General features: G+C 50.6%; 33 protein-coding genes and 2 pseudogenes (1 of these 35 running past the window's edge). 16 read left to right on the top strand and 19 right to left on the bottom strand.

The annotated features are described in order from the left end of the window. Positions 1 to 52: 52 nt before the first annotated feature. Positions 53 to 961: a helix-turn-helix domain-containing protein gene (locus UNDKW_RS29580; protein ID WP_232063483.1), complete on the top strand. Its 909-nt coding sequence runs from the start codon at positions 53 to 55 to the stop codon at positions 959 to 961. An 11-nt stretch (positions 962 to 972) separates the two neighbouring features. Here UNDKW_RS29580 and UNDKW_RS30760 read toward each other — a convergent pair whose 3' ends face one another. From UNDKW_RS30760 to UNDKW_RS29610, 7 genes are read right to left on the bottom strand one after another with little or no spacing between them, the layout of a single operon-like run. Then, positions 973 to 2226 carry an ABC transporter ATP-binding protein gene (locus tag UNDKW_RS30760; protein WP_255431558.1) on the bottom strand — a complete coding sequence of 418 codons (1254 nt, stop codon included), beginning with the start codon at positions 2224 to 2226 and terminating at the stop codon, positions 973 to 975. A gap of 23 nt (positions 2227 to 2249) precedes the next feature. Further along, on the bottom strand, positions 2250 to 2729 hold the full coding sequence (locus tag UNDKW_RS30920; RefSeq protein ID WP_255431559.1) for an ABC transporter transmembrane domain-containing protein: 480 nt from the start codon (positions 2727 to 2729) through the stop codon (positions 2250 to 2252). Next, the gene (locus UNDKW_RS29590) at positions 2729 to 4543 is read right to left on the bottom strand and encodes an ABC transporter ATP-binding protein (protein WP_232063484.1); all 1815 of its coding nucleotides are present in this window, start codon (positions 4541 to 4543) and stop codon (positions 2729 to 2731) included. Before UNDKW_RS29590 ends, UNDKW_RS30920 begins: the two co-directional genes overlap by 1 nt. A gap of 20 nt (positions 4544 to 4563) precedes the next feature. Then, the gene (locus UNDKW_RS29595) at positions 4564 to 5757 is read right to left on the bottom strand and encodes an FAD-dependent monooxygenase (protein ID WP_162062167.1); all 1194 of its coding nucleotides are present in this window, start codon (positions 5755 to 5757) and stop codon (positions 4564 to 4566) included. Next, complete coding sequence (locus UNDKW_RS29600; protein WP_162062168.1) at positions 5754 to 7421, bottom strand: thioesterase domain-containing protein; 1668 nt, start codon at positions 7419 to 7421, stop codon at positions 5754 to 5756. The genes UNDKW_RS29595 and UNDKW_RS29600 overlap by 4 nt, the downstream gene beginning before the upstream one ends. Then, complete coding sequence (locus UNDKW_RS29605; RefSeq protein WP_162062169.1) at positions 7418 to 8698, bottom strand: MFS transporter; 1281 nt, start codon at positions 8696 to 8698, stop codon at positions 7418 to 7420. The genes UNDKW_RS29600 and UNDKW_RS29605 overlap by 4 nt, the downstream gene beginning before the upstream one ends. Next, entirely contained in the window at positions 8695 to 10758 is a 2064-nt protein-coding gene (locus UNDKW_RS29610; RefSeq protein ID WP_162062170.1) for a TonB-dependent receptor, read from the bottom strand. The genes UNDKW_RS29605 and UNDKW_RS29610 overlap by 4 nt, the downstream gene beginning before the upstream one ends. A 206-nt stretch (positions 10759 to 10964) precedes the next feature. Here UNDKW_RS29610 and UNDKW_RS30770 point away from each other — a divergent pair, with 206 nt between their 5' ends. From UNDKW_RS30770 to UNDKW_RS30785, 8 genes are read left to right on the top strand one after another with little or no spacing between them, the layout of a single operon-like run. Continuing rightward, a complete protein-coding gene (locus tag UNDKW_RS30770) occupies positions 10965 to 14396 on the top strand; it encodes a beta-ketoacyl synthase N-terminal-like domain-containing protein (protein ID WP_232063485.1) in 3432 nt (1143 codons plus the stop codon). Next, on the top strand, positions 14393 to 23701 hold the full coding sequence (locus UNDKW_RS29615) for a non-ribosomal peptide synthetase (RefSeq protein ID WP_232063486.1): 9309 nt from the start codon (positions 14393 to 14395) through the stop codon (positions 23699 to 23701). Before UNDKW_RS30770 ends, UNDKW_RS29615 begins: the two co-directional genes overlap by 4 nt. 48 nt (positions 23702 to 23749) lie before the next feature. After that, positions 23750 to 30067, top strand: coding sequence for a beta-ketoacyl synthase N-terminal-like domain-containing protein (locus tag UNDKW_RS29620; RefSeq protein WP_162062171.1), 6318 nt, complete (start codon positions 23750 to 23752; stop codon positions 30065 to 30067). A gap of 47 nt (positions 30068 to 30114) precedes the next feature. Then, positions 30115 to 30717: a hypothetical protein gene (locus UNDKW_RS29625; RefSeq protein WP_162062172.1), complete on the top strand. Its 603-nt coding sequence runs from the start codon at positions 30115 to 30117 to the stop codon at positions 30715 to 30717. Further along, positions 30710 to 31858: a Gfo/Idh/MocA family oxidoreductase gene (locus UNDKW_RS29630; RefSeq protein WP_162062173.1), complete on the top strand. Its 1149-nt coding sequence runs from the start codon at positions 30710 to 30712 to the stop codon at positions 31856 to 31858. The genes UNDKW_RS29625 and UNDKW_RS29630 overlap by 8 nt, the downstream gene beginning before the upstream one ends. After that, entirely contained in the window at positions 31855 to 33357 is a 1503-nt protein-coding gene (locus tag UNDKW_RS30775) for a thioesterase domain-containing protein (RefSeq protein WP_232063487.1), read from the top strand. The genes UNDKW_RS29630 and UNDKW_RS30775 overlap by 4 nt, the downstream gene beginning before the upstream one ends. A gap of 2 nt (positions 33358 to 33359) precedes the next feature. Then, positions 33360 to 33563 (top strand): hypothetical protein, encoded by a 204-nt coding sequence (locus tag UNDKW_RS30780; protein WP_232063488.1) that lies wholly within the window; start codon positions 33360 to 33362, stop codon positions 33561 to 33563. Next, positions 33554 to 34249, top strand: coding sequence for a 4'-phosphopantetheinyl transferase superfamily protein (locus tag UNDKW_RS30785; RefSeq protein WP_232063489.1), 696 nt, complete (start codon positions 33554 to 33556; stop codon positions 34247 to 34249). The genes UNDKW_RS30780 and UNDKW_RS30785 overlap by 10 nt, the downstream gene beginning before the upstream one ends. A gap of 107 nt (positions 34250 to 34356) precedes the next feature. Here the strand turns inward: UNDKW_RS30785 and UNDKW_RS29640 are convergent, their stop codons facing one another. The 3 genes from UNDKW_RS29640 to UNDKW_RS29650 form a co-directional block, all read right to left on the bottom strand. Continuing rightward, entirely contained in the window at positions 34357 to 36741 is a 2385-nt protein-coding gene (locus UNDKW_RS29640) for a DEAD/DEAH box helicase family protein (RefSeq protein WP_162062174.1), read from the bottom strand. A 460-nt stretch (positions 36742 to 37201) separates the two neighbouring features. Continuing rightward, positions 37202 to 38494 (bottom strand): type II toxin-antitoxin system HipA family toxin, encoded by a 1293-nt coding sequence (locus UNDKW_RS29645; protein ID WP_162062175.1) that lies wholly within the window; start codon positions 38492 to 38494, stop codon positions 37202 to 37204. 2 nt (positions 38495 to 38496) lie between these two features. Continuing rightward, a complete protein-coding gene (locus UNDKW_RS29650; RefSeq protein WP_162062176.1) occupies positions 38497 to 39024 on the bottom strand; it encodes a helix-turn-helix domain-containing protein in 528 nt (175 codons plus the stop codon). 662 nt (positions 39025 to 39686) lie between these two features. On the opposite strand from UNDKW_RS29650, the gene UNDKW_RS29655 reads away from it, so the two are divergent. From UNDKW_RS29655 to UNDKW_RS29675, 5 genes and pseudogenes are all read left to right on the top strand, one after another. Then, positions 39687 to 41087 (top strand): Fic family protein, encoded by a 1401-nt coding sequence (locus UNDKW_RS29655; protein ID WP_162062177.1) that lies wholly within the window; start codon positions 39687 to 39689, stop codon positions 41085 to 41087. A gap of 30 nt (positions 41088 to 41117) precedes the next feature. Next, the gene (locus tag UNDKW_RS29660) at positions 41118 to 42323 is read left to right on the top strand and encodes a site-specific integrase (protein WP_162062178.1); all 1206 of its coding nucleotides are present in this window, start codon (positions 41118 to 41120) and stop codon (positions 42321 to 42323) included. Between the two features lie 336 nt (positions 42324 to 42659). Next, entirely contained in the window at positions 42660 to 44480 is a 1821-nt protein-coding gene (locus UNDKW_RS29665) for a PRTRC system ParB family protein (RefSeq protein WP_162062179.1), read from the top strand. Between the two features lie 15 nt (positions 44481 to 44495). Next, a complete protein-coding gene (locus tag UNDKW_RS29670; protein ID WP_162062180.1) occupies positions 44496 to 44771 on the top strand; it encodes a PRTRC system protein E in 276 nt (91 codons plus the stop codon). Positions 44772 to 46087: 1316 nt separating this feature from the next. Further along, positions 46088 to 46909 (top strand): annotated as a pseudogene (locus tag UNDKW_RS29675) (IS66 family transposase); the annotation flags it as partial. 399 nt (positions 46910 to 47308) lie between these two features. On the opposite strand, the gene UNDKW_RS29680 reads toward UNDKW_RS29675, so the two are convergent. From UNDKW_RS29680 to UNDKW_RS29690, 3 genes are all read right to left on the bottom strand, one after another. Continuing rightward, the gene (locus tag UNDKW_RS29680; protein ID WP_162062181.1) at positions 47309 to 48424 is read right to left on the bottom strand and encodes a hypothetical protein; all 1116 of its coding nucleotides are present in this window, start codon (positions 48422 to 48424) and stop codon (positions 47309 to 47311) included. Between the two features lie 225 nt (positions 48425 to 48649). Next, complete coding sequence (locus tag UNDKW_RS29685) at positions 48650 to 49585, bottom strand: ParB/RepB/Spo0J family partition protein (protein WP_162062182.1); 936 nt, start codon at positions 49583 to 49585, stop codon at positions 48650 to 48652. 11 nt (positions 49586 to 49596) lie between these two features. Then, complete coding sequence (locus UNDKW_RS29690; RefSeq protein ID WP_162062183.1) at positions 49597 to 50640, bottom strand: ParA family protein; 1044 nt, start codon at positions 50638 to 50640, stop codon at positions 49597 to 49599. A gap of 398 nt (positions 50641 to 51038) precedes the next feature. On the opposite strand from UNDKW_RS29690, the gene UNDKW_RS29695 reads away from it, so the two are divergent. After that, positions 51039 to 52121: a site-specific integrase gene (locus UNDKW_RS29695; protein ID WP_162062184.1), complete on the top strand. Its 1083-nt coding sequence runs from the start codon at positions 51039 to 51041 to the stop codon at positions 52119 to 52121. A gap of 161 nt (positions 52122 to 52282) precedes the next feature. On the opposite strand, the gene UNDKW_RS29700 is transcribed toward UNDKW_RS29695, so the two are convergent. From UNDKW_RS29700 to UNDKW_RS29720, 5 genes are all read right to left on the bottom strand, one after another. Continuing rightward, a complete protein-coding gene (locus tag UNDKW_RS29700; RefSeq protein WP_162062185.1) occupies positions 52283 to 53599 on the bottom strand; it encodes a type II toxin-antitoxin system HipA family toxin in 1317 nt (438 codons plus the stop codon). A gap of 3 nt (positions 53600 to 53602) precedes the next feature. Beyond that, positions 53603 to 53908 carry an XRE family transcriptional regulator gene (locus UNDKW_RS29705; RefSeq protein WP_162062186.1) on the bottom strand — a complete coding sequence of 102 codons (306 nt, stop codon included), beginning with the start codon at positions 53906 to 53908 and terminating at the stop codon, positions 53603 to 53605. A 142-nt stretch (positions 53909 to 54050) separates the two neighbouring features. After that, positions 54051 to 54551 (bottom strand): hypothetical protein, encoded by a 501-nt coding sequence (locus tag UNDKW_RS29710; RefSeq protein ID WP_162062187.1) that lies wholly within the window; start codon positions 54549 to 54551, stop codon positions 54051 to 54053. A 26-nt stretch (positions 54552 to 54577) separates the two neighbouring features. Beyond that, entirely contained in the window at positions 54578 to 55312 is a 735-nt protein-coding gene (locus UNDKW_RS29715) for a conjugal transfer protein TraL (RefSeq protein WP_162062188.1), read from the bottom strand. Between the two features lie 16 nt (positions 55313 to 55328). Next, a complete protein-coding gene (locus tag UNDKW_RS29720; RefSeq protein WP_162062189.1) occupies positions 55329 to 55703 on the bottom strand; it encodes a hypothetical protein in 375 nt (124 codons plus the stop codon). 1207 nt (positions 55704 to 56910) lie between these two features. Here UNDKW_RS29720 and UNDKW_RS29725 point away from each other — a divergent pair. Beyond that, positions 56911 to 57072: a hypothetical protein gene (locus tag UNDKW_RS29725; protein WP_162062190.1), complete on the top strand. Its 162-nt coding sequence runs from the start codon at positions 56911 to 56913 to the stop codon at positions 57070 to 57072. A gap of 120 nt (positions 57073 to 57192) precedes the next feature. Here the strand turns inward: UNDKW_RS29725 and UNDKW_RS29730 are convergent. Continuing rightward, a pseudogene (locus UNDKW_RS29730) lies at positions 57193 to 57671 on the bottom strand (IS6 family transposase); its annotated part runs 90 nt beyond the window's last position; the annotation flags it as partial.

A 57671-nucleotide genomic window follows, 5' to 3' on the forward strand; every position in this document is an offset into this window, starting at 1 on the left:
ACATTTGTTCAACCGTACTTTGTAGTGAGCGTTTATGAACGGTTTGCGACCGATGTCAACACAGTTTGAAGAAACCCGTCTACAGATCAGTACTGGCCCCGGGGTCAAGATTTCCCATATTGATTACACACCGCAACAGTATCGTAGCGTCAAATCAGAATCACCACCCTGCCTGGCTCTTTGTGTATTTCTGGAAGGCAGCGGCGAATCCATACTGGCTGACCGTTCGCGAATCCATTTCGCACCAGATCAGGCTTTGCTGTTTGCCTCGCCCAGCAATAGCTGTTCGGAAACCAACCTACCTGGACATCAGCGTCTGCGCGCTATCGAGATCCATTTTACAGCGCAAACACTGGAGCAAATAAGAGGCATGCAAATCCAGACCATGTTGCAGCAGCTTGCAGCTAATGCAAGCTTGCGTCCAGCTGGTGAAGACAGCTTTCTCTATCAGTTCCCTGCCTCAGCAGCAATTAGGGCGATTGCCGAGCAAATTTTTCGTCAGCGCACACCTGAAGGAACTCAACAGCTTTTCTTGCATAGCAAGGCACTGGAATTATTGTCGTTGATGGTGGAAGCCTTGTTATCCATCCTGGCCACTCCACGAAGCCAGGACAAACTTGCCATGCAAAAGCGGGACCATAAAAAACTGGATCGCGCGCGTGAATGTATGCTGGCAAGACTGGATCACAATTGGTCGTTGGCAGAACTTGCCCATGCTTCTAACCTGAATGAGCGCAAGCTGAAGGAAGGTTTCAAGGCCCTGTTTGGAAATTCGGTACATGCCTATTTGCAAGAAAAACGCATGCAGGCTGCCGCGCATTTGCTCAGTTGTACAGAACTCAGCATCACTGAAGTTGTGATGCAAACAGGCTATGCTAATCCCAGCCATTTCTCCAAACTATTCCGGCGACATTTTGGCATGTCGCCACGTGAATTCTCTCAACTGAAAACACCTTTTTAGAGTTGCTAGATTCAGATCGCCTGACGAAAACGCCAGTGGCGACAACTTTCCTGCTGCTCCCAGAAGCGTGAGTACAAGCCAGCATGCTGCATCAAACCAGTATGCTGTCCTTGCTCTACCAGTTTGCCCTGGTCCAGCACGAGTATCTGATCGGCGTCAGCGATGGTCTGCAAGCGGTGCGCAATCATCAGCACAGTCTTGCCACGTACTAGTGCCGCCATGGCTTGCCGTATTGCGTGTTCATTGCCGGCATCTATGGATGCAGTGGCTTCATCCAGCAGAATAATGGGGGCATCCTTCAAAATGGCGCGTGCAATTGAGATACGTTGTCTTTCGCCACCAGACAGGTTGCTACCACCCTCGCCAACCATGGTCTGATAGGATAGCGGCAGTGCTGATATGAAGTCATGACAGCAGGCAGCGCGAGCGGCAACGACCAGCTCTTCCTGAGTCGCATCTGGCTTGGCTATGCGTAAATTATTTTCTATGGTGTCGTTAAAGAGGTAACTTTCCTGCAGTACGATGGCCAGCATGTCCATGAGTGCATCCTGGCGCATATGACGAATATCGACACCTCCGATGAGGATTTTTCCGCTTGCCACATCATGAAAACGGGCCAGCAAATGTACGATAGTCGTCTTACCAGCACCGCTGGGGCCTACCAGGGCAGTCACTGTGCCTGGCTGAGCACTGAATGAGATATCTCTCAAGGTCTGCGCACCAGCTTCGGCACTGTAGCTGACATTGCAGAATTCTATATCGTGGCGGTCAGGCACGATAGCCAAAGTAGGCTCAGACAGGCTTTTTTCGTTGAGCAAAGCAGCTATTCTCTCAAAGCTTTTTCCATAAAATGCCAGTTGCGCGGTCAACAAGGCAGACTCGTTCATCATGGCATAAAAGCGATGACTCATGACCAGGAATACGACAAGTGTGGCATGTGCCAGTTTGCCATCCAGGTTCAGTTGGAAAGCGCGTGCCAATACCAGTAAAAAACCGACTTCCAGTAAGATAGAAAAACCGATTGCGGCAATGCCTGCGATGATTTCCACGCGTATCGACAGTGCGCGCAGGTTTTGCAGCGCACTCAATACCTTGTCATAGCCTCGTGCTGACAAGCCAAAAGCACGGATTACCTTGATGCCTTGCACGAACTCGAGCAAGCGGCTATTGGTTGTCGCTTTTTGTGAGACTTTGGCACGGCTGACCATGCTTGCTGTCTCCTTGACCAGATGGAACAGTAATAAGCCTGCTGCGACACTCGCCATGGTCAACAAGCCCAAACGCCAATCTATAAAGAGCAGCAATCCCCCGTCAGCCCGGCAATAGCCAATCTGCCGCACAATTCACCAGCCAGATGGGTGAAGGCTTCTTCTATATGCAGCAGGTTTTCTGTCATGACTGCCGTCAATTCACCAGTCTGGCGACGTGCATAAAACCCCAGTGGCAAGCGACGCAGATGCCCGGCAATTTGCAGACGCAAGTCACACATCATGCCAGTACCACCAATAAAGCCGTCCACATTGGATGCGACACTGCACACTAACTGCAGCAGCAGGCTGGCGACCAGTATCAGCATCAACTTGATCAAAAGCGCCATATTGAAATAGCCACCGAACATGGCATTCAACGCGGCAAACAGGACTACATAGGGAACCGTGGCAAACAGTGATTCTGCCACTCGCCAGACGATGCTGCGACGGAAGCGACCAGTATTATTGACTGATGTATCACCTTTAACAATGCGCATTAATCCAAATATCATCTGCATTATGCTGCTCCTTTTACAGCATTATGTGCCAAGGCAAGTTGTTCATGGCCTGATACAGCCTTTATTTTCCAGCTAGCACTATCGCTTTGCAATTGCCATAGCTGGCGGTACAAAACACAGTCCTCAAGCAATTTTGTATGCCTGCCACAAGCGATGACACGGCCTGCATCCAGCACCACGATCTGGTCAGCGTCAATAATCGTAGACAAGCGATGGGCGATGACCATGACGGTTTTGTCACGTGTCAGTACACCCAGGGCTTGCAATAACTGTGCTTCGTTGTTGGGGTCAGAGAATGCTGTGGCTTCATCAAGGACAATCACAGGCGCGTCCTTAACCAATGCCCTGGCGATAGACAGTCGCTGTTTTTCGCCACCGGACAATCGCGCACCGCGCTCGCCCAATACGGTTTGATAGCCTTGCGGCAAGCGGCTAATGAAATCGTGTGCCTGCGCCGCAGTTGCCGCTGCAATTACCTGAGCTTCGCTGATATCTTCGCGGCCAAGGCGTATATTTTCCAGCACCGTGTCGTCGAACAGGAAGACATCCTGCATTACGTAAGCGATCTGGGCGTGCATGTTTTCCAAAGGCAGTTCACGCACATCTATGCCACCAATCTTGACAGCACCTTGTTGCACATCCCAAAAGCGAACGAGCAATTGCGCCAACGTCGTTTTTCCAGCGCCGCTGGGGCCGACGATAGCAGTCAAACTGCCTGCTGCCATCTTGAAACTGACGTCTTGCAAGACATTCACATCACCATAACCGAAGCCAACATGGGCAAATTCTACGCTGTTGTCGTCTGGTACCAGGGTGCCTGTGGCGTCTGGCAGTTCAGGAGCTTCCATCAAGTCCTGTATCCGGCCATAGCCATCTTGTATCAGGCGCATCAGGCTGCCAAAAAATGCCAGTTGAAATAGCGGTCGGGTGATACCCAAGCCAAGCAACAGACAAAGAACAAACAGTTCCAGCGACAAACTACCCTGTAAATACCAATAGCCACCAAACGGCAATACGCATAACATATTGGCACCAATCACCACGGTAAAGGCTGACCAGGCAGGTACTGTCAGTTTCACCATGCGTACGATGACATCAAAATAGGCGGCAACCACCTGATGCAAGGCAACTGCACTGCTGGTGCTCTCTGCACCACGATAGTAGGTCTTGATGACGGCAATGCCTTGCACATATTGCACTACCTGGCTGGCCAAGCGAGCATTGACTTCGTTGTATTCACGCATGACTTCCGGTACTTTTTTCCATAGCAGCAGTTGCACGACGACTGCAAATGGCACAGTCGCCAGGGTCACCAGAGCAATGCGCCAGTCCAGATAGAACAGGACAATGGCGCTGATCAAAGGCAAGGTCAAGGCAGCAGCGCTGTCATTAAGATGGTGGGCAATGAATAGTTCCAGTCTGTCCACGTCATCACGCAATACTTTGTTGGTGGATTCTGCGCTGCGTGCCGTGATCCAGCCCATGGGCACGCGCCTGAGTTTGTCTGCTACTGCCAGACGCAGGTCAAACAAGATATTAAAAGCCGCCAGATGCGCCAGTATCCCGCCACTGACTTGCAGCAACCAGCGCAGGCCCATTGCCAGCGCCCCCCAGCACAATACGGTCCAAAGTCCGGCAAGGGCATTGTCTTGCCCGTTATGTGCCAATCGCAATAGCACCACATAAATGACAAATAGCGGTGCCAACGACAACACACTGCTGAGGGCACTGAATATGCCAGCCCAGATCAGGCTGGCCTTGCGGGCACCTGCCAATTCCAACAACGCCCACACACCGCGTTTTCGGTTAGCCATAGTATTTGCTTGATCGCTCATTATGCTGCCTGCTTGCTTAGCTGTCGTAGTTGAATATGGTCTGCTAGGTGAATTTCTTCTCGCGCACTTTTGAGAAAATAATTGAGCAGCATGGACTTGGGCATGGCGCCCATGATCCAGTTGCGCATCCGGAAAGACCATGCACTGTCAGGCAAATACAAGCTGGCTGCCTTGCGCCCACGGACTTGCAAAGCATGTAAGCCGGGTGACATACGTTGTTGGTAGCGCTGCAAGGCCGCCGGACTGGAATCTGCCGCCAATTCTTGCGCCAGGCAGCAAGCCCCTGCCAGTGCCATGCTGGCACCCTGCCCGTTTGCCAAACTCAGGCAATGTGCAGCGTCCCCCAGCAAGACCACCCTGCCACGACTCCATTCAGACATGTGCACCTGCATCAGCGCATCCATGTAGATGGAGCGTGTAGCAGGTAAATTGGTAATAGCATCTGTAACACGGGCATGACTGCCAGCAAATTGAGCTAACAACTGATCTTTGCGAGCCTCTTGCGTCGCTGCGGTGTCCAGATCGGATTTCCAGATGTGCAACGCTGTGATGCCTTTGCTGCCAAGCCGGTAGTACATGCTCATGCGGCGTGGCTCGGCAATGGCAACCATATCTTCTTCCAATTGCGTGCCAGCATCCAGCCAGTAAGCTGCTGCATGCATGCCCAGATGCTGGCAAAATTCAGTATCTGGTCCAAATGCCAGCCGCCGCGTCGTTGAACGAAAACCATCAGCGCCAATCACATAGTCAAAGCGTCCGGCTTGACCGTTGCTGAGCCGTACATCTACACCCTGCTCATCTTGCTGTAGAGAGGAAATTCTTGTCCCCAATTGCAAGTTCGCTGTATCGTTCAGGCTTTGATGCAAGATGTTGGCAAGATCATTGCGCAAAACCGTTTGATGGTCGAGTTGCGCCATCAGCTTGCCGTGATTAAATTGCATGATGGTGTTCCCGCGAACATCCAGGTAGAGATGACGGTCCATGGACAATCCTGCCTGGCGGAGTTGCACTAGCAAGCCCATCTCCTCCATCACCCGCAAGCCTGCACCAGACACACTGAGCATATAACCTTCATCGCGCAAAGTAGCTGACTGTTCAACAATAGTGACTGCATAGCCGCTGCGACTTAGCCACCATGCTGCACAAAGGCCACCAATACCTGCACCGGATATCAAGATACTTTTACTACTCATACGATATTTCCTGCTTTCCCTGCTATTGCCGCAGCTTGCGTGCGTAGCATGGCCTGCACTTCTGTACGAGACTCGCGCAGAAAAAAATGTTCAGCGTCTATGCTCATGCCTGCAACTGGTGTCGCGCTGTAGGCTTGCCAGCCCCGCATATGCGATGGTGTGACAAGTTTGTCACGCGTGCCTGCTATGGTATGTACAGGGCAAGGTAGACGTCGTTTCTCAAAACGCTGGTAGCGCGCGCCGACAGCGAAATCCGCCTGCATGGTCTTTTGCACCGCGCGCATCATGGCTGGTGCTGCCAGTACATCTGGCGGCGTACCGCCCAACACCTTGAGCACAATCGCCAAGTCAGCATGATCGAAAGGAGCGATCTGCAATAAATTGATGAGCATGGATGACAATGGCAGATGCGGCGGATTGGTTGCGGTCAACCATAGGGCTGCTGGTGGCCTGCCAGCCTCGGTCAAAGCCAGTGCCAGCTCGTATGCCAGCAGGCCACCTAGACAATGGCCGAACAAAGCAAATGGACGCTCATCGCCCATGGCATCAAGTTGTGGCCGAATTTGTGTCATGACCCAAGCTACCCAGAGGTCCATTGATTGCAAAGGACTTTCCATCAAAAATCCTTCGCGGCCGGGCAACTGTACTGGGCAAAATTGCATGTCGTTCGCCAGCGTTTGATGCCAGCCTCGAAAAACCGAGGCACCACCTCCCGCGAAAGGAAAAGCAAAGACAGGCAAACGCGTATCATCGCAGGGCATACCATAAGGAAAAACCTCGCCAACGGCTGCTGGTGCAGCAAAAGCAGATGTTTCTGTTACCCGGGCGATTGCTGTTGGCACGGGAAGCTGCCAATGTGGCAGGTTTTCATTGACTGGTCTGCCATCACGGATAAGACGCAGAGCCTTATAGCGCAAACTGGCCGTTGCCAGTGCTGTCTGCTGCGCTGCGAGCTCTTCACTGAGTACGGTTCTTAGAAAATTTTCTTCATTGGTGGCGGCATCGCCATTACCACCATTTTCTTGATACTGCATCTGTCTGACGTTGGCAGCAGCCAATACGCCTGCGCTAAGATCACGACAGGAATCCAGCCTGAAACCACCTTCAAGAAGTTGCCTGCTCAACGTTTTCCAAGCATCCTCGTTGAGCAAATCTGCAATCAACAGACAGCCGCCCGTCTTCAGTAAGCGCGCTGCACTAAGCACGAATGCAGATGGTGTATGCAATTCCTTGAGCAACTCTATAGCCAGTATCACGTCATGACTCCCAGCCACCTGAGGCAAACTGGCTGCATCAGCTACCTGCCAGCGTACTTTCAATCTCCCAAAACGGCTGCGGCAGGCATCGATCTGTTCAGGTGACAAATCAATGCCAGTCAAACTGGCAGATGTCTGTTTGCGTGCAATTGCCGCCAGCGTGCCACCACGGCCACAGCCCGCGTCAAGAATATGACAACCATCCAGAGCCGTGTCACCGATAATCTCCCACAACAGGCGTTCCTGCATATCTCCTGCAGACTGTTTGCTTCCCGCTTCCGCATAGCCGCGATTCATGAATTCAAAACGCTGCCCAGCATCCAGTGCCGTCACCAGGTCGTTCAGGCGTGCATATACAAGACGAGTCAAGCCCGCCGCCTCTTGTGCTTGCAATTTGACCTCCGTCATGACCTGACCTCTGCCAGAGCCGACAGTACCGGATCTTCTGCTACTACCTCAGCTTCTCCATTGGCTAAGGCTCTAGCATATAGACGAGGGGCCAGCAGTAAACCCGCAAATGCCAGACCACTGGTGATGATGAAAGTCGCACCATAGCCCAGCCTCGAAGTGACCCAGCCAGCACTCAGACCAAATACCAATGCACAAAATGCGTCGGTACATTGCAGCAAAGAATAATCAGTACCGGCCTGCGCTGGTGATGCCCAGTCCATCATAATTGTGTACAAGACCACGAAACCTAGCGACATCGTCGTGCAAAACAGCAGAAACACGCCAGCCAGCAAGGGTTTCGTATGCCATGCCTGACTTTCGATAAGCAGGTAGACAAGCTGCAGCGCCAAATATGCTACCAGGCTGGCCTTCAACATACTGCGGCGTTGATAACGTTTGAGCAGCAAGCCACCGAGCAAGGCACCGACCACACCAGCGATAGCCACACCTACACCGGACAAGATGCCGATCTCGACCACCGCAAAGCCACGGTCCACCAGATAAGTCAGCATGATGGTACTGAACCACCGCAAAGACGCCTGGCAACTGATGATGGTTGCCATTCCCCAGCGTATGGTTGGGCGGCACCAGGCTGCTCTAAGGCTGGGCGTAGTCTTAATGACAGGTGCCGCTGGTGATAAACGTCGTCTGCGTAGCCATAGTGCGGGCAAACCGCATAAAGCAACTAGTGCAGCAAGACAGCGTATTCCGGTTTCCCAACCAACGTAGCCAACCACAGTCACCAGCACACCACCACCCAGGATATAGCCAAGATAGCTGCCACCAATTTGCATGCTATTTCCCAGGCTGCGCTGGGTAACAGCCAATGCTTGCACTGCCATGCCGTCGGTGACTATATCTTGTGTGACCGATGCCACCATCAACACCAGCAACAAAAGCATGATGCCTGACAGCGCGGATTCTAGCGGCAGCAAAGTCAACACCAGCACACCACACAGCAGGAATAACTGGAAATTACTTGCCCAGCGCAAGCTTTGTTCAGGCTGACCACCTGTCATGCGGTCTATGCGTGAGGCCCATAAAAATTTCAAGGCGCTCGGCAAAAACAACAACGACAGCAAACCTATCTTGTCCAGGCCTATGCCACGCGCCCGCAAGAGCACAGGCAAACCTTCATGCACCAGCCCACTCAACAATCCCTGGGTAGCATACAAACCACCCAGTACAGTAAGCAGGCTGCCCGCAGCCATGGGTGCGCCAATTTTTTTCATCATAATTGCGCTTGTAGGCGTAAGCCAACCGTGCGCCCACGATTGTATTGTCCAAAATTGCCGAGAGGGCCGAACGAAAACGCATAGTTAGGAACGATACGGTCACCAGCATTGTCGACATAGGCAGTAAGGTTAAGCCGCTTGTTGATTTCCCAGTTAAGCGAAGTATCAATAAGTGTATAAGTCGGCTGACGCAGGGTATTGGCGGTATCGAACCACAGGTCACCTGAATAAGTCAGACCGGTGTTCCAGCGCAGCGTGCCTGCACCAGCCAACTGGAAGCGATACTCCATGCCTGCCCGCAAACTGACGGGAGCAACATAGGGCACACGTTTGCCATTCAAATCTACGTTGCCAACTGGCGCGTGGAAGTTTTCTATGGTGCTATGCGTCCAACTGGCACCACCTCGCACACTGAAGTCTGGTGTGGCAGCGAAGGCGGCATTGATTTCCAGACCATTGGTTTTGGCATCACCGACATTGGTCAGCATCTGGAATGGACCAGATTGCACTGGTGCCTGCAAGTCGCGGGTATTGCTATGAAAAATCGTGCCATCCAGTTGCAAACGATGGCCCATCAGGTCAGCCTTGAAACCTGCTTCCAGGTTTCGTATGGTTTCTGCTTCGTAAGGAATGCCACCCACTGTGTTTTCTGCAACACGGTTATAACCTCCAGCTTTGTAGCCTTCGCTTATCAAGCCATATACACGCCATTCAGGCGTTAATTGATATCCCAGTGCCAGCTTGGGACTGATATGACTGAAGCGCTTGTCCGCCACAAAAGACAGGCCCGCAGGACCTGTGCGTCTAAAATCAATATCTGCTTTATCTACGCTGTAGCGCAAGCCACCCGTCAAATCCAGGCGTTCATTAATATGCCAGACTGCTTCACCAAAGATCGCCATGGATGTGATGGTCGTTGCACTTTTACTTGGACCCGGGAACAGGAAGGCAGGCACTGTTGCCACTGCCACACCACGTAGACGTTCAAAGTCCTGCTTTTCATAATACAGACCAAACACCCCATCTACAGCGCGTTTCCCACCGCTGGTTGCAAGGCGCAATTCCTGGTAATAGGTCTTCTGATTTTCCGGGTCAGCATTACCTGTGGTGATGACGCGATCGAATTTCCTGTCCTGATAGGAACTACTAGATGTCAGCTTCCAGTCAAGTATGAAATAGTCAACAGCAAGCCCGACCTGGCTGACCGTGCGGGTCAGCATTGGTTCGGCAAAATCAAATGGCGTGCTAGCGATTGCCCGACGGTCTTTCAATGGGAAAGACTGGAAGTACTCATCATGTGCGCTGTAACGATCCCGGCTCAATGTCAGCAAGGCATCCAGATTGCCACCCGTTGGTGCCCAGCGCAAACGCGCCCGTCCCAAAACTTCGCGGCTAGAACCCAAATCATCAGCAACTTTAGCAGCACCATTGGCACGTAAGCGACCTGGATATTCGTCGGCATAAACATTGATGTCACCATACAGACTGTCTTTGATCAAGGCACCACTGGCCATGACATCAAGTCTGCGTGTCATATTGCTGAGATCCAGAGTCAAATTTGCTTTGCTGTTGTTGTTCGGTTTGCTGGTGACAATATTGATGACGCCAGCCTGTGCAGAACGTCCATACAGGCTGCCTTGTGGCCCTTTTAATAATTCAATTTGCGCAACACCAGCCAGGGGCTGGCTAAAATAAGACATATCTTGGGGTATGCCATCGACATAGACTGTTACCGCAGGATTATAAAAATCAATGGAGGGAGCTCCACGCATGCTGAAAAGCGAGTAAACCCGGGTACTGCGCGGCATAACTGTCAGCTCAGGAAACATTTTGCCCAGCTCATCAGTACGCACGATACCAGCGGCACTAAGGCGCGCTGCAGTGGCAACTGAACTGGCAACATCCGGTGTCAGCCCGGTCGCATCAAGTTTGGTGGAAGTAACCACCAGTTCTGGCAACACATAATCTTCGCGCTGCTGCGCCATTGCCCCGCTCATCAAACTGCTAGCACCCAGTGCACCGCTGGCGAGTAAAACACTACGCAAATAACTCAACTTCATTTCCACTCCTCTTTGATCAGTGGCCGCAGTATCTACGGCATTTCCGCGGCGCACTACCGTGATCGGTGCAAAAAATATCGTAATCGGTACTTTTAATTGATAATCATTCTCATTTAGAAGATATTCATATGCTAATGCGGAAAAGCCATAAGCAAGCCAGCAAACCGGGCCAGTTTCCGCCATGCCAACTGATATAGAGAAAAACGATGACCAATACACCTGCCATCTCTTTGAGCCAGCACCCGACTCTGGTTGACTGGATAGAACATCATGCACTGCACCAGCCCGATGCCGAAGCCCTATGCTTTATCGGCCAGCGCGCGGTAGGCACAGATATCAATGATGATGTGCGCCTGACTTATTCTGCCTTGTCAGAACGCGTAAAGTGTTGCGCCGCCAGCCTGCAGCAATGCACAAATCCGGGTGACAGTGCGCTGATCCTCTTTCCATCAGGCATAGATTATGTAGTCTCCTTGCTGGCCTGTTTTTATGCAGGAGTCACTGGTGTGCCAGTTAATTTACCGGGTGCTGCCAGAGTTAGACGCGTGCTGCCAAAGCTGGGCGACATTACACGTGATTGCAGGCCAACCCTGGTCATCAGCAACCAGCAAGTTACTGATGCAAGTGGCAGCGACCTGCAAGCTTTTGCCAATGAACATGGTTTGCGTTTGCTGCAACTGGAGGATTTACAGGAAGAAAGTTCCCAGATCTGGCAACGTCCGGCATTGAATGGCACGGCACTGGCCTTCCTGCAGTACACCTCAGGTTCGACTGGTCAGCCTAAAGGGGTAGTCAACCGTCACGGCCCCATGCTGCACAATCTAGAATTTTTGGGACGACTGACCGCAGTCAACACCCGTCCAGCCACTAATACAGTCATTGCCAGCTGGTTGCCACTGTTCCACGATCTGGGTTTGATCATGGGCATATTGCTGCCGCTTGCCTATGGGGGCCGGGCTGTCTATATGGCACCGATGGCCTTTGCTGCCGACCCTTTGCGCTGGTTGGAACTAGCAACGCGTGAGCGCGCCACTGCTCTACCATGCCCTTCATTCGCTTTGCGCCTGTGTGCTGATGAAGCTAAAACAGCGCCACACAGACTGGCTACCATCGACTTGGCATCTGTAACTTGCCTGATGCCTGCGGCCGAACCTGTATTGCCCACTCAGATAAAAAGCTTTTATGCCACATTTGCTGAGCAAGGCTTGCGCCGCACAGCCATCAAACCAGCTTATGGTCTGGCGGAAGCGACCTTACTGGTGACGGCTCATGTTGACGACCATGATCCATATTTCATTGATGTGGACAAAGCGAAACTGGAACGAGGGCAAGCTGTCGTCAGTCCAGCCCTCGAGGAAAACGCCGACACAGACATGCGACGCTATACCAGCAATGGCAATGATTTTGGTGGCCAGGATGTGCGCATCGTCAACCCCGAAACCCATGCGGCAATGGCTGAAGACCAGGTTGGAGAAATCTGGATCAATGGCCCCGCCGTTGCTGGCGGTTACTGGAACAAACCTGAACTGAATCGCGATATCTTTGGGGCATGCATAGCCAGCATCAGTATCAATGAAGAAGACAGCAAGCCCTACCTGCGTACTGGTGACATGGGCTTCATGCATGAGGGGCATTTATTTGTCACCGGCCGGCTCAAGGACATGCTGCTGTTTCGCGGACAGTGCCATTATCCGAACGATATAGAAGTCACCAGTGGCCGCAGTCATGAGGCCACAGTTCCGGAAAGCGGTGCGGCATTCTCAGTCACTCAGGGTGACGAACAAACAGAGCACCTGGTCATTGTGCAGGAGGTCACGAAGCGGGCTGATGTCGACTACCAGCAAATAATCAACACCATCCGCACAGCAGTAGCGGAAGAACATCAACTGAGCAGCCATGCAGTCGTATTGATACGCAAAGGCACTTTGCCGCGCACAACCAGTGGCAAGGTAAGGCGTGCTGCTGTGCGTCAGTCTTATCTTGATAGTAGCTTACCAGTCCTGCATCAACATGTGATAAAGGCTCATCAAGTATCAGAAACATCTGGTGACACAGGTTTGCTGGATAAGTTGCGCCCGCTGTCATTGGTGCAACGTCATCAGCACTTGCGCAACTGGCTGGCAAACGAAGCTGCTGCCATACTGGGTACGGTCACAGCAAGAACAATACATCCTGACACGAGCCTGTTCAATTATGGACTGGATTCTATGTCGGCAGCGCGCCTGGTCGCAAACGCGGCAAAATCCCTCGGCATAAAATTGCCTGACAACGTGATATTCGATCACCCCAGTCTGACTGAACTGGCAGTGCACCTGCAGACTGCCGTGATAAATCAGGCACGCTTGCCACTCGCTACCGATAACAAGTCTACTGTTTCTTCCGCTCCGGATATTGATACAGAAAAAGCATCTCACGCTTCGGTAGACAAAGAAGCCATCGCCGTCATTGGCATGGCATTTCGCCTGCCTGGCCAGGATGGGCAAGATGCCAACAGCGATGAAGCATTCTGGGAAATGCTGGAACAAGGCGGCTGTGCCATACGCCCTGCGCCGTCAGAACGTTTCCGCACCCGTGAAGATATACCCGGTTTCGGTGCTTACCTGAATCAGGTAGATCAGTTTGACGCCGCTTTTTTTGGCATGTCACCGCGTGAAGCAATGAACACAGATCCCCAGCAGCGCCTGCTACTTGAAGTGGCCTGGCATGCGCTGGAAGATGCAGGTCAGCGCCCTTCTGTCTTGCGCGGCAGCGACACTGGTGTGTTTGTTGGCATAGGTACAGGTGACTATGGTCACCTGCCTTTCATCAGTGGAGAACCATCGCACTTCGATGCTTATTGGGGCACAGGCACTTCGTTTGCTGCTGCCTGCGGCCGCCTGTCTTTTAGTTTTGGCTGGGAAGGTCCTTCCATGGCAGTAGATACTGCCTGCTCGGCTTCACATAGTGCCTTGCATCTGGCAGTACAAAGCTTGCGGGCGCGTGAATCTGGTTTATCACTCGCTGCTGGCGTTAAATTGCAGCTATTGCCTGAAGTTGATCTGGTATTGCACAAGGCGGGCATGCTGGCCCCTGATGGACGTTGCAAGACGCTGGATGCACGCGCCGACGGTTATGTGCGGGGCGAAGGATGTGTGGTGCTGGTACTGAAACGCTTGTCCGATGCACTTGCCGATGGTGATGCCATACGTGCCGTCATCCGCGACACGACGGTACGTCAGGACGGCGCAGGTAGCAGCCTGTCAGCACCGAATGGAGCTGCCCAGCAACGCCTGTTGACTCTGGCGCTTAAAAAGGCCGGACTGACACCCGCCGATATCGATTACATAGAATTGCATGGCACAGGCACCCGTCTGGGTGACCCGATTGAATATCAATCCGTCGCTGATGTTTTCCGCGGACGAGACCTTGACGACCCTTTATGGCTGGGGTCAGTCAAGACCAATATTGGTCACCTGGAAGCTGCCGCCGGTGCCGCAGGCCTGGTAAAGACCATACTCGCCATCGAACATGGAAAATTGCCACCTGCGGTTGAATTGCATGAAGTCAATCCATTGATTAACCTAGATCTGATTCCTGCGCGGGTGCCTGAACAAACTATCAACTGGCCCAAGCGCCAGGTTTTGCGGCGCGCGGAGTGACCTCATATGGTTTCGCCGGAACCATAGCCCATGTCTTGCTGGAACAGGCACCTTTGATGTCCAGCGCCAAACCATCAGAAAAAATCACTGCACCGCAACTTTTCCTGCTGTCAGCGCGCTCACCAGAATCATTGCGCATGCTGGCCTCCAGCTATGCAGGAAATTTGGCTGGCTATGACGACTTGCCTGCAATGGCCCGTGGAATGGCACGCCAGCGTGAACATCATGGCATGCGTGCCGCTGTGCTGGCATCCAACCGCGAAGAACTGGCTAACGGCTTGCAACAACTGGCAGCACCAGAATATACAGCGACAGAAGCAATGCGCAATCCAAGAATAGGCTTTCTGTTCACCGGTCAAGGCTCACAATATAGTGGCATGGCACGTGAACTGTATGCGCAGCAGCGTGATTTCCGTCAGGCGCTGGATGCTGTTGATGCAGCGCTCGCAACTGATCTGGGTATGTCAGTCATCACCCTGATGCATGATGATGCATACGACGTGCGCCTGCAACAAACCGCATTTGCTCAACCTGCGCTGTTTGCGCTTGGCTATGCCTTGGCGAAAATGTGGCAGGCTTTTGGCGTGCAGCCAAGTATCGTGCTCGGCCACTCCATAGGTGAATTCGCAGGCATGGTCATCGCCGGAGCACTGACACTGGAGCAGGCCGCGCGTCTGATCGTCAAGCGCGGCGTTTTGATGCAAGCACTACCTGCTGGTGGTGCCATGCTGGCGGCGCGGGCAACGCCAGAGCAGGCACTTGCCGTGCTGGCCGGATTGCATGCTGACTATGCCAGCGAGATTGCTATCGCAGCCTACAATGGCCCGCAGGACGTGGTGTTTTCTGGCTCTTCGGCAGCGATAGAAGCAGTACAAGCCTTGCTGACTGCGCAGCAACTACATGCCCGTTCCTTGCAGGTATCTCATGCCTTCCATTCTCCCTTGCTTGATCCCATGCTAGCTGCATGGGAAAGCGAGTGTGCCGCGCAAGAGATGCAAGCACCTCGCATTGCGGTCTGTTCCAGCCTCACAGGCGAATTGCTGACGCAGGCACCAGATGCAGCCTATTGGACAAATCACGCACGCCAGCCAGTACGCTTTGACCAGGCCTTGCAAAATGCCGTCAGCGCCTGCGACATTCTTTTGGAAATAGGGCCGAACGCGATTCTGAGTGCCGTGGCACAGCGTAATCAGGCTGTGCAGCAATGGCCGCATGCTGTCAATTGCCTGGCAAGCTTGCGCCGTAGTGGCAGTGATCTTGTCGCCATAGGCGATGCCTGCGTTGCACTGTATATCAGCGGACAGGATTTTGACTGGGACCATGTATTCTCTGGCAGCCTGCCATCTCCTCGTAGCTTGCCACGTTACCCGTTTGAACGCCAAAGCTATTGGCTAGATTATGACGATGATGCGCCACGTCTGCCGTTGCAACTGCAACCGCAGCCAGAGCGCGCCGCAGCAAAGCCAGTTGACCTATACGCCATACAGTGGGAACACTTCACACTGGCAAAAAATGAGACACACGCGCAGCGTTATTTCCTGCTAGGTGGCGATATTTCGCATACTGCCGCCTTTGCTGCCGAATTGGAAGCCAATGGTGCCACTACCTACTCATTGACGGCAGATGAATGGCCACTGGCAGCAGTACAGCTAGGTGACAGCGATGTCGTCATTTATCTTAATAGCTGGCATACACAGGCTGAGCACGTGACACTGGCTGATCAACAAGGCTGGCAGTTGACTGAATTTGTCAAGGTACTGCAACACCTTCAGAAGAAACCACGCATCCTGCTGCCAACCAATTCAGGACAGGCAATTGCAGGAACTTCAGGCAATCCTTTGCAAGCCTCGCTTTGGGGCGCAGCACGGGCGCTGGCACTTGAATATCCAGGTCCACGCTGGCTACTGGCGGACAGTGATGCTGGCCTGATGCCGTTCGCAGCTGCCGTACCAGCCCTGCTCCCCTTATTTGGCCATGAAGAAGCCGTAGCCTTGCGTAAAGGACTGTGGTTGCACCCGCGTCTTGAGCATGTCGCTGCACAATCGCCAAAAGTGGCACTGCCACCAGTGCTGAAACAGGATGGCATCTATCTTGTGGCCGGTGCCTACGGTGCACTGGGCCGTCATGCTACAGACTGGCTCGCAACCCGTGGCGCACGTCACCTGGTGTTGCTAGCACGCCGCGCTGCACCTTCGGGCTGGCAGGCACGACTGGCCTTATTGAAAGCCCAGGGCATACAGATTACTCATATTGATGCCGACGTGGCAGATGAAGATGACATGGAGCGAGTATTTGCCCACATCACTGGCATGGAGCAGGATAGCGGCTTCAGCCTTGCCGGTGTCTTCCATTGTGCAGGTACCAGCCGTTTCAATGACCTGGCCACGATCACGAATGAGGATTACCAGGCAGTCAGCCGCGCCAAGATACAAGGTGCATGGCTATTGCATGAACATACGTGTAAGCGTGCACTGGATTACTTTGTCTGCTTCACTTCCATTTCCGGCATCTGGGGTTCGCGCTTGCAAATTCCTTATGGCGCTGCCAATGCCTACCAGGATGCACTGGCGCGCATGCGTCACCACCAGGGCTTGCCTTCCCTGGCAATTGCCTGGGGCCCCTGGGGTGGCGGTGCTGGCATGTCGGAAGTGGATGAAGACTTGCTGCAATTATTGCGGGCAGCAGGCATAAGGAGGCTGGCACCCGCCCGTTATCTCGCCACGCTGGACGAACTATTAGGCGGCGAGCATGAAACAGATGACGGCACTTGCGTCGCCGTCGATGTCGACTGGCAACAATTTGTTCCCCTGTATGCGCTGTATAACCCGGCCAACACTTTCAAGCGTTGCCTGAGTGCCAGTCAGGCAAATGCAATCGCTGTTTCTGTAACGGCAGATACGCCCAGCGCCCTGCATGCGCTGGATGAACAGGCACGCCAGGCAGCTGCGCATGCCTTTGTGATTGCAGAACTTGCGCGCACCTTGCGCATTCCACCGGCACAACTGACACCAGATATTCAACTGCTAAAACTAGGTATGGATTCAATACTGGTCATGGATTTCTCTCGCCGTTGCGAAGCGAGTCTGGGTATCAAATGTGAACTGAAAGCCATTTTTGAACGCAATACGCCACAAGGCCTGACGGACTATTTAATCGAACAACTTGGCAAACAACTACCAGAGAGTCGTGGTCAGAAAGAAGCAGAACAAATCATTGCCGACCCCGCCAATGCAAACTCGCCTTTCCAGTTGACTGAATTGCAACACGCATATTGGATAGGTCGTCACAGCCACTATGGACTCGGTGGTGTGGCTTGTCATGCCTACCTGGAAGCTGACGCACCAAACGGGCTGGACCTGGACTTGCTGGAACGCTGCTGGAATATGCTTGTTGCCCGCCACAGTGCACTGCGTCTGGTCATTGCTGAAGATGGCCTACAACGAGTGCTGCCTACAGTACCTAGCTATGCCTTGCGGGTAGCTGATCTGACTGATGCCGATCAGAGCGCTGCTGATGCACATTGCACAGCATGGCGTGAAATCATGTCGCATCAAGTGATGGATGCGGCGAAATGGCCCCTGTTTGACCTCCGTGCTAGCCGACTTCCTGAAGGTAGCGTCAGATTGCACATTGGCATAGACATGCTGATCAACGATGCCACCAGCGGTCAGATCATCTGGGAAGAACTGGCGGCACTGTACCAGGCAAAAGGGGATATGCAACTTGCCGGTTTATTGCCATTTCAGATTTCCTTCCGTGATTATGTGCTGGCCAAATACGTACACAGTAGCGAGCGCCGTGCCGAGCGCGAATCTGCCAAAGCATTCTGGCTGGAACGCATCCCTGCCCTGCCACCAGCGCCACAACTGCCTTTGCGAACTGAGGCCTTGCGCCAGACCAGCCCGACATTTTCGCGCAGACAACAGCAACTGGCGGCACCACTATGGCAAAGCTTGCGCGACCAGGCCGCCCAGGCTGGTTGTACTCCAGCGTCATTGCTGATCGCAGTTTTTGCCGAAGTGCTGGCAGCCTGGAGTGCAGAACCGCAATTCACGCTTAACCTGACTATTTTTGACCGCCTTCCGTGGCATGCCGATGTGCCGCGTCTGCTTGGTGATTTTACGGCAGTTACCCTGCTGCCACTCGACTGCAGCGAGGCCTTGCCATTTGGCCAGCGCGCGGCTGCCGTCAATGGCACAGTGCTTGAACATTTGCAGCATCGGGCTTTCAGCGCCGTCGATGTCATGCGTGAATGGAACCGTGGCCGAGAACGGCAGGACGCGATTGCCATGCCTGTCGTTTTCACCAGTCAACTGGGCATGAATGACCCAACCAAGGGTGCTGCACCGGATAGTGCACTCGGCAACGTCGTCTATGGTATCAGCCAAACCCCGCAAGTCTGGCTGGATCATCAAGCATGTGAACTCAATGGCGCATTGATTTATAACTGGGATGCTGTCGATGCCCTGTTCCAGCCAGGCACACTGGATGCCATGTTCAATGCTTACCACGGCCTGCTAGAAAAACTGGCCACACAACCACTGGCATGGCAACAGGCGTTGCCTGCACTACTGCCACAAACACAGCAAGCGATACGCGCCCAAGTCAATGCCAGCACCGCCGCCATGCCTGAACGTTGCCTTGATCAGCTATTCTTTGAGCAGGCGCAACGCAGCCCGCAAGCCATAGCCATGATCGCCCATGAGCAACAATGGTCTTATGCAGAACTGGCAGACTGGTCCCTGCGTCTGACAAATGCCTTGTTGCGGCATGGCGCTACACGCAGCGACCGTATTGCCATCGTCATGCGCAAGGGGCCAGAACAGATAGCTGCCTGCCTGGGTATCCTGGCTTCTGCCTGCGTATATGTGCCGGTGGACGCAGATGTGCCCGCCGCACGCTTGCAGGCAATACTTGATGGTAGCCATATAAAACTGGTAGTGACACAGGCAGATTGCCTGCCCATCGTGCAGGAAATGTGTGCCGGACGCGAAGTGACAGTGCTTGATGCCGGCCAGGTTGCGACTCAAGCCTGGCCCGCCAGCTTCCCGCACATTGAACGTGCAGTGACAGACCATGCTTATGTCATCTACACCTCGGGTTCAACAGGCATCCCCAAAGGGGTATTGATTGATCATCGTGGAGCTGTGAATACTGTGCTGGATATCAACCGCCGTTTTGATATCAGCAATACTGACCGGGTGCTGGGACTGTCTTCGTTGTATTTCGATTTGTCCGTGTATGACCTGTTCGGTATTTTTGCTACCGGTGCAGCACTGGTGTTGCCAGCAGCAAGTGGCACACGCGACCCAGCGCATTGGCTGGATTTGCTGTTGCGTCATCGTGTCACCATCTGGAATTCGGTCCCTGCCCTGCTTGAACTCTTGCTTGAAGAAGCGGAAGCTGCCGGTGCATCACTGGCTGGTTTGCACCAGGTATTCTTGAGCGGTGACTGGATTGCACTGGGACTGCCCGCACGGCTGCGCTCCCAGGCACCACAGGCAAGACTGGTGGCAATGGGCGGTGCAACCGAGGCATCGATCTGGTCCAACTGGTTTATCGTGCCAAATGTCTTGCCGGCGCAATGGCACTCTATTCCCTATGGCTATCCTCTGGCCAACCAGCATTATCGTGTATTGGATACACGTCTGCGCGATTGCCCAGACCATGTCAGCGGCGACTTGTATATAGGCGGCACAGGCCTGGCTGTGGCTTATGAAAATGATGCTGCCAAGACCGCTGCCAGTTTTATCACCCACCCTGTAGATGGTGAACGCCTGTACCGCACTGGCGACCTGGCGCGTTACTGGGGCGATGGTACGCTGGAATTTTTGGGAAGGCGCGACTTCCAAGTCAAAATCGCGGGCAACCGCATAGAGTTGGGTGAAATTGAAAGCGCGCTCTTGAGTCACCCCGGTGTACGTGAGGCAGTTGCCGATGCTGTCGGCCCGGCACGTGGCAACAAGCGTCTGGCCGCATGGGTCGTGCCAAACACCACCGATACTAGTCTGTACGATGCATTTTCTGGCAACCCTGTCTTGCACAGTGAACGCTGGAATGCCGTTGAACATATTAGTCGTCAAACTTTTGCCCAAACATCTAATCCGCGACAAACCGAGAGACTGGAGCAGTTCTGGAGCCTGATGGACCATATAGGTCAATGTATGATGCGCGATACCTTGCTGGCAGCCGGCGCAACTTCTAGCGACAAGGAGGACTTACTGCAGATGCTGGCACCGGCACCAGACTTGGTCGTGCTGGCACAACGCTGGTTAAACACCCTCGATCTTAATACGCAGTATGACAGCGAAGCTGCCTGGAATACCCTGGTTCCAGAAGCACTGGACTTCGGTTTATCACGCGCTGTCCTGCAACGTCTGCGGTCAGGAGCAAGTCAAAGGTTGGAAGTGTTGCGCGGCCAGGCCAGTGCACTGGAAGTGTTTTATGGTGCTGATGACACTCTGGCCCCAGAACAAATGACACGCATGAACCCTTTGTCCGGTCTTTGCACAGTTGCACTGGCGGCTGCCATACGCAGTGTGGCCCAGCTTCTGGGGCGACCTTTGCGCATACTGGAAATTGGCGCGCGCAGTGGTGCATCAGCACGTGATTTGCTTGCGCAGCTAAGTGATTGCACGATTGACTATACGCTGACTGACCCCGCGCGCAGCCTGGTTGAGCAGGCTGAACAGGCGTTTGCCGCACAAGCCGCCAGTCCCTTGCACACTATCCACTGTCGCGTATTTGAACATGAACGGGCAGCGGCGACACAGGGTATGCCGGAATATGAATTCGATCTGCTGATTGCATTCAATGCCTTGCACCGTAGCCGCAATATCCCTGTCTTGCTGCGTCGTCTGCGCAGGCTGCTAAATGCAGGTGGCATGTTGATGGCACCAGAAATCACCCGTAATAGCGATTTCCAACTGGCAACGGTCGCCTTGCTCGAAGGTGGCTATACCCAGTTTGAAGACCGTAGGAAGCTAAACGGCAATGCACTTTTGCCAGAAAATGCGTGGCTGGATGAATTGGTGCAAGCAGGCTTTGCCGCCGGCGCTGCATCCGGCACATACAGCAATGCTGGCATGCACTTGCTTGCAGCGCGGCAAACCGATACGGTGTTGCGCTTTGCCCCGCGTCGTCTGGTAGAACATCTGGCGACCTTGTTACCTACATATATGGTGCCGCAAACTATTCTTGAGCTGGATGCCTTGCCATTGTCTGCTACGGGAAAAGTCATGCGCCAGCAATTGCCACGGCCTGAAATGGGGGTAACCCGCCGCACTATTCGTCAAACTGGCAATGATGCAATGCCGCCTGCAAACGACTTGGTCAGGATATGGCAAGAATTGCTGGGTGTTGCAGACCTCCATGGTGACGATGACTTTTTCGACCTGGGCGGCGATAGCCTTATCGCGGTACGCTTGATAGAAAGAGTCCGCCATGGCATGAATGCGCATGTAGCCTTGTCAGACCTGTTCGATGCCTCCAGTCTGTCGGCATTTGCTGAAAGAGTCGCAAAGGCAGCCCCGTATGAAGACAGCTTGCCACCGTTACTACCTGATGCAGCTGCACGCTATGCGCCCTTCCCGTTGACTGATGTACAGCAAGCCTACTGGATAGGACGTGATGAAAGTTTCGAGCTAGGCGGCGTCTCCACGCATCTATATGCCGAAATTGAAGTTGCAGACCTTGGTTTGGCTGATCTGGAACGAGGTTGGCAGCAGGTAGTGGCACGGCATGACATGTTGCGCGCAGTCATCAATGTCGATGGCATGCAACAAGTGCTGCAGAATTTGCCAGCTTACCGCCTTGCCAGCCATGATTTGCGTGCTGCCAGTGCCGCTGAAGTATCCGAGTGGCTGGAAATCACCCGCCTGGAACTGTCGCATGAAGTATTCGACACAGCACGCTGGCCCTTGTTTACCGTGCGCGCCGCGCAAATGACAGGCACCCGCGTGCGCTTGTTCGTTAGCCTCGACAATCTGGTATGTGATGGACGCTCCATGCGTACTCTGCTGGCAGAATGGTCGCAATTCGCCCGCGATCCTCATTTACAATTGCCACCACTGACAGCGAGTTTCCGCGATTATGTCATGCTGAGCCAGCAAATTGAATTGTTGCCGTCTTACCAGCGTTCATTGGCGTATTGGCATGACAAGCTTAGTACACTGGCACCTGCTCCGGCTTTGCCGTTGACGCAATATGCGCCGGAAGATGTGTCGCCGCCTCACTTCACCCGCCGTGAAGCGAGTCTGACGCCGCAAGACACGCAAGCCTTGCAGGCCCAGGCGGCAGCGCATGGCGTCACTGTCAATGCAGTATTGTTGGCCGCTTATGGCGAAGTGCTTGCCAACTGGTCTGCTATACCGCGCTTTACCCTGAACCTGACTCTTTTCAACCGTCCACCTGTGCATGAAGAAATCGATGCACTCGTCGGTGATTTCACTTCACTCGTGCTGCTGGGCTTTGATGCTACTGTAACTGCCAATTTTGCTGAAAGGGCGTTTTCCATTCAGCGCCAGATCTGGGCTGATCTGGAACACATGCAGGTATCGGCAGTCCGAGTATTGCGCGAAGCTGCACGCCGCAACCGGCGCCTGAACCAAGTTGCCATGCCCGTGGTGTTTACCAGTGGTCTCGGCGTTGCCAATGATGGCGCGGCAGAACTTGACTGGTTGGGTGAATTTGTCTATGGCATCAGCCAAACGCCACAGGTATGGATAGACCAGCAAGTCGTTGAGCGCGATGGTTCCATGGTATTCAACTGGGACTCGGTCGATGCACTATTCCCAGAAGGTTTGGTCGATGAGATGTTCCTGGCATATCACGGCTTGCTATTGAATCTGGCACAGAACAGTGATGCATGGCAAAACATAGTCGTCATGCCAGAGAATCGCTGGCATGCATCAGCTTCAGAAGTCTTCAGCGACATTTCAACGGAAGCGCTGCCAGATGACAGCCCTGTCATCGACGACAAATTGTTGCGCACGGTTAGCAGCCGTCTTGCTGCACTGCTCGGCCATGATGAGCTTGCGCCACAGACCAATTTCTTTGAGTTGGGGGCAACCTCGCTGGACCTGATACGACTGCGCCAGCAATTGCAGGCGGATACCGGACGGGTACTCAGCATCACCGAAGTGTTCCAGCACACCAGCATCGCCGCCCTTGCCGCCCATTTACGTAGTCGTGATCAGTCACTGGTGACGGAAGATATCTCCAATATTGAGAGCGGACAAGCCCGTAAGCGCCAGCGTCTGGACAATGACCGCCGCCGTAGGCGTGGTCAGCAATCCAAAGCCTGATTATTAAAAAAATCGCAAAAAGATAGAGAATCGAAGTTAAGGATACTTATGAATACAAACGGTCAAATCAATTCAACGACAATTCCAAACTATGGTGACAGCATGCCCGTCGCCATCATCGGTGCTGGCTGCCGCATGCCACGGGCAGATGATATTTTTGAATATTGGCGCAGACTGGCAGATGGTGAAGAACTCATCGACTTTTTCGATGCCGAACAATTGGCTGCCGCCGGTGTTGACCCTGCCCTGCTGCAACGCCCCGCGTATGTGCCAGCCGCAGCGGTGGTGGCACATGCAGACCGTTTTGATTGGGGCTTCTTCGGCTATTCACGCCATGAAGCTGAATCCATAGACCCACAGCAAAGACTCTTCCTGATGTGCGCATGGGAAGCATTGGAAATGGCAGGATATGCGCCCGATGCGCTTGCAGCCAAAGGCGACGAGTTAAAGATAGGTGTGATCGGTGCATGCAAAATGAGCAGCTACCCAGCAGCTTCTTTCGACAAAATGGAAGAAATCGCCTCACCATCCACTTTCGCCCGCCTGTTAGGCAACGACAAGGATTATCTTGCCACCCGCGTATCCTACAAGCTTGGGTTGACTGGCCCCAGCATGACGGTGCAGACCGCTTGTTCTAGTTCGTTGGTGGCGATACATGTGGCTTGCGAACAGATTGCCAGCGGTGAATGCGATATGGTCTTGGCGGGCGGTGCTGGTATAGGTTTTCCGCAAGAGTCTGGCTATGTACACCGAGAAGGCATGATTTTTTCCAAGGATGGTCATTGCCGCCCGTTTGACGCAGAAGCAGGTGGCACCACGATAGGCAATGGCGTCGCCGTGGTTTTATTGAAATCACTGGAGCGCGCTCTTGCTGACGGTGACCCGATACTGGCCATTGTCCGTGGTTCTGCTGTCAATAATGATGGCGCTGGCAAGGCAGGCTATACCGCACCATCTCCAGAAGGCCAGTCACGCGTCATCAACGAAGCCCTGGTCATGGCAGAGGTAGACCCAGCCAGCATAGGCCTAGTCGAAGCTCATGGCACGGCCACTCCTCTAGGCGACCCTATAGAAGTGGAAGCACTGACCCGTGCCTGGCGCAAACATACCAATGCCAGCCAATATTGCGCCCTGGGTTCAGTCAAATCCAATCTGGGCCATCTGGACACAGCAGCAGGTGTCGCCAGTTTCGTCAAGGCTGCGATGGCCTTGCATTTTGGTCAGGTGCCACCCAGCCTGCACTACGAACAGGCAAATCCTGCTATTGATTTTGAGAACAGCCCTTTCTTCGTCCCGCAAATGCTCTTACCCTGGCCCCTGGATCACGGTCCGCGCAGGGCCGCTGTCAGTGCCTTTGCAATAGGTGGCACGAATTGCCACGCAATACTGGAACAAGCCCCAGCTCGTGCCACATTGACGCCTGCAAATGGAGCGCCAGTGTTCTTGCTGCTCAGCGCACGCAGTGAAGCTGCCTTGAAAACACTGGCACAGCGCCATGCATGGCGTCTGTGTGAATGGACTGCCGACCAGTCGCTGGCGGATTATTGTGCTACCAGTGTCCATCATCGCAGCGTCTATCCATATCGCCTGGCACTGCTGGCCAATGATGCCGACAGCCTCATCAATTTGCTGTATGCCTTCATCGACGGCGACGATACAAAAACCAGAAAACTTCAAAACCACCGGATCCATGCCTGGATCGCCAATGCGCTGCAATCAGATAATGATGGGCAGGCCCTGCTTGATTTTGTTGCTACGCAGGCTAGTGCTGAACACCCATCCTGGGAACAGCATCTTGTTTGCTCCATACGCCCAGTTGCACGTGCCCTGTTGCCAACTTGTCCTTTTGAAGGTGAGCGTTGCTGGTACACCAAACCTGGCCCCAGTCCGGTAGCAATAGGCAAGGACGATCATACGACATGGCAAGCCATGCGCAATGCAGGTCATCAATGCGCGGCAGTATTGGCCGCTGATCTGGATTTGTCAGGCCTGCCACGTGAAAACGAAGGTGTTGACGCCCTGCATGCCGCTTATGTCGGCCAGGCATTTGCGACACTGGGCATATTTAATAACAATGATGACTGGATGGACGTAGAAGCTTGCCTGCAAGCCGCGGGGGCACCAATCCGCTTCCATCAGTTGTTTGCACGTCTGTTGCGCGATCTTGCTGATGCTGATCTGCTGGAAAGGCGTGGTGAAGGCGGACAGTTCAGTTATCGCCATCTGCGCACAGACTGGCCAGATCCAAGTTCCTGGCTGGTGCTGATGCGTGAACTGGGTTATCAGCAACTGGCTGATCTGGTTGAGCGTACAGGCCCGCGTCTGGCAGATATGCTGACTGAAAAAGTGGACGCAGTCAGTATCGTTTTCCCAGGTGCTGCCACTGACGATGTTGAGCATATGTATCAGGACCAACCATATTCTGTTTACCTGAACAGTATCGCCGCAGCTACTGTCGCGGGCTTGGCGAAAGCACATGGACGGCCGCTGCGCATACTGGAAGTGGGTGGCGGCACTGGTGGCACGACGCGCGACATACTTGCGCAATTGCCTCCTGGCGCTTGCGAGTTGTATACTTTTACTGATCTAGGACCACTATTCCTGCAAAAGGCACGCAAGAAATTTGCAGCATATCCATTCATGCAGTACCAGAGTTTTGACATGAATGGCCCAGCTATTACACAAGGTTTGAAAGCTGGCAGTTATGACCTGATCGTAGCGGCCAATGTATTGCACAATGCACCTGATCTGCGAGTCATGCTGGCCAACCTGGCTACTGTACTGGCTCCGGATGGCGTGCTGATGATGCGCGAAATAACCACACCAAAAAAACTGTTCGACTTTGTCTTTGGTCCTTTGGTTCCTGCGTTATCCGACAGTGAGCAACGTGATGGCGAATTGTTTGCCAGTCGCCAGCGTTGGCAGCAGGCACTGACAGATGCCGGTTTCGTACAGACCGATGCCATGCCTGCGGAAGACTTACCCACTTATGCATTGGGTGAACAGATATTGCTAGCCCGTTGGCAGGGCATAGCCAAGGATAACTCGGCGACAAATACTGCCGTCCCTAATCCAAATATCGACTATTTGCTGACAATACCAGAACCAGCTATCGGTAAAGTCATGGCAGCCATATTGGCCTGGTTGCCGCTAACTAGCAGACGCCAGTTGAAAAACTTGCGCTGGCATCTGGATATCAGCAATGCCCCCTCTCCTTTGCAATTGGCATTGCACTATAGTGGCGAGAGCTTGCATGCCACGGTAGCAGATACACGTGGCATGCAGCAAACTTTGTTGACTGCCGCTGTGTCAAGTCCTCGCACATTGCGCAGGTATGACAGTCAGACCGCTGGGGGAATGCATTTAGATCCGTCCAACCAGACATTGTTTGACCGCGTCATTGATGCTTTGAGCGACGATGCATCCCTGTTTGCTGGCATGGACAGCCTGTATTGGTCCACATCTACCGAAAATCTACAAAGCCTGCGCCTGCATATCATCGAACATGGCTCTGTTGTGACTGACACCACAGGCCAGGTGCAGCTTGATCTGCGTGGAGTAAATCTATTGCGCCGTCCTGCTTCCCTGCCGTCTTTGTGGTGTAACGAAGGCGATGCCGAATTGTTTAGCTGGCAATGGCACCAGGTAACTGTGACCAATCAGTCCTTACCATTGCCACGACGTGTGCTGTACATCAGCGATGACAATCAATCTGAATTCAGTCATTTACTCAGTAATGCTGATGTTGCTTGCAGCCTGTTACCTGTAGCTGAGCTTATGGATAAAGAAGCACTGAATACACTTCTGAGTTCAGATACTGCGTTTGATGCGGTAGTGTACAAACCCGCCCCGGTGAAAAGTCTCGATAATGCTACATCGCTCTTTGAGGCCATGGGTGTAACACCACTGTTGAATCTGATGTCGACATTGGCAAAATTGCCAGCGGTGCCAACCCTACTCCTCCTCAACCCGCAAGCCTATGCAATCACAGAGACAGAGTTTTGTGTTGCTTGGCCATCCGCAGGCACGAGCGGAATACTGGCAGTAGCACGTCAGGAAATGCCAACTCTGCATTGCACGCAACTCGATGCAGCAGATGCCAGCGCCGAGGAACAAGTGCAAGTGATCTTGCAATTGCTGAGGGATACCCAATTAAAACATGCACCTGTAGTCGCTGTTCGGGATGGAGTTATATATCGTCAGGAACTGACACCTGCAACCCTACCTGCTGCGACACCCCTGCCCCAAGGTCGTCATGTCCTCATCGGTGGTTTATGCGAGTTGGGGCTGGAACTGGCCCACTGGCTGGTTGCCAAGGGCGCTCTTGACCTCGTCTGGCTGACACGTCGCGCACCTGACATCAAAGAAAGGCAGGCGCTGGATATGCTGCGGAGCCAAGGTGTCGCTATTCACATCGACGCCCATGCCGATGTCACCGACGCCAAAGCGATTACAGCAGCACTGCGACGACTGGCAGATGGTCCACCATTAGGCATCGTGTTCCACCTTGCAGGCGTACTCAATGATGCACCACTGAGCGCGGTAAAAGCTCAAGACTGGGAGTCCAGCTTGTCTACCAAGTTGCGTGCTGCCTTGCGTCTGCATGCACTTGAAGCACAATTGCAACCCGCCCTGACAGTCTACTTTTCTTCCGCAGCCAGTGCGTTTGGCCCGACAGGACAAGGTGCCCATGCACTGGCCAATGCCACACTGGAAGCCCTGGCAGAGCATCGCAACCGTGCTGGCAACGACACCGTTGCACTGGCCTGGGGTTTCTGGCGTGAAATAGAGAGCGATAAACGCCAAGGCCTGGCAGCTTATCTGGCCGAACGCGGCATGCTGGGCATGTCCAATGCCCAGGGCTGGGCCTTGTTGACCAGTGCCATAAGTGGCAATGCCTCCGTTTACCTAGCCTGCAATGTCGATTGGAAACGCTTTGCAGCACAAGCGACTTCTGTGCAGCAAGCACGTTTTGGCGCTTGCTGGAATACTGCCTCATCTACTGCAATTACGTCGAAACCGGTATTGGCAGAACAGTCAGCTATGCCCCTGCTACATCAATTGCGCCAGCATATCGCTGGCGTGCTTGGTTGCCCTATTGATCAAGTGAATGAAGACAGCAAACTGGTGCAAATAGGATTGGACTCATTGCTGATGCTGGACCTGACCGAACAACTGAAACAAAAATATGGGTTGACCGTTTCAGCGGAAACCCTATTCAAGGCCGATACCCCCAAAACACTGGCTACAGCATTGCAACTGCAAATGGATGGCCAAGCCGATCCATTAGCGACCTTACTGCAAGCAGAAGCCGCCTTAGCTTTGCCGGCAGCCCAGCAGTATTTGCGCAGACGCCTGAGCAGCCTGTTGCAATGTAGTGAAGCGGACATGGATGCAAATACCAAATTGGTCGAGATGGGATTGGACTCTTTGTTGTTTTTGGAGTTGAGCGAAACCATACAGCAGGAACTAGGCTTCAAACTGTCTGCCGAAGTGGCATTCCAGGGCGGCAGCATAGCAGCCTTGGCAAAAATACTGGTGCATGCACTCCATCCCAATCTGGATACAGCAAGCAAAGACCCTGCAATATCAGGATTGCGCCAGGCTTTGATGGAACTGGAGCAGCGTGAAGGCGGCTGGTTGGCAAGCAACGGTGATGTACTACCGCGACCAGGTAACAAGCAGCAAACACTGACAGGCTTGCGCAAACTACGCTGGCAACTACGTAACAGAGATCTTCCACAGCAGTTGTATGTGGAATTCGATAAGACAGGCAATTTTGATCTGGCAGGTTTTGAACGTGCATGGCAGTTGCTACTGGACCGCCACGCTGCACTACGAACGACTGTAGATGCCCAGGCAAATCTGCATGTCATGGAAAAAGCACCGCATTACGAGGTGCAGACATATGACTTTCATGGACTGGCATCTCAACAAAGAGATGTAGCATTAGCAGTCCTTCGTGAAGAGATGACAAATGCAGTCAGCGATCTCGCGGTTTGGCCGCATTTCGACTGGCGCGCTAGCATAATTAATCTGGAAAATAAGGATATCCTGCGCATACATTTACGCATAGATACCACGCTGACAGACATAGAAAGCTTCCGCATCATGCTGCGCGAACTGCATTTGTGGGTCCTTGATCCGCAGCGACGCCTGCCTGCGCTACAATTCAGCGCCAGTGATTATTATGCATGTGAACAAGCCCTGGCTACGACCACGGTTCATGCAAAACAGCTGGCGACATATGGCAAGCTGCTTTCTCAACTACCACGCGCGCCATCACTAGTAAAAGCTGGCGCAAATGAGCTATCTGGCAACCAGATAGCAGTATGGCGTGAAGCCCTGCCCGCGCCAGTTGGCTAGCATTAAAGGCAACTGGCGCGAAAGCGGGTCTAACTGGAACAGCTGTCATGCTGGCAGCCTATGCCACTGCTATTGCCGCATGCTCAGAAAGCCCCGACTTCAGTCTGCGACTCGATTACCCTGACCGCAAGCCCCTGCATGCACAGATAGGCAATATCATGCTCGATGCCGTTGACAGCGCCGTGATTGCTTGCCATACCAATGTCGTCAGTTTCATGGCTTTGGCACAAGCATGCGCTGAAGGAATTCAGCAAAGGCTGGCAGTTGATTTGCTGGATGGTGCCAGTGTGTTGGCTGCTTATCAGGCAGCTGGCTTGGATCGCCCGGCTTTGCCAGCTATCGCCATGACCAGTCTGCTGGGTGTGCGCACTACCTATGCCATTCCTGAAACATCAGACCCTTTGCTGGGTATGCCAGCCTATGAAATCGCAACGCAACCTGGAACCGCACTGCACTTCCAGGTTTTGGAAGAAGAAAGTGCGCTGCTATATAACATCGACTTGCATACTGGCTTGATATCCAAGGAACTGGGTAGTACCCTGATGCGCCATCTGGGCACTATCCTGCAGACATTAGCCAAATCACCAGCCGAATGGAACACCAGGCCACAAAGCTTGCTGATAGCGAACAAAGAGGTGCCACGTGGCTGATATCCTCAACGTCGTCGTCTGCGGCACCCGGTTTGGTGAGCATTACCTGGCGGCTCTTACCTGTGCCGAACACCTGTGGTCTGTCCGGCCAGCACAGCTGCCACGTTATCGGCTGGCTGGCATTGTGGCAAGAGGTAGCGCCCGCTCACGGGCACTGGCTGCCAAACTAGCGGTGCCGCTGTATACCGATGTTGCACAATTGCCCAGCAATATAGACATAGCCTGCGTAGTGGTGCGCAGTGCCATCGTCGGTGGCGATGGTTCCTCACTGGCACGTTCGCTGCTGTCAAAAGGCATACATGTATTGCAAGAACATCCCGTGCACCCGACTGATATCGTGCGCCTGCGTGCTCTGGCAGCACAACAGGGCAAACGTTACCACGTCAATACTTTTTATCCACATCTGCCTGCTGGCAAACGCTTTATTGACTATGCAAGGCGCAGTGCCTCAGAACGCCCACCCGCTTTCATAGAAATAACGACGAGCTTGCAACTGCTGTATTCAAGTCTGGATATTGTTTGCCGGGCCTTGGGTAAATCCACCCCTTTTGCTTGTTCAGAACCACTTGCAATGCAGGGGGCACTTGCAGATTACGCCGCGCCATGGCCCTTCCGTGCGATACAGGGGCTTATAGGTGGTGTGCCATTTTCACTGAACCTGCAAACCTGGCTGGACCCACATGATCCTGATCACCATAGTCTGGTGATGCATAAAATAGCCATAGGTGGCCCTGAAGGTAATGTCTTGTTGGCCAATAGTTATGGGCCGGTAGTCTGGAGCCACCCCATCTATGCACCGGACTATGAACGAGATGATGCCCAATCTTCTTACCTCCTGGTTGCGGATCAGTTTGCAGAAAGCCGCTTCAACCGCCAGCCAACCGCGACGATATTTGGCAAGCCACATGGCCCAAGTCTGACTGAAGCCGCTGCGCATGACTTCCCCCTTGCGATCCATGCAGCGCTCGATGAGTTGATACAGGATGACGCTCCGGTTCATCAAGACCAGTGGTGGCAAGCCCATGGAGATGCATGGCTGGGCATCATGCGCGCGGTTGGCCCGGCAAAGATGACTAGCTGCTCACCGCCGCCGCCGCCCTACCCTGACCCTGTGAGCTATGCAAAGGAGTACCAGTCATGAACCAAGCTGCAATACAATCTCCACGACCATCATCATCAGCGACGCTGGCCCGCAACCGCCAGGCGTATGCGGGCCTGGCAGAAGTGCTTGAAAGTGCCGGTCTGGCAGAGCATGCGCTTTACTTAAACTGGGGCTATGCACCGCAAACCGGCCTGCCAGACTGGGCATCAAACACATTGTCTGCAGGAGAAACCGGCATGGCACAAGCACGTCTGATACTGGAAGTGCTTGGTGATACCCAATTGGCAGGCAAGCGTGTGCTGGACGTAGGTTGCGGTCGTGGCGGTGCACTGGCCCTGTTGGCGCGCTTATATCCTGATGCCAATCTGGCTGGCGCCGACCTCAGTGCAGCCAATATTGCTTACTGTCGCAAACGTCACCAGCATGCCCGTCTGCGTTTCCAGGTAGCAGATGCTTGCCGTTTACCGTATGTAGACCAGAGCGTGGACGTTTTATTGAATCTGGAGTCATCCGGTGCCTATCCCGATCTGCCCGCCTTTTTTGCCCATGCTTATCGCGTACTCAAACCCGGTGGCCGTTTTTGTTACGCAGACGTGCTCGCAGCCGATAATCTGGAACCTATACGCCAGGCATTGCTGCAAACTGGTTTCGTGTTGGAGCGCGAACGCTCGGTCAGAAAGCAAGTATGTGCTGCCAGAACTGCCAGCCCGTCGGGTTTATGGACAAGGCTGGACAAGGCACTAGATACCCTCGACAAACCTGGTTTGCGGGCTGAACTCGAACGCTACCTGGCACAGCCCGAATCCGGTCTGTTTCATGCATTGCAGGATGGACGAGCTGATTATCATATCTTTCATTTGCGACGTTCCAACGCTCCAGCTGGCAAAGTCAGTCATGAGATTGCAGCACAACTGGCTGAGCGCTCTGCCAGACTTGATCAACTGGAAAATCCGGCGACTACTACACAGTCAGTGTCCGCATGGTTCCCGTTCACGGCCCCTGATGCAATCAAGGGTTATAACGTGTTCGCTTTGCCATATGCTGGTGGCGGTGCATCCGTATATCGCCAATGGCAACTGGCCTCCTGCAATACTGAGGCTGCCTGGCGCGTATGTCCCTTGCAGTTACCTGGCCGCGAAAGCCGCCTGAAAGAAACTGCCATTAACGACATGGATGTCATGGTGGACCAGATTACCGCAGCCATTGCCCCCTACGCCCACTTGCCATGGGCTCTAATGGGATGTAGCCTGGGTTGTAAAATTGCCTTTGAAGTAGCACGCCGCTTTGAGCATATGGGAAGAAAACCAGCACTGTTATTCCTCATGGCCTGTCCTGCTCCCAGCCTGCCATTAAGGCGCCGCGTATCCAACTACAACGACCATGACTTTGCTGGCGAAGTAAGACACCTCGGTGGTACACCCGCAGAAATCATGGCAGACGCTGAAATGATGCGCACCATCATGCCCATATTGCGCAATGACAGCGCACTGGCCGAAGGCTATACCGCATCAAATGATGACAAGATCAATTCCCCATAGTCATGGTCGCAGCCAGCGATGATCACCTCGTCACCGTGGAAGAAGCTCGGCGCTGGGGACGTCACGCCGCTGCCGGCTTTGACTGGCGCATGGTCGATGGCGGTCACTTTTTTTTGCGCAAACGCCGTGTTGAGTTATTAAGCTGGCTGGCAGATGCACTCCGAGCCAGTGAAAACCAAATCAACGAGGCTGTGCTGTGCCAATAAGCGTATTCACAATTTGCCAGCTTGTCCCCACTCTCAAGCTGGCAGAAAAAGAAATACTCGTCATACTGGCACAGCGCCATTTGGCTGAGACATGCTCTTTGGATATGCTGAGTCGAGCGGAACAGGCCAGATATCATGCCTACGTCTTTGAACCAGACCGTCAACGTCACTTGCTAGCGCACAGCCTGAAGCGACAGATCCTTGCATGTCTGACAGATCAGGCACCTGCCAGGCTTGAGTTCCACACCGGCCAGGCAGGCAAGCCCTATCTGGCCGATGGGAAAATGCATTTCAACATATCCCATAGTGGCGACTGGGTAGCCCTCGCTTTCAGTGCCGATCTTCAAGTTGGCATAGACATAGAACAGGCTAGAGATCTGGAGTACGGCAAATTGCTCACTCAAATCGCCCACCCTAAAGACGAGCTCCCACCATCCAATCTAACCACAGAACAGCGTTTTCTCGCCAGTTGGGCCATGAAAGAAGCAGTCGCAAAGTGCTCAGGAGAAGGACTATCGATGCACTTCCCCTCACTATGCTTGAATCCCGATGGAACTGGCAGGTATGTTTGCCAAACATCAGATGCCGTCTGGGATGTCTGCCATTTCGTTCATAACGACACTCACCTAGCGGTAGCCAGCCAACAAGCACACCAAAACTTACGGGTTGTCCAGATGCGGATATAGGTGTTGAGTTGCAATAAAGAAAACTTATCAACCAATATCTGTCCGTCTGGAATCTCAAGATTCAGTGGCAGAGTGATAGTCGGTGTTGGTAACTTCATAGAAATTTCTCAACATAACCTTCGACCTGCCACTTCAACCTGATATCCCATTGCGCGGTATCCACGTTGGCGCTTTTCCCACATCCTGGCGAGCTGCGGATGATCCAGTTCTACATAGTCGTGTATTAGGATATCTGTTTTAGTAGCGTGATCCCGATGCAGTCGTCCGGCATATTGGCGCAAGCTTCCTTCCCAGGAAATTGGTAAAGTCAAGATCATCGTGTCCAAAGGAGCATGATCAAAGCCTTCGCCAATTAATTGAGCGCTTGCAAGCAAAATATGCGGGGTATCTTCCTGTAATTCATTTAGCGACGCAATTACTGCTAGCCTGTCCTTTGACTTCATCCGTCCATGCAATAAGAAACATGGAAAGTCCGAGTTCTTCAATTGTCCGTGCAGCAAATCAAGGTGTTCTGTCCGCTTCGAGAGCAGCAGCACTTTCCTGCCTTGTTTTAGCGCTGTGACTGCATCACTAACAATGCAAGCATTGCGTACATCGTCTTCCGCCAAGCGTCGGATTACGTCCTGAATGCTTGCTAGCGCTGGCATTGCAGGAACTGGCAAATGCTGCACTTGGACTAGCAATTGTTCTGGTACGTGACTAGGTTGCTTGGCGATATGTAGGACTGGACCGCACTGCATGAACATGATGGGGTGGTGTCCGTTGCTACGAACTGGGGTCGCACTTAAGCCGAGGACGTAACGTGCAGTAGCCTGATTGAGTACCAACTCGAATGTGACAGCGGATAAGTGATGCGCCTCGTCAATAATAATCTGGCCATATTGGCTGAGAAAATCGGGTAAATCATCTTTACGAGCCAGGCTTTGGATAACGGCAATATCCAATATTCCATTTTGTTTGCTTTTTCCAGCACCAATCAAACCTATTTTTTGCGACCCTAGGTCCAAGAAACTCCCTAGCCTCTCTTGCCATTGCCGCATCAAATCTGCCCGGTGAACCAGAATCAACGTGCTGCATTTTCGATGCCCAATGATTGCTGCGGCCGTAACTGTCTTGCCAAAGGCGGTAGGTGCAACTAGCACACCGCAATCTTGGCGTAGCACCGCGTCCATTGCTTCCTGTTGATCTTCACGCAAGGCTCCGGAAAATCTAACATTGAGCGCGGCACCTATGGTGCGAGCATCGGTCAGCCGGAGTTCAATCTTGTTAGCCTTTAAGAGCGAACTAGCATCTGGCAAACATCCACGCGGCAGGGCAATGTGCTTAGGGTGATTTTCGGCACGGCCTATAATGCGTGGCTTGTCCCAAGTGGACATACGCATCGCCTGTGCCTTATAAAAATCTGGATTTTGAAACGCAGCCAGTCGAATCAATCGATTCATCAATGCTTGCGGCAACCCTGCTTTCTCAATGTATAGCTGGTCGCCAATCGTAGCGACCACTGCTTTTGGCATCGTGCCGGTGAGCTTGATATCCGGTTTAGCCGCCTTGATCCAGGGTGTGTCCGCATTCTCATCTGGTACTTCGGCGTAGGCAATGTCCAGAGGATGCCGGTCACCGACCAATTTTGTTAAGGTTGGCTCCAGCAGAGCCGCAGGCATAGGTTGAATACTGCCTAGATAAGCCCATTGATCTGCCAGCGGTTGGAGATTCTCGTCGACAAACACGCTACGCCCCAATTCTCTTGGGAGCTTTTGCAAAGGAAGCGCGATCAGGTTACCAAATCCACCTTTAGGCATCGTATCCTGGTTAGGAAATAAGCGATCATATGAACTCAGCTTCAATTGCCTGGTTCGGGCACAAGTGGCGCTGATTAAAGCTGTGCCAAGACGACGGGCATCACGCGCAAGGACTGCCCCGTTAAAAAACATCCAAAGATGCGCCCCTTCCCCAGAACGAGAAATTTCGAGTGCAGCAGGCAGTCCATTAGCAATACAAGTCTGTAACACAGCCTTGGCATCTTCACGCCAATCAGCATCGTCAAAATCAATAGCCAGGAAATGGCACCTGTCTTCGATTAACAGAGGATAGATTCCAGCAGTTAGTTCGCCCTTCAAATGATTGAAAATGACCTGGTCCGTCAATGGCACATACAAGCTGTGCTGACAATCACTGCACTTGATACGCGGTTTTTCGCAGACACCTCGACGCCATTCGTTGGCGCAGACCGGGGAGTATCCCGCCTTACCAGTTTGGGTACTCGTCCATCGCACAGGGTAAACATCTTCCCGGCCACGAAATAATTTGCGGAACAATTTGACCTTCGCCTCTGGCGAAAGCGTTCCCGTAACCGTAACTTCGGAAGGCAAATATCCTATTTGATTAGCATATGCTACAACGCCTGGAATAGCGACGCCATGTGTACCCAGCAAGCGCTTGAGCATGTCGTTTTCAGCACGTAACTGAGCGAGTTCCGATTCTAGTTTTGACATGTGTTTGCTTTTGATTAACCGACAAGCGTAGGACTGTTGCGGGGCTAAATTTAGCTATTCTAGATGATAATTTTTATGCAAGTAATCAAAATCATTGAGTTAATTCAAACATTAGGCGTCGATGGTTTGTGATTCGCAATGTTGTCCATACTTTTATACCTGCACATTTTTCTACATTCAGGTTTGCATCGATTTAATTGCGTTATCTAATCGACTGAGGCTGTTGCGAAATTAAGCTGATGTTGAAGTACTGTGTTCGGCGACGGCACCTAGTCATCTTAATTTCGTAACAACCTCTTAGTATCGGATGAAGTGAGGTGTGACTTTAGTTAATACACATTTTCTGATGTGCATATGTGGAATCTCACAGATTGTCGCAATGCTTATATATTGGTCACAGCTAAGTTCATGTCTTACAGATTTTTGATTAACATACATTCATTTTCACCGCGGATATCGATCAATATTTCGAATATGCTAATCGAAAAGCAGTAGCCATTCGTTCTTGTTCCCGCTCGGGAATTGTCAATGCTGTAGCGAGCAGAGGCCATTGGCGTACAACCTCTTGACTATTTTCGATGATCTCTTGTGCCTCCGTGGGCGACAAGCGAAAATACGGAGCGACTGATCTAGCCAAATCGAGATCCAAGGCATTGTCGGACTGACTGATATTGAGTTTTAATCCATCAGAATGCGGCACCGGGTTCATATCGTATGCTTCTGAAAGGCGCCAGCCTTTGCCAGGGTCAAGCAAAAACCCGTGATTGCGCAAGTGATCATCTGTATTTGACACGAGCAAGTTAAAAACGATACGAGTCCACAGTTCTCGTAAATCAGCATTGGTCTGTGAACCGTATTGGATGAGCACTTCGGCCATTTCTAAATAGCTAGCTCCAAGAGCCGCGTCATCACCGTCTTGATGGTCAGTCAGCGTCATTGCCGAGGCGAAATGGAGGCGGCGGCCATTTGCGGTGCGGTCGAAACGCTTAACAAGAAAAGTGTGATGGACATGTACATAGCGCCGTAACATACTCTCGGGAACGCGTATGCCACACTGACGGGCAAGGGTATGTACCACCATTTCCCAAGCCCCAATATTGAAATCATCGCTGGTGTCCCGAGCACTGGGAAACTTGGCAATCCATAAGCCGCCATCCGGATCTATCACACTAGCTTTGGGTCGAGCGCCCCCTAACGATCCTCCAGGGGCAATCAGCATCTTCAGCCATTTACCACCATCAGGTGCATCGTTGAATTCGTCGCGTTCAATTGCGTCGCTAGCAGCCTCTAGTTCGCGCAAAGCCGCTAGAGGCGGTGCCCCTCGATGATCTTGGTTATCCAAAAATGGACCAACGTCATCAAGTCGGAAGCGTAGTGCACCAACTCGATATTGGTCATGTACACCCAGCAAATAGTCGGACTCAAAGAGTTTAGTCGACTGTCCAACGACGCTGGCGCGTTTATCGCGCTCTAAACGACGGTTCATTAGGAAGCGACCCCAACGATCAGGACTTGCGTCGGAAAAAACTGCAAATCTAGTTCGACCTTGTGGCGGATATTGAGGGCCTGTGAAGGATTGTAAACGTGGGTCAAGCTGAACATTCACAAGCGTTGGGTGTGTTAGGGCCTCGGCATCAAACGAAAACTCGAAGAGTTCTTGGCTACCACTACGACGGGTATTCAGGAAACCAAGGCGTAGCGGCTTTTCCAATCCATCCCAATCTCCATATACCGCGATACGTTGTTGAGCCATCTCTATTTATCTTTTTTAGGTGAAGCGATCAAGTTGGAAAGCGCACTAGAACTAATGAATTTACCTTCATTCGCCCAATTCGTATGATCTTTGTTGGTAACGCTGGTTTCTTGTGATTTACGAGACTTGTCCAATGCGCTATCGGAAGCCGCCAGGCGCTTCATTTCTTCATAGTCAGGCCCAAAGGTGACCTCACGGTTCTCTCCTATTAATGTTCTACTACGTACACCAGCTACACGTGGTGCAGGAAGGCGTGAATCCTGTAATGATCGTCCTACGGCATCGACTTGTCCAAGCAAGCTTAGATCTTGCTCAATTCCAAGCACCTGCATTACTGCCAGATATGCGCCTATGGTAACGCCTGAGCCACCTCGCTCTACACTACGCAATGTCATAGGTGCCATTCCCGCACGCTCACAAACTTGTTTAGCTGATAGGCCACGGCGTAGCCGCGCTAAACGCAGACGCTCTCCAAATTGCTGCAACAGCTTGTCAGCATAGGGTAATAAAGTAGAAATTTTTTGAGCCATAATGGACTTATTTTAGATTTATTAATGATTATTCGCTAGAATAATTACACATTTTCCTAATAGCATTAATGCCATTTATTAAAGGAAAATCTAAGATTTTAGTAAATATTTAGTATCAAATTAACATCTCTGCCTAGACATCGCAAAAAAGCTAGAACCCATTCCAGCACGCAGACAAACTTCTTAATCGATCGGCCACGGTGTAAATACGCTTAACGAAAGCGCCCTTCAGCTGCAACAACAGTTTATCAAATGTAGCAAAACAAAACCCCTCAAAATAATAAACTTATTTTAGCGTTATATCTCATATATCGCTAGAATAATTACATATTTCAACTACTGCACTGTAATAATGTCATTAATTTAGAAGAAATTTTAAGAGTCGAATGAATTGCTACTCGGTATATTGAGGAGGAGCTGAAGTAAGTTTTTGCATCAAGGAGATGCATCCAAGGAAACATCCGAATGCAGGGAACGTAGCTCAGTTCTCCGTGAAAGTGATAATGCAACGCAAGCGGAAGAGTTTCATCTGCTCGGGCGTCACAAATATGTCACATTGACATTTCGCGCCACCAATCTGGCACATAAAATGGCACAAATTCATTTACGCGCCACTTTATTTGGCGCGATAATGGCATGGACAGCACTATGTAGACCAAAACATGCCAAAACCCACCCTCCCCCAAGAGCTAGACCACCTGGTTGAGCTGATTTCCTTGCACGACAACGGTATTGGCATGGACTCCCTCTTACAAGCCCTCAGTGATCAAATTCCACGCCGCACCTTACAGCGTCGACTGGCCCTCCTCATCGAGCAAGGCCGCATCCAATCTAGCGGTGGAAGCCGTGCATTGCGCTATATGCGCCGCCAAACAGGTCCAGATGCATCAAATGACGATCAGCTCACGACGGCAGGCACCCTATCTTCCGAAATGTATGTACCCACTTCACCGGAAAGCGAGAAAATTAAAGCCTACGTGCGTCAGCCACGTCAGTTACGTACGCCGGTTGGCTACAAACTTGAATTTCTTGAACAGTACCACCCCAACCTAACAGCTTACGTCCCACTGGACCTACGCGAGCAACTACACAAGCTGGGCCGCTCACCAGCTGACCAGGCCCCCGCTGGCACTTTCGCCCGCGACGTGCTGAATCGCCTGCTAATCGATCTGTCATGGGCCTCTTCACAACTTGAAGGGAACACCTACAGTCGTCTCGATACAGAGCGGCTGATCGAATTCGGCCAGGCCGCCGAAGGTAAGAATGCATTCGAAACGCAGATGATCCTGAACCACAAAGAGGCCATCGAATATCTGGTGTGCAATCCAGAGCATGCACAACTCAATACGGACACGATTATTGCCTTGCATGCCTTCCTGTCCGATGGACTAATGGCCGATCCTTCGGCTTGTGGCCGTATCCGTAGCCGTGCCGTGGAAATAGGCGGCAGCGTGTATTTGCCTGTCGCCCTGCCCCAGCGCCTGGAAGAACTATTTGGCATTGTCATCAAGATGGCTGCAGAGATACAGGATCCGTTCGAGCAAGCTTTTTTCCTGATGGTCCACCTACCCTATCTGCAGCCCTTTGAAGACGTCAATAAACGAGTCTCAAGGCTGGCAGCCAATATTCCTTTCATACGCCACAATCTGTGTCCCCTGTCCTTTATCGATGTGCCGCAGCAAGCCTATGTCGATGCCATGCTTGGAGTGTATGAACTAAATCGCGTCGACCTTTTGCTCGATGTTTTTGTGTGGGCGTATGAACGTTCTTGTCAGCAATATGCCGCCGTGAAACAAAACCTGATTCCACCAGATATCTTTCGTCTGCGCTACCGCCAGGCGTTGGCAGAGCTGGTGGCGACCATTGTTCGCAGCGATGCATTTGCCACAGAAACCGTCGTACGTGCAAAAATACCTGCTCAGGTTGCCGAAGCGGACAAGGATCATTTCACCGAATTAGCATTGGCCGAATTCAAAACCCTGCATGCCGGCAATGCTGTTCGTTTTGGTCTCAGACCTCTGGAGTTTGCTGCCTGGCAGGAGAAACATGGCGGTGCGACGTGATTGACAGCCACTTTACGACGAGCAGACGAATTGACTGAACCCATGCCAGAGATAGACGAAACAGCTGCACCAGCACCCTTCTTTGCCCTAAGCAAACTGGACAATGCCCCCGCGTCCAGTCTCGACGGAACATCAGGCATCAACCGTGCAACGTTGACTCCATGGATTACGGCAAGTAACGATTCAGAAGCCATCAAAGCCTGGTTACGGAATTTTGATGCGGAATCACATACCTACCGCGCCTATGAAAAAGAAGCCCTGCGCCTCTTACTGTGGGCAGTCCTGGAACAAAAAAAACCCTTATCCAGCCTAGTGACAGATGATTTTGAAGACTACTTCAAATTCCTGGCCAATCCACCGACACACTGGATCAGCACGGCCAGAGTAGAGAGAGAATCCCCTGAATGGGCACCCCTGCGCGCCCCTCTCAAGCCAAGCAGCATCAAACAGGCAAAGGTCATCTTGAATGCCATGATGATCTGGCTGGTCAACGCCAGGTATCTGGCCGGCAACCCGCTCGCCATTGTCCGCCAGAAAAGATCGAGTCAAATCAAGCGCCCCAGCCGTTATTTGCCGATGACCACGTGGGAATTCTTTTGGGACTGGCTGGAAACCTGGCCCGAAATAACCGACAGGCAGCAACGCGACAAACTGCGTATTCAAATGCTTTTCAGCCTACTCTATGTCACAGCTGCGCGCCTCTCAGACGTGGCACAGGCGACCATGGGTCATCTACGTCAAGATGATGATGGATACTGGTGGTGGCACGTCATAGGTAAAGGCGATAAAGAAGGGGAAATCCCAATTACGCCAGAACTGCTAGGCTGGATTAAGCGATACAGAATATTGAACGGACTAAGTCCCCTTCCCTCCCCTGGAGAAAAAGTCGCACTGTTTTTCCGCAGCAATGGCCCAAGTGAAGAAAGGCTTAGTGACAGCGTCATTTACCGGACCGTAACAAAAACCATGCGCAAGGCAGCAGCCGAGGCTGATCTGCAGGAGCAGTTTGATATTTCTGCACGGTTACGTGACGCCTCTACCCATTGGATGCGGCATACCGCCCTCACCCACCAGGCCCAGGCTGGCATGAACATTGTGACGATCAAGGCAAATGCGCGACACAACTCAATCGCCACCACATCAAAATACCTGCATGATGAAGAGAAACTTCGTCACAAACAAAACCGCGACAATGTGCGCATCCGCAAAACAGATAGTGATCAACCGAAAGAATGAGAGCACGTGGAGAAGATCAATTCCCTGGAGCTCGTTGGTCTGTACTTGCACGGCAAATCAAAACAATGTTATTATTTTCAGGCCTTTACAGGCATGACACACCGCAATCCCCCTCTGAATACGACACAGAAGAATAGCTGTCGCTCTGGTATGAGTGATATTTTCTGCTGAACGTTACCCCAAAATGAATCATTATCGTTCATCAATAGCAGCTTATTGATGAGCTGACGCTCAAGCTTTTCACCGCCGTTCACCGGCACCTACTCCAAAAATACCCTCGGGAACAATCGCTCCCGTCGGGTGCATTGTTTCCGCGCCTTTTCAAACGAGGAAATAATGACCGAAACACAAACGATAGAAAATCCGGCTCCAGAAATGCAAGGAGTAGCCAACACCTCTCCTCCGTATCAGCTCCCCAACGGCCAAGTTGTCGATGAAAAAACGACTACCGTGCCTCTCAAATATCTTCAAACAAAAGAAAATCCCCGAACCAATTTTAACTACGATTCCAATGATGGCTTCGACCAAAGCATCAAAGAACATGGCGTCCAAACCCCTGTACTGATTGCGGTCGATGAAGAAGGAGATCTGGTTGTTTTCGTAGGAGGTCGCCGTACCCGCAGCGCAAGGATGCACCGCGGCGAAGATTACGACATGCCAGTCCGATTCATGAGACTCAATGCCGACGAACGCCGGGCTGCCGCCTTAATCGAAAACTCCCATCGAGAAAACCCCTCGCTTACCGAAGAAGGCAATCACGCCGCAAAACTGCTGGGCGCATTCGGCAACAACCGTGATGCAACAGCCAAATATCTCGGATGGACCCGAAGCAAATTGGACACGCGCCTTGCAATTCTGGCCCTCATCGACATTGCCCAGGTTGCCCTCAATTCCCGACAAATCAGTCTGGGAATTGCCGAGCTCCTGGCGACGCTGCCCAAAGAAAAGCAAGAAGCCGTCCTGACCATCGTCCAGGACAAAAAGCTCTCAGAAAGCCAGGTCAAGGAATGGATACTTAAAAATGCCAAGACCATGGCCAATGCCATTTTTGATAAAACAGACTGTGTCGCTTGTCCTCATAACAGTGACCTGCAGGCCAGTCTCTTTGCGGAGAATATCGGCAGTGGTTCATGTTCGAACCCCGGCTGCTTCGATAAAAAAACGGATGAAGAGCTCGACATAAGGAAGCTCGCTTTAGCTGATGAATTCCCGACCGTCCGCTTCATCAACCCAGGAGAACAACACACCGTCATCAAAATTCAAGCAGACGGTGAAAAAGGTGTAGGCGCCGAACAAGCAGAAGCATGCAGAAGCTGCGCAGACTATGGCGGCGTTATCTCAAAACTTCCAGGCAGTATTGGCCAGGCGTACAAGAATCAGTGTTTCAATCTGATTTGCCACGCTGGCAAAGTGGCAGCAAACCTAGCAGCCACCAAGCCGGTCGCCAGCGAATCTCCTTCAACAGAAACAAGCAAAACAACTCAGAACACCACGCAGGCCACCTCCAGCAGCACTACTGGCAAATCTGCGCCTACTAGTACTGCGGCACCAAAGGCAGCAACGACGTCCGTCATTGAATCCCAAAGAGTCAAAGACTACCGGGTTGGTATTTGGCGCGCGGCGGCAAAGGCAGTCATCCGCACGCGATCCAAGGAAAGCGTCGACATTCTCTTTGCGCTGGCGATGACCAACACGCTTAGCAAGGTCGATTCTTCCAAGATTCGTGATGCCTTGGGCACCATGACCGGCAGCCCAGCAACAAAAGTCAAAGGCATCAAAGAGTCAGCCAGTCTGGCAAATAAACTTGACGAAGTACAACGTCAAAAAATGCCTGACAGGCCTGGTCGTGAAAGCGTTGGATCATCTGGAAGTCCCGGATCTCGTCGGCGTGCTCCAGTACCTGGAGCTAGACCTCACTCACCACTGGACAATCAAAGACGAATTTTTACGGCTCTTAACCAAATCCGAAATCGAATTCATTGCCAAAGAAATCGGCCTGGCCAAACACCTGGGAAAGACTTTCAGCAGTTTGATGAGCAAATCAAAAGAAGAATTCATTTCCAGCCTGATGAAGAGCGGCTTCTCATTCGCCGGCATTCTTCCGAAGGTCATGAAATACCCCACGAAATAAAGACAAACACACAAACACCAATTTAAAAAAAAGGAATATCCATGAGCAATTTCCAGACAATCTTACCTCTCTTGCAGCAGTGCAAATCGCTCAACCTTCTGATGACTTTGGACGGCGGACTCGTCAACGTGCAGGTTCATCTTGTTCCGTTACCTGACGCCACCGATGGTCTGCGTACCCCGATGGCACTCAAAGGTTCGGCCCAAGAACTCGATGATGGGTTTGAAGTGGCGATTCTCTCTTATGTGGGTGGCAACCAGGCCATTCTCGAGCAGATTGAAAAGGAGTTTTTCCTCTTTTTTATCAATTTACCCTAGTGCATCTTATTCGAATTATTCTAGTAGAATAAATTTTGGTCTACAGAGGGGATTTCTCAACGTACCTTTATCGTGCGGCAGCTAACATATAACCTAAACTGAACTTTCAAAATTATTCTACTAGAATAATTTTACGTAACATCTGATTCGAAGTGCAGTGGCACTTCGTAGCCAATCGAATATACGCATATTTATCGACTGTTGCGTAGCTATTTGGAATTTCTGTCCAGTCGAATACAACAACATTTGTATATTTCCACCCCCATATAAATCTACCTAACTATTAAATATTTGAAAATGAAACGGGTGTGTTTTTTATTTTTCATAATGCATTGACCAAACGAATTTCGGATATTTGCCTAATTATATTTATTGGCATCGATCACTTAAGCAAAGTTGATCTCATTGCTCGTCTTCGACGCCTTTGGTAGCCAAGCATCTGCTAAACAAAAGTAGAGAGCTTAATAAACCCGATTAATCGAAACAACGAGATACATATAATCGTTAGCCTCTCACTTGTAACCTTCAGATGCCAATATCCTTAGAGATACTAGCGATTTGCCAGCTCACGATATCTCGTGAAACTTTATTCGTAGCTTAGTCATGGTAATTACCGTGGCAATCTCGGCTAGTTTTCCCAATAAGCGTTACACAACAAAAGCTCGACACTTTCACGACCATTAACTACGCGCAAATCACAGAGAGTGGACATGTTTACTTTTTCTTCCAGGATCAACTATCGTGACATATAGATCAAGGAATATACCTTCGACTGTGAGTGTTAAAGAACCTAGACAATGAATAGAGTTGGAATGATTCTCAAAAATTGAGAATCAAATTATTCTACTAGAATAATAGTGTACCTTCGTTAGGTCATGCATGCGCGGTTAAGTGTAACGTTGTATGGAGTCCAGTACTATGATCTTTAAAATAGATGCGCCGGCATATAGGTATGTCAACCTACGCCTTATCAACTATTTATTAATGCCAACCTAATTAATTTTAAGTCCAAGCAATTTAAAGGTATGGAGAAAATCGATTTCAAGCACGTAAAAGTCTGTTTAAAGAGAGGAGTCAATTCGCCAAATCTAAAGATAATCCGATGAGAGTTGTGACGTAACTAATGTGTGCTACTCAGGCCACGGAAATACCTAGAGTCCTGCATCAGCGCAACAGATGCAGGATTACAAAACGGGTCTAACTAAAACGACCACCGGTGCCTGCAAGTACAAAAACTGGTAAGAATTAAGCGCATCAAGGAAACGGACCAGGTTTAACGCCTGCATCTTCGTACTATGGACGTTGCCTTAGAATTTCGTTCTACGTTGGCAGAATGGATAGGTAAGCTCGGCGTGGCTTTGCAGCCCTTGAGCGAGCGACTGGCCGAACCGCTGCGGCAACGGCATTGCCTGCATGCCGATGAAACACCGGTACGCCAGCTTGATCCCGGGCAAGGCAAGACCAAACACGCCTACTTGTGGGCTTATCGCTCCAATCATCTTGACCAAGGACCAGCCATGATCGTGTTTGACTATCAGATCGGGAGCGCCGGTGCTCACGCACGCGCCTTCCTCGGAACCTGGCGCGGTCATCTCATGGTGGATGACTATGCCGGTTACAAGGCGCTGTTCGCCGACGGCGTGACCGAACTGGCTTGCCTGGCCCACGTGCGGCGCAGGTTCTTCGAGTTGCATGCGGCCAACGGCAGCCCGGTGGCGGGCGAGACGGCCGAAGCGCGCCTGCAACGACGGCAAGCGCAAGCCAGGCCGGTACTGGTTAATCTGCATACCTGGCTGCAAACGATGCAACAAGCTGTCGCACCAGGCAGCGGCACGGGCAAGGCCATTGAGCATGCACTCAAACGCCGGCCAGCGCTGGTACGCTATATCGATTCGGGCACGTTGCCGATCGATAATAATGCGATACGTCCGATTGCCATTGGCAAGCAGAACTGGTTGTTCGCGGGTTCGGAACGTGCGGGCCGCCGTACTGCCGCCATCCAGACCTTGCTGGTCACGGCAAGACTCAATGGTCTTGATCCGATGCAATGGCTGACCAGTGTCCTGGAACGTCTCCCGACGTGCCCTAACAATCAGATCGATTCTCTGCTGCCACTCCAGAAATCTACTCCGCTGTAACTTCTTTTTATAGGTGGGGCGACTGGACGCCTACGATCTAACAGCCACTTAGTAACGACTTCTTTGGCGCTAAAGTGCAATGCCGGTTAGCAGCAGACAGTCAAAGCAAACTGACTTTAGCTCCCATCAAAACGAGATCTCCTTATGACTAAATCATCGGCGAACGCGAGTATTATAACGACACGCTTCCTACAAATATTATCTAATAGATACGTTAGAGTTACATTCTTCCAGCTAACAATAGAAACTGTTTATTTGCAAATATAATAACTATAACACGATGAAGTAGGTATGAAATCGTAGAGTTCCCGAGATTCAATAAACAGGCTATCTAATCTAAGTAGAAGTCGCAGGTCTAAATAACCTGAGCAGAAAGCAGAGATAAAGCATATTGCGAGTTTATCTTCTTATTTTCAAAAGCTGTCTGATCAACATCCTATTCGCGTCGACCGAAATAGGTAGAGTATCAATAGGCGGCGAAACAGAACTATAGTGTTGAGGCGCTTTTAAAACACTACTCTTTGCGTCTCTACTTTGTTTTTTTGTTGTAGACGGCCGAGTTGCGCAATACAGTGAATCGTCTTGGTTAACCAATCGTTTATCTTCTATATCCTTGTAAAGCTTGTTCAGTGCGTTGCCAGAGACAGTAATCATGTCTCCGTTCTGCTTGATAACCTCAGCAATTCCATCAAATATTCTGACTCTTACACCAGTTCCAACGAAATTCTTAAATCTATATTGCGTATGGTTAGGTACTTCAACCTTAGAAATAGTACTTACTTCGCCCATTCTGAGAATTTGAAGCGCTCGTTTTTCATAGTCGCTAGTTGTTTGAATCATTTTTGAAATATATAGGTAAAGACGATTACCGTTGACTCCGAACTTTTCGCAGTAAGATTTAGCAACTGTCCAAATATGCTCAAGTTTATAGCCTGCGGTATGCGCTAATCCCCTAAGTTTGCAAATCCCCGTTTCCTTTATGCCAAATTTCTCCATTTCACGTAATTCTTCTGGGAGAGTTATTGGGTTTTTCCCTTTGTTTTCTAAAGAAATCTTAAGTTGATCTTCTTTAAAACTAAGATCTATGTATACACCACCGTCGGACAAAATTGTCTCATCCTCAATTTGATTTATTGTTTTAGATTTTGTGGGGAGTTTAACCAACGAACAAAAGTCGGCTGAAAACTGATAACGAAAAGAGCTAAAAGTGCCCCAATCCGTCCTCCCTGGGGAAACAGGAGACAGCCAGGTGAGCGACTTAAGAATTCGCATCGTTCGTTGCACAGTTTTGTAACTCACGTCAGCTCCTTCCGCAACCAGATCTAATCTGGCTCTTATTGGAATCTCACCATTACCTTGGTTTACCCGAGTGAGCAGGCACTTTAGTACCCTTTTACCGGCCTTGGTCAGGATTGAGAAAGCTGGGTGGGTCTCAACTCGGAGAATTGACTGCTGAATAACCTTTGGATACTTCTGATAGGGTTTAATAACATCATGTATAGTAGGGACGTGCATATACCACCTCGATCCAAGCAAAGCTTGAAAAAGTTTTGACAAATGGGTCTTAGGGGAATAAGATGAAGTTCTCAGGTTTCTTCTTATTTTCCGGCAGACTTGAAATACTTAAGTAGGCCCCAAAATATCAAAAGCCCCGATTTTCCAGATCGGGGCTTTTGTATTTAAGGCTTTTCAAATTTGTTATATCATTTTTGGAATCCTTAATTATTCTAGTAGAATAATTTATTCAATTTCAACATTACTAGATTTGCTTATCTCGGACAATTTCTCCGATACACGTTTTTGCACCATATTTGCATCAATGGTTGGGTCGCTGATTTTCACAGTGAGTACCCTACCATCAAGTACCGCCGAAAATATTTGTTTGCCAGAGTCATCCGTTATAACGAGTGGAGTAGGGCCCTTTTTACGGGAGCCTATACCAATCATCTGCTCAACCCAGCTGCGAATACCGTTTTGGTCTGCGCCAGAGTTCAATCTGGCAACTGCCTCAGTGATCAACTCAAGTCTATCTGGATACTCTGCAACAAGCTTGTGTATTGTTTCAGAGCAGTTATAACCAAATAAATCATGCTTGCTTTCTAGCATTTGAACAATTGGCTGCGGTAACTTGCTCATGCCAATGCACTTGGAAACAACAGCCTGGCTAGTAGCAAATTTCGCAGCACAATCTGATTGATTTTTGGCTAGACCTCTACTTAGTGCACGGGAAAATGCCTTTCCTCTTTCGTAATCGCAAAGGTCTTCTCTACCTTCATTGTGAACAAGGGTAGCAAGTTCAGCCTCTTGGTCATTCATATAAATGACGTAAGCCTTGATTTTTGTCCATCCCAAGTTTCGAGCTGCGCGCAAACGCCTATGGCCAGCAATCAATTCATATCTTGTTCCAACTGGTCGAACTTGAATTGGCTCTTTTTGTCCTGCTGAAGCTAAAGTATGTCCAAGGTCATCAATCGACTCGCCGCGATAGACGGATCTAGGTTGATATGGACTATCGTCGATTAGATCAAGAGGAAGATCTACATAATGCTTGCTCTCATTTGTTGGAACATCCATCGTGGCGACAATTCCAACAATGTCATCATCCTGAATCGGTCCAGGATCCTTAATGGTTCCAGCCGCTATGAGACCGGATACTTTTATTTGTTTGCTTGCCATAACTGCACTTTTTATGATTTCTGACCCGAAAGAGGAATATTGTGAAATTTAATTAATGACTTAGATAAATCAATAATATCCCGTGCACCCACACTACCTGGTTCGCGTTCGAGAACGGGGCCAGAGTTGGTGTCATCAAATAGATCTGTCTGTCGAAGGAATCCAATGAAATCGCGGACGATAGTGTCGTTAATCTTGCCGTTGTACTCTCCGATGATGAATTGGAGCGATTCTTGGTGTGGTTTCTTGGTCTGGTTGAATTTATTGACAATAATATGCATGTCGAGGTTAAAACCCCTCTGCGTCATTGCACTATTTATTTCGAGTATATTTGACTTCAACACATCTAATGCTTTGACGGATTCAGGTTCCGGATTGACCACAGCCATGATAGTTTTTGATGCAATCATGAAACTTTGAGTGAGCAACGAGGAGGCAGGCGCAGAATCGATAATTATTGCTTCATACTGACAAAAGAAATCTTTTTCTTTTTCAAGTAATCTCAAAAAGGTATTCTCTCTACCGATCGCAGAGATTAACCAGGTATCAGCATTTGCTAGAGTTATATCTGCGGGTATTAAATCAAGCATTCCATGTGAATAAATCGGAACAATGGCATCTTGAACTTTCGGTAGTTCACCTTTTGATGCCCTTTGCATCAAGGTGCCAATATGGGTAATCTCTTGGCTAACATCAACACCAAACATTTTGCTAAGAGATCCTTGAGGATCTCCGTCAATCAGCAGTACCTTGTGACCAAATTGCGCCAGACATGCGGCGATATTGCCTGCGATAGTAGTTTTGCCGGTACCGCCTTTCGCCATTCGAAAATTGATTACTGGAGGTAAAGAACGTTGTTCTTTATCCTCTAATCCGAGCAAATGTAATCTGATTTTTCTGATCTCGAATGGTTGGTAATATTTATGCGCCGAATTCTGGTCTTCGCCGCGATAAGTATCCCTGAATTTCCGATCTGAATCGGTAAAACCCGAGAATTCTTTCGCTAATTTAAGACGAACCCCAAGATAATTGCGCATAACAATCCTTTTTTCCATATCAGATTGCATAATAAGTTACATACCGTACATTTGCAAGAAAATTCAAAATAAAAAAACATGCGGCAATAAAATGTACGGGCGTTTAAATATCGGTCTTGAGTTGCAATGTTAACCTAGTGTTCAATTTGTAGTAAGCATCAAAAATTCAGTAATATTGTGAGAAATGCGCTTTACGCTTCTTTTTTAAGCGAGATGAAAAATAAGAACGTTATTCATTCTTTTACTCTAAGAGCAAGAAGGATCGATTTCATATCCCTGTAGGAGAGAGGCAATTTAGTATCGGGCAAGTTACATTGTGAAGATATCTGAAAATGCAATTAACGGATTAGTCGTTTGTTTTTTAACCTTCTATAAGACTGTAAAACTTGAGTTGTTGCATCCGGCTATTTTGTTGTATGCTGGTTTTATTATCAGTTAAAACTAACTCGTTAATTGCATTTAATATGGATATTTTTGATACGACTGAAAATTGGGACTTGGCTCCACTAGAAGCATTCCAAGCTTTTGTCAGAACAGAGGCGTTTGTAACATTGGGGCGTCGCCCAAAAGCTCTGCTAGGATCTTCTTTTGAAAGCGCGCGGCCTATGCGCGCATCAGCTACGAATGTCTATATCTCCATGTTTGGTAAATTCATTCGTTACCTTAACGGAAAACCGCTGCGAGCTGTAACTCCTGGTGACATTGTGCGGTTTCTTGATAGGGGAGAGGCTACAAAAGGAGAGAGGAGCACCAAACCATTGAGTCTTATTCGGGTGCGATACTTGAGACTATTCGAGCGGGTTTATGCCTATATAGAGGTGCAGCCTAATCCTGCGACTATTGCTACGATCGAGTTATTCAACAGCGCGTCAACGGGGAGGGATAAATCAAAAGTAGCACTCGACCTGGTGCAACAAGCTCAGTTCATAAAAAATTTGCCTGCTGCAAGCCCATACAGGGGCCCCGAGTGCACGCAAGGTTGGAAGAAGCGTAGAGACAGGGCCATGCAAGCGATCATGCTTGGCGCCGGTCTAAAGGTTTCTGAGGTGGTCAGTCTTTATATTGAAAATGTAGGAGAGATCGACATCAATGGATCTGTCCCGATAACTATCTCTCAAGCGTCTGTAGATGGGAATGGCGCAGATCACAGGACGCAACTGCGTCCTTTCGCGGTAGATATCGTGATGGACTGGGTCTTGGAGCGAAAACAGATGCGCCTGGCTACCAGGCTCTTGTTCCCAGCATCACTGAAAGACCTTAAACCTCTGAACAAAGCCACCCTTTACAGGCAAGTTACTGCCACTTTTGAACGCGCCGGCATTGAAACAACCCATAGTGGTGGCAGGACATTGCGCAACTCCTACGCATTTCGTGAGCTACAAAAGGAAAATGCCTCGGTTGAGCTGGTCGGCCAGTTCTTGGGACTTAAAAAACAGGCCTCGGCACAAAAATACTTGTACCTGGTTGAGAAAGACAGGCTCACTAAAAATCTATCATGAGCAACTATCTTGCTCGCTGACTATCAAAGCCAGGGAAGCGAGGGTGTTTTAATAGTTTGATCAACTTATATGTGGTAGTTTCGATATGATCCGGCAGTCCGATCTAGCCTAAGTTGAAGTCATGGAACCTAAATTTAGATCGGTAGTTACATGAATATAAATCATTCTATTGGTTCATGTGCTACGGACTTGGGTTTTGCCAGTCGAAGTAAGTAACTCTTCATCACTGGTCGGCTTGCAACATAAGTTTTCAGTGCAACCTTCTGACTTTCAAGAATTTCGCTGGCATCGATCATGGCATTCCAACTCTCGGCCGCAGCAATACAAACTTTTTTTACTTCATTCCTTAGTTTGGCTTCGGGAACACTGACGGCGTTTGCGAAGGCACGTATCGCTGTTGGTTCTAAAATCTGCTTTTTCTTTTGGCCGCTGGCGAACGGGAGGGCATGGCCACTACCGTTCATGTACACACTGTACGCGACGATGTCATAGGCTGGAGAAAGGGTAACGCTGCCGTCGGGCATGTGCAATACACCGATATTTTTTAGATGAAAGTCATAGTTACCAAGCAACTCGCTAACAGTAATTCTGCGAATTAACTCCAAAACTGCTGGCTCGCCCAGTCCATCGATCAGTAGCATTACGTTGGCAATATCAGCGTAACTACCTCCTCGGTATTTGTCCAACGGACCAACGTTTAAAATTTGCGCAAAATCTTCAGCGTGAAGCCGACCAGGCTGGTCACGGTCAAATCTTTTTACTGCCAAGAAATTCATGGAATTGCCAATGACGTAATTATGCTCTGCAAGTATGAGATCAAGGCTGACCAGGCTTGCCTCGCAAACTCTTACGCCAGCTGCAGCCGCCAGCTGAAGAGACAGATGCTCGACTTCGGGGAGTAGGGAGAACTGCGTTGTGGGTAGTTTTCCTATTATGTGCGCACCTTCATGGCGCTGCCTGGCAACATATCTGCCGTCCTCTAGGACCAAGGTCAGCTTCGGCTGCATCCCTGAAATCGACACACCATCCTCTAGCGGCTCTTCAACCACACTTTCTTCCAGGGCATCTTGGCGCTGAGTAACATACCGGGCAGTGAAATTCCTGTCTATTAATGATGGTCGGGCGTAGACATTTCCCGGCAAATCTCCTCCGCAAGCCGCCAAAAGTTCGAAGTAGTCGTCCTCTGAACACTTGCGTAATTCGGCGATGTGTTTTTTTAGAACTCCTTCCGGCAGTAAATTTTGAAAGAAATTGGGTAACCGGCCGCCGCCGGTTGAGTTCAATTCCGGATTCATAGGATTGAGCAAGAAAGCCGCGTCTTGAGCCGGGTCTTCAGCCTTGAAGGACAGCGAGATGACAGGCCTGTCTGGATCGTTGGCGTAGTCAGGATCCACGCTGAAACGGATAATATCGCCATACCGGAAGAGAACTCCAGCCTTTGTCGTACCAATAAAGATGTCCAGGGCACTGAAATTCATGACCTATTCTCCTTTTCGGTCGAGTGCTGAATCAATAAGCGATCTGACGCGGGGAGTCTTGTCGGACGTATCCGCTGCGAGCCCACCTTGCAGCAAACCACTGACTCCCTTAGGTACTAACATCAATTCAAGACCAAGCTCATCAGCAACAGCCATCAAGGTCGTGAGCTTTGAGTCTTTTTCACCAGACATCAGTCCCCGAATAGTTGGGGAGGTCAGGCCTGTATTCTCCAGAATTGTCTTCTGAGAAATTTTATTGCGCTCTTGGCTCAATTTTAAGAACTTGGCTACTTCAGCTAGATTACGCATATATTTGAAATCAAAGTATCTATTAATGTAGTAATGATAGTTTGATTTCACTGTATTGCAAGTCAATACGCCAGTACAAATGAAACTAAAATATCTATTTTATGATAATAGATACTTTAGTTTCAATTCTGGATAGATTCGGCTAGCGATTTTGGCCGATATTTGGGAGATTTACTGTGCCTGCCTCAGCACAAGAATGCGAGTGAAAGAGCGTTCCTGTTCCAATCAGAACGCCCAAAACGAAGGAGATAATTGCAACAGCGATCACAGAAGCGGCGTAAAACTTTGTTTTTTTTGCATATACCGATAGATCAATTTCGGTCAGTACCTCGGTCGCTGTTTCGTAGAATTCTTTACGAATTTTTGGAAGTTCAGCTTTAATCAAGGATCTGACCGTATCGGAAGATTGCCTCATCGCTAGGTTCTGAGAGTCACGGAATATTTTAAGCTTTTCTTTTTCCGATTCAGAATGCGCTCTGGCGTCCCCAAGAATTTCGATAGCCTTGGCCTCCAGAGCTGCGACGCCGTCCAGGTAACCCTGCTTTAGCAATCGAGATTGGAAGAGGGCGGCGATTACTATCGGGTCGTCGAATTCGACTTTTTGACCGGTTGCCTTAAATATGTCTGTCGATAGTACTTCCATCTCGTTCCTCAGATCCGCCATCGTAATCAGATTCCAATTGCGTCGAGTTGGGAGAATATATCCTTCTTGACCGTCAGAAGTCGATGGCGCGGCATCAGCGAAAACAATGGTGACTCCATCGTTTCTTTAAAAGTTAAACGATTGGAGATCATGATTTCCATGTCGCGCGCAGAGGTGTCCTGGTTGAGTTTACGAACGGTGATGACACCCAAAATTTTATGCCTGAACTTTTCGTACAATTTTGATTCAGAAAAGGGGCGGCCGTCCCTGACAACTGGGCCGAAATATTCGTTCTGCCAGACAACAACCTTAGCCGGCTGGGTTTTCAGAACAGATGTGAGACCGGATATTGTGTCGTCTGTGGCCTGTCCCCCTGTAAGCACCGAATGAAGAATGACCTCTTTACCCATTTGTTCCAGCATGGGTATGACCGAGTTCTCAGCCATATAAGAAGACATGGGTAAGAATGAAGTCGAGCCATTGTCGACAACAGTAGGTTTGTCAGAATTGGCCATTGTTTCAATGAGGCTATCGAACATCCGTTTGTTTATATCGGAAGATCCATCAAGAATTTCTGTCTTAACGACATTGAAAAATTTGTATCCAGCGAATGTCGCATTCACGGGATCGGTATCGACGCATAGAATGTCTTCTGGCTTGAGGCCCGTAGCGTCATCGACCAGCTTTTGAGCGATAAGCGCGCATATCAACGATTTCCCTACCCCACCTTTGCCTTGCAATACCATGTGAATTTTGCTCATGTATTTCCCTTAAACGTTACCAGACTTCATCGGCAACCAATTTGCCGTCCTTCTGGTGAGCATAAGGTCTTGTTTCATTCGCCGCGCCATCGAGTGCTGCCGAATTTTGCAGTGGACTCAGCGGCGCAACTCCCAAATTGCTTGACGCCTTGGATAGCAGAGGAGCTCCAGACACAACAGCAGAAGAGCGTTTCTTCCTCTTTATTCGGCCCAGCATTGAGGTCAGCGCCTGTTCTGACACTTCAAGTCCACCAGCTGTAATTCGCTCGGCCAGAGTTCGATAGCTGAGCCCATTTTTTTTTAGGCGTTGAATGTCTTCGTACATAGTTTCGATAAGCGAAATTTTCGAGCGTTCATCGTCTGGGAACGTACCTAATTCCTGGATTTTCATCGATCCTTCACCTTTATCGAATGCAATGGTTTAAAAATGACCACTTGAGAGAATGACCAGCACAGCCTGAATGGTCAAGATGTCGTAGAACGTCGTACTCTGTCGTACTCTGTCGTACTTTGTCGTACTTTGTCGTAACGATAGCCTAGCGGAGTACGGCCCATTACCCATTAACCTATGAAAATACCGAACAATTTGGATAAGTGAAAAAAGTGCGCCACTTTTTCAGTCAAAGTGCTTGCATTGAGATTCAAAACACTGTCCAATAGCGTTGTCGGCACCCGGCACTTCCAGAACCTACAAACACCTAATCAAATTGACTCCCCAATGCCATGCAATGGAGAGTCCAATGACTCCAAGATCACTACGCCTGAATATCAGGCACTATCCATAGGAAATGATCTTTCCTACTCAAAAACTAGATTTTATTGAACAGAATTGCTTACCCAATTCGCGCTTTTTTTTCTACAGAAATTAAATATCGGGCAAACACAGAGTACATCTAGAGTACAACGCTGAAGCGGCTTTCCGCCGATTATCAAATACAGAAACACCACAGAAACACAAAATTTACCGCACCAAATTCGTACGCTGCAAATCACAAAAATCGCTGGTACTTTCTGCCAGGCTCCAAACAGAAAACACACAGGCATTTGAATAATAGCTGCTATGGGATTGCCCCCGGATGCCGGAAGGAATGAGCGCTGAGCTCGCCAACCGGTGTGTAACAGCGTCTAGCTCAAGGCTGGATACATAACATGCTGGTCCTCACGTGACCATGGCTACCCGCCAGTAAGACAATGGGTAGAAACGTGACGCATGGAACACGACAAGTTCCAGGTCTTCCCAGAGTATTGGGGAAGCGACCGTAGGTAGTGATTCCTACGGGGTTTCGAAGTTCAGGCATTTGGCAGCTCGGAACCAATTCAGCGTATTTAAGGAAGCCCGCCATGGCCGCCATTGTTATTAAGTAGTAACCGGCGCTCTCATTTGTTATCTGAGAACTCTCATTGCAAGTGAAATTCCGCGTAATTTTCAGGTTGGCAACATGTTATTCTTTGAAGCGCTAGTGCCTCATCCTATCGCCGTCACTTTCAAGCAACTTGGTTCTCCATAGCTGACAATATGGTGAAATTTCTTAGAAGAAGATGCATTATCGCGGTACATTTAATCAATAGCCAAAATTTTTTGTTAAGGAGATATGGCAATGACTTTAAAACGAGTTTTTCAACAAATAAAGATTGCAGCCAAAGGAACGCCACGTCTGTATTTTGCGCCTTTAGTAGGTGCATTCAAAGGGATTAGAGCAGAATTTGCACTAATCGAAAAGGCTGAGAACGATCCTCCCTCGAAAAATAGTCTGCCATAGATAATGTAAAATAAGGTTGGCCATGCAGAAGTAGAAGCAAAAAAATATCAATGCTCATGGAACAAATCACCCAATGGCAGGCACGTCCCCTTGATGCCTTCTATCCGATTGTGTATCTGGACGCTGAGAGTGGCCGGATGACTTGAAGCGCCGCATCTATTATTCTCGTTACCGTGTCGGTTGATGCGAGAGTTATGCCCGGTTGTTCGGACCCTTGTGGTGGCGATGCTCCACACGCGGCATGATTTGCGTCATCGCCGCAACATAGCTCTTGAGCTTATGGGTGATCAGCCCCATTGGTGCGTAACGCAAGCCCTTGAGGAGCTTGAGGAAAAGCGTTTTACTGCCTGCCGGTTGCGCCGACCCTGCATCAGGATATCGAGCATATGACCGTTCTGATCGACTGTACGCCAGAGGTAATAGTGCTTGCCCTTGATTGTTAGGACCACCTGGTCGAGATGCCATTTGCCCCCGCGCTGCGGTTGACGCCGGCGAAGTTCATTGGCATAGCATTGGCCGAACTTCAACGTCCATTGGCGGATCGTCTCGTACGTGACGATGATGCCACGGCTTGCCATCAGTGCTTCTATGTCGCGAAA

Source organism: Undibacterium sp. KW1 (assembly GCF_009937955.1).
GTDB lineage: Bacteria > Pseudomonadota > Gammaproteobacteria > Burkholderiales > Burkholderiaceae_D > Undibacterium.

Coding starts and splice junctions, on each gene's coding strand:
- UNDKW_RS29580 (WP_232063483.1), top strand. CDS start 53: ATGTCAACACAGTTTGAAGAAACCCGTCTACAGATCAGTACTGGCCCC.
- UNDKW_RS30760 (WP_255431558.1), bottom strand. CDS start 2,226: ATGGCGAGTGTCGCAGCAGGCTTATTACTGTTCCATCTGGTCAAGGAG.
- UNDKW_RS30920 (WP_255431559.1), bottom strand. CDS start 2,729: ATGCAGATGATATTTGGATTAATGCGCATTGTTAAAGGTGATACATCA.
- UNDKW_RS29590 (WP_232063484.1), bottom strand. CDS start 4,543: ATGGCTAACCGAAAACGCGGTGTGTGGGCGTTGTTGGAATTGGCAGGT.
- UNDKW_RS29595 (WP_162062167.1), bottom strand. CDS start 5,757: ATGAGTAGTAAAAGTATCTTGATATCCGGTGCAGGTATTGGTGGCCTT.
- UNDKW_RS29600 (WP_162062168.1), bottom strand. CDS start 7,421: ATGACGGAGGTCAAATTGCAAGCACAAGAGGCGGCGGGCTTGACTCGT.
- UNDKW_RS29605 (WP_162062169.1), bottom strand. CDS start 8,698: ATGATGAAAAAAATTGGCGCACCCATGGCTGCGGGCAGCCTGCTTACT.
- UNDKW_RS29610 (WP_162062170.1), bottom strand. CDS start 10,758: ATGAAGTTGAGTTATTTGCGTAGTGTTTTACTCGCCAGCGGTGCACTG.
- UNDKW_RS30770 (WP_232063485.1), top strand. CDS start 10,965: ATGACCAATACACCTGCCATCTCTTTGAGCCAGCACCCGACTCTGGTT.
- UNDKW_RS29620 (WP_162062171.1), top strand. CDS start 23,750: ATGAATACAAACGGTCAAATCAATTCAACGACAATTCCAAACTATGGT.
- UNDKW_RS29625 (WP_162062172.1), top strand. CDS start 30,115: ATGCTGGCAGCCTATGCCACTGCTATTGCCGCATGCTCAGAAAGCCCC.
- UNDKW_RS30775 (WP_232063487.1), top strand. CDS start 31,855: ATGAACCAAGCTGCAATACAATCTCCACGACCATCATCATCAGCGACG.
- UNDKW_RS30780 (WP_232063488.1), top strand. CDS start 33,360: ATGGTCGCAGCCAGCGATGATCACCTCGTCACCGTGGAAGAAGCTCGG.
- UNDKW_RS29640 (WP_162062174.1), bottom strand. CDS start 36,741: ATGTCAAAACTAGAATCGGAACTCGCTCAGTTACGTGCTGAAAACGAC.
- UNDKW_RS29645 (WP_162062175.1), bottom strand. CDS start 38,494: ATGGCTCAACAACGTATCGCGGTATATGGAGATTGGGATGGATTGGAA.
- UNDKW_RS29650 (WP_162062176.1), bottom strand. CDS start 39,024: ATGGCTCAAAAAATTTCTACTTTATTACCCTATGCTGACAAGCTGTTG.
- UNDKW_RS29655 (WP_162062177.1), top strand. CDS start 39,687: ATGCCAAAACCCACCCTCCCCCAAGAGCTAGACCACCTGGTTGAGCTG.
- UNDKW_RS29665 (WP_162062179.1), top strand. CDS start 42,660: ATGACCGAAACACAAACGATAGAAAATCCGGCTCCAGAAATGCAAGGA.
- UNDKW_RS29670 (WP_162062180.1), top strand. CDS start 44,496: ATGAGCAATTTCCAGACAATCTTACCTCTCTTGCAGCAGTGCAAATCG.
- UNDKW_RS29680 (WP_162062181.1), bottom strand. CDS start 48,424: ATGCACGTCCCTACTATACATGATGTTATTAAACCCTATCAGAAGTAT.
- UNDKW_RS29685 (WP_162062182.1), bottom strand. CDS start 49,585: ATGGCAAGCAAACAAATAAAAGTATCCGGTCTCATAGCGGCTGGAACC.
- UNDKW_RS29690 (WP_162062183.1), bottom strand. CDS start 50,640: ATGGAAAAAAGGATTGTTATGCGCAATTATCTTGGGGTTCGTCTTAAA.
- UNDKW_RS29695 (WP_162062184.1), top strand. CDS start 51,039: ATGCTGGTTTTATTATCAGTTAAAACTAACTCGTTAATTGCATTTAAT.
- UNDKW_RS29700 (WP_162062185.1), bottom strand. CDS start 53,599: ATGAATTTCAGTGCCCTGGACATCTTTATTGGTACGACAAAGGCTGGA.
- UNDKW_RS29705 (WP_162062186.1), bottom strand. CDS start 53,908: ATGCGTAATCTAGCTGAAGTAGCCAAGTTCTTAAAATTGAGCCAAGAG.
- UNDKW_RS29710 (WP_162062187.1), bottom strand. CDS start 54,551: ATGGAAGTACTATCGACAGACATATTTAAGGCAACCGGTCAAAAAGTC.
- UNDKW_RS29715 (WP_162062188.1), bottom strand. CDS start 55,312: ATGAGCAAAATTCACATGGTATTGCAAGGCAAAGGTGGGGTAGGGAAA.
- UNDKW_RS29720 (WP_162062189.1), bottom strand. CDS start 55,703: ATGAAAATCCAGGAATTAGGTACGTTCCCAGACGATGAACGCTCGAAA.
- UNDKW_RS29725 (WP_162062190.1), top strand. CDS start 56,911: ATGACTTTAAAACGAGTTTTTCAACAAATAAAGATTGCAGCCAAAGGA.